Annotated in this window: 55 protein-coding genes (2 of these 55 running past the window's edge); 20 read left to right on the top strand and 35 right to left on the bottom strand. The window is 65.9% G+C overall.

Annotated features, from left to right (window positions below; genetic code table 11):
- The 6 genes in view from ABV408_RS09745 to ABV408_RS09720 are tightly spaced (at most 47 nt apart) and all read right to left on the bottom strand, a layout consistent with a single transcriptional unit that may run on beyond the window.
- On the bottom strand, positions 1–173 hold the 5' end (the start) of the coding sequence (locus tag ABV408_RS09745; RefSeq protein ID WP_353978793.1) for a DctP family TRAP transporter solute-binding subunit. It extends 838 nt beyond the left edge of the window; 173 of the gene's 1,011 nt are visible here — the first part of the coding sequence; its start codon is at positions 171–173; the stop codon falls past the left edge of the window.
- A 23-nt stretch (positions 174–196) separates the two neighbouring features.
- Positions 197–1,477, bottom strand: a complete 1,281-nt coding sequence (locus ABV408_RS09740; protein WP_353978792.1) for a TRAP transporter large permease subunit — start codon at positions 1,475–1,477, stop codon at positions 197–199.
- On the bottom strand, positions 1,474–2,001 hold the full coding sequence (locus ABV408_RS09735) for a TRAP transporter small permease (protein ID WP_353978791.1): 528 nt from the start codon (positions 1,999–2,001) through the stop codon (positions 1,474–1,476). Before ABV408_RS09735 ends, ABV408_RS09740 begins: the two co-directional genes overlap by 4 nt.
- Positions 2,002–2,040: 39 nt before the next feature.
- Positions 2,041–3,015, bottom strand: coding sequence for an NAD(P)-dependent oxidoreductase (locus ABV408_RS09730; RefSeq protein WP_353982186.1), 975 nt, complete (start codon positions 3,013–3,015; stop codon positions 2,041–2,043).
- 47 nt (positions 3,016–3,062) lie between these two features.
- The gene (locus ABV408_RS09725; RefSeq protein WP_353982185.1) at positions 3,063–3,881 is read right to left on the bottom strand and encodes an IclR family transcriptional regulator; all 819 of its coding nucleotides are present in this window, start codon (positions 3,879–3,881) and stop codon (positions 3,063–3,065) included.
- The gene (locus ABV408_RS09720) at positions 3,881–4,978 is read right to left on the bottom strand and encodes a D-2-hydroxyacid dehydrogenase (RefSeq protein WP_353982184.1); all 1,098 of its coding nucleotides are present in this window, start codon (positions 4,976–4,978) and stop codon (positions 3,881–3,883) included. The genes ABV408_RS09725 and ABV408_RS09720 overlap by 1 nt, the downstream gene beginning before the upstream one ends.
- Positions 4,979–5,304: 326 nt before the next feature.
- On the opposite strand from ABV408_RS09720, the gene ABV408_RS09715 reads away from it, so the two are divergent.
- Positions 5,305–6,069 (top strand): glucose 1-dehydrogenase, encoded by a 765-nt coding sequence (locus tag ABV408_RS09715; protein WP_353982183.1) that lies wholly within the window; start codon positions 5,305–5,307, stop codon positions 6,067–6,069.
- Between the two features lie 121 nt (positions 6,070–6,190).
- A complete protein-coding gene (locus ABV408_RS09710; protein ID WP_353982182.1) occupies positions 6,191–7,204 on the top strand; it encodes an L-idonate 5-dehydrogenase in 1,014 nt (337 codons plus the stop codon).
- Positions 7,205–7,307: 103 nt separating this feature from the next.
- Here the strand turns inward: ABV408_RS09710 and ABV408_RS09705 are convergent, their stop codons facing one another.
- From ABV408_RS09705 to ABV408_RS09655, 11 genes are all read right to left on the bottom strand, one after another.
- Positions 7,308–8,066: a YciK family oxidoreductase gene (locus tag ABV408_RS09705; protein ID WP_353982181.1), complete on the bottom strand. Its 759-nt coding sequence runs from the start codon at positions 8,064–8,066 to the stop codon at positions 7,308–7,310.
- Between the two features lie 131 nt (positions 8,067–8,197).
- Positions 8,198–9,046, bottom strand: a complete 849-nt coding sequence (gene ybgF, locus ABV408_RS09700) for a tol-pal system protein YbgF (RefSeq protein ID WP_353982180.1) — start codon at positions 9,044–9,046, stop codon at positions 8,198–8,200.
- A gap of 18 nt (positions 9,047–9,064) precedes the next feature.
- Positions 9,065–9,580, bottom strand: coding sequence for a peptidoglycan-associated lipoprotein Pal (pal, locus tag ABV408_RS09695; protein ID WP_353982179.1), 516 nt, complete (start codon positions 9,578–9,580; stop codon positions 9,065–9,067).
- 48 nt (positions 9,581–9,628) lie between these two features.
- Positions 9,629–10,939 carry a Tol-Pal system beta propeller repeat protein TolB gene (gene tolB, locus ABV408_RS09690; protein ID WP_353982178.1) on the bottom strand — a complete coding sequence of 437 codons (1,311 nt, stop codon included), beginning with the start codon at positions 10,937–10,939 and terminating at the stop codon, positions 9,629–9,631.
- Between the two features lie 11 nt (positions 10,940–10,950).
- Positions 10,951–12,114, bottom strand: a complete 1,164-nt coding sequence (gene tolA / locus ABV408_RS09685) for a cell envelope integrity protein TolA (protein WP_353982177.1) — start codon at positions 12,112–12,114, stop codon at positions 10,951–10,953.
- Between the two features lie 9 nt (positions 12,115–12,123).
- Positions 12,124–12,567 (bottom strand): protein TolR, encoded by a 444-nt coding sequence (gene tolR / locus ABV408_RS09680; protein ID WP_035473426.1) that lies wholly within the window; start codon positions 12,565–12,567, stop codon positions 12,124–12,126.
- Between the two features lie 14 nt (positions 12,568–12,581).
- Positions 12,582–13,259: a protein TolQ gene (tolQ, locus tag ABV408_RS09675; RefSeq protein ID WP_207035503.1), complete on the bottom strand. Its 678-nt coding sequence runs from the start codon at positions 13,257–13,259 to the stop codon at positions 12,582–12,584.
- 25 nt (positions 13,260–13,284) lie between these two features.
- Positions 13,285–13,695: a tol-pal system-associated acyl-CoA thioesterase gene (gene ybgC, locus ABV408_RS09670; RefSeq protein WP_035473430.1), complete on the bottom strand. Its 411-nt coding sequence runs from the start codon at positions 13,693–13,695 to the stop codon at positions 13,285–13,287.
- Positions 13,692–14,723: a Holliday junction branch migration DNA helicase RuvB gene (ruvB, locus tag ABV408_RS09665; RefSeq protein WP_353982176.1), complete on the bottom strand. Its 1,032-nt coding sequence runs from the start codon at positions 14,721–14,723 to the stop codon at positions 13,692–13,694. Before ruvB ends, ybgC begins: the two co-directional genes overlap by 4 nt.
- Before the next feature lie 6 nt (positions 14,724–14,729).
- Entirely contained in the window at positions 14,730–15,335 is a 606-nt protein-coding gene (ruvA, locus tag ABV408_RS09660; protein ID WP_353982221.1) for a Holliday junction branch migration protein RuvA, read from the bottom strand.
- A 90-nt stretch (positions 15,336–15,425) separates the two neighbouring features.
- The gene (locus ABV408_RS09655) at positions 15,426–15,824 is read right to left on the bottom strand and encodes a nuclear transport factor 2 family protein (RefSeq protein WP_353982175.1); all 399 of its coding nucleotides are present in this window, start codon (positions 15,822–15,824) and stop codon (positions 15,426–15,428) included.
- A 259-nt stretch (positions 15,825–16,083) separates the two neighbouring features.
- Between ABV408_RS09655 and ABV408_RS09650 the strand changes: the two genes are divergently transcribed.
- From ABV408_RS09650 to zapE, 3 genes are read left to right on the top strand one after another with little or no spacing between them, the layout of a single operon-like run.
- Positions 16,084–16,674: a GNAT family N-acetyltransferase gene (locus ABV408_RS09650; RefSeq protein ID WP_353982174.1), complete on the top strand. Its 591-nt coding sequence runs from the start codon at positions 16,084–16,086 to the stop codon at positions 16,672–16,674.
- Positions 16,671–17,555, top strand: coding sequence for a carbon-nitrogen hydrolase family protein (locus ABV408_RS09645; protein WP_353982173.1), 885 nt, complete (start codon positions 16,671–16,673; stop codon positions 17,553–17,555). Before ABV408_RS09650 ends, ABV408_RS09645 begins: the two co-directional genes overlap by 4 nt.
- A gap of 50 nt (positions 17,556–17,605) precedes the next feature.
- Positions 17,606–18,670 carry a cell division protein ZapE gene (zapE, locus tag ABV408_RS09640; protein WP_353982172.1) on the top strand — a complete coding sequence of 355 codons (1,065 nt, stop codon included), beginning with the start codon at positions 17,606–17,608 and terminating at the stop codon, positions 18,668–18,670.
- 55 nt (positions 18,671–18,725) lie between these two features.
- Here zapE and ruvC read toward each other — a convergent pair whose 3' ends face one another.
- From ruvC to ABV408_RS09625, 3 genes are all read right to left on the bottom strand, one after another.
- Positions 18,726–19,268, bottom strand: coding sequence for a crossover junction endodeoxyribonuclease RuvC (gene ruvC, locus ABV408_RS09635; RefSeq protein WP_353982171.1), 543 nt, complete (start codon positions 19,266–19,268; stop codon positions 18,726–18,728).
- Between the two features lie 238 nt (positions 19,269–19,506).
- Entirely contained in the window at positions 19,507–21,288 is a 1,782-nt protein-coding gene (gene aspS / locus ABV408_RS09630; protein WP_353982170.1) for an aspartate--tRNA ligase, read from the bottom strand.
- A gap of 29 nt (positions 21,289–21,317) precedes the next feature.
- Positions 21,318–21,596 carry a zinc ribbon domain-containing protein gene (locus tag ABV408_RS09625; protein ID WP_353982169.1) on the bottom strand — a complete coding sequence of 93 codons (279 nt, stop codon included), beginning with the start codon at positions 21,594–21,596 and terminating at the stop codon, positions 21,318–21,320.
- A 372-nt stretch (positions 21,597–21,968) separates the two neighbouring features.
- Here ABV408_RS09625 and ABV408_RS09620 point away from each other — a divergent pair, with 372 nt between their 5' ends.
- The 3 genes from ABV408_RS09620 (at position 21,969) to ABV408_RS09610 (ending at position 24,861) form a co-directional block, all read left to right on the top strand.
- On the top strand, positions 21,969–22,901 hold the full coding sequence (locus ABV408_RS09620) for a D-2-hydroxyacid dehydrogenase (RefSeq protein ID WP_353982168.1): 933 nt from the start codon (positions 21,969–21,971) through the stop codon (positions 22,899–22,901).
- A 27-nt stretch (positions 22,902–22,928) separates the two neighbouring features.
- Positions 22,929–23,849, top strand: a complete 921-nt coding sequence (locus ABV408_RS09615) for a ribokinase (protein ID WP_353982167.1) — start codon at positions 22,929–22,931, stop codon at positions 23,847–23,849.
- Between the two features lie 61 nt (positions 23,850–23,910).
- Positions 23,911–24,861 (top strand): nucleoside hydrolase, encoded by a 951-nt coding sequence (locus tag ABV408_RS09610; RefSeq protein ID WP_353982166.1) that lies wholly within the window; start codon positions 23,911–23,913, stop codon positions 24,859–24,861.
- 60 nt (positions 24,862–24,921) lie between these two features.
- Here ABV408_RS09610 and ABV408_RS09605 read toward each other — a convergent pair whose 3' ends face one another.
- From ABV408_RS09605 to ABV408_RS09570, 8 genes are all read right to left on the bottom strand, one after another.
- Complete coding sequence (locus ABV408_RS09605) at positions 24,922–25,194, bottom strand: acylphosphatase (RefSeq protein ID WP_353982165.1); 273 nt, start codon at positions 25,192–25,194, stop codon at positions 24,922–24,924.
- Positions 25,133–26,170: a YihY/virulence factor BrkB family protein gene (locus tag ABV408_RS09600; RefSeq protein WP_353982164.1), complete on the bottom strand. Its 1,038-nt coding sequence runs from the start codon at positions 26,168–26,170 to the stop codon at positions 25,133–25,135. The genes ABV408_RS09605 and ABV408_RS09600 overlap by 62 nt, the downstream gene beginning before the upstream one ends.
- A 165-nt stretch (positions 26,171–26,335) precedes the next feature.
- The gene (locus ABV408_RS09595; protein WP_353982163.1) at positions 26,336–27,253 is read right to left on the bottom strand and encodes a LysR substrate-binding domain-containing protein; all 918 of its coding nucleotides are present in this window, start codon (positions 27,251–27,253) and stop codon (positions 26,336–26,338) included.
- Between the two features lie 79 nt (positions 27,254–27,332).
- Complete coding sequence (gene cls / locus ABV408_RS09590; protein WP_353982162.1) at positions 27,333–28,754, bottom strand: cardiolipin synthase; 1,422 nt, start codon at positions 28,752–28,754, stop codon at positions 27,333–27,335.
- A gap of 150 nt (positions 28,755–28,904) precedes the next feature.
- A complete protein-coding gene (locus tag ABV408_RS09585; RefSeq protein WP_353982161.1) occupies positions 28,905–30,410 on the bottom strand; it encodes a fumarate hydratase in 1,506 nt (501 codons plus the stop codon).
- Between the two features lie 186 nt (positions 30,411–30,596).
- Complete coding sequence (gene nei, locus ABV408_RS09580; protein WP_353982160.1) at positions 30,597–31,430, bottom strand: endonuclease VIII; 834 nt, start codon at positions 31,428–31,430, stop codon at positions 30,597–30,599.
- Positions 31,431–31,446: 16 nt separating this feature from the next.
- A complete protein-coding gene (gene uvrB, locus ABV408_RS09575) occupies positions 31,447–33,477 on the bottom strand; it encodes an excinuclease ABC subunit UvrB (RefSeq protein WP_353982159.1) in 2,031 nt (676 codons plus the stop codon).
- 66 nt (positions 33,478–33,543) lie between these two features.
- Positions 33,544–33,741 carry a hypothetical protein gene (locus ABV408_RS09570; protein WP_353982158.1) on the bottom strand — a complete coding sequence of 66 codons (198 nt, stop codon included), beginning with the start codon at positions 33,739–33,741 and terminating at the stop codon, positions 33,544–33,546.
- 193 nt (positions 33,742–33,934) lie between these two features.
- On the opposite strand from ABV408_RS09570, the gene ABV408_RS09565 reads away from it, so the two are divergent.
- Entirely contained in the window at positions 33,935–34,978 is a 1,044-nt protein-coding gene (locus ABV408_RS09565; RefSeq protein ID WP_353982157.1) for a folate-binding protein, read from the top strand.
- Positions 34,979–35,239: 261 nt separating this feature from the next.
- On the opposite strand, the gene ABV408_RS09560 is transcribed toward ABV408_RS09565, so the two are convergent.
- From ABV408_RS09560 to ABV408_RS09550, 3 genes are all read right to left on the bottom strand, one after another.
- On the bottom strand, positions 35,240–35,998 hold the full coding sequence (locus ABV408_RS09560; RefSeq protein ID WP_353982156.1) for a TatD family hydrolase: 759 nt from the start codon (positions 35,996–35,998) through the stop codon (positions 35,240–35,242).
- 2 nt (positions 35,999–36,000) lie between these two features.
- Positions 36,001–36,483 carry a large-conductance mechanosensitive channel protein MscL gene (gene mscL, locus ABV408_RS09555; RefSeq protein WP_353982155.1) on the bottom strand — a complete coding sequence of 161 codons (483 nt, stop codon included), beginning with the start codon at positions 36,481–36,483 and terminating at the stop codon, positions 36,001–36,003.
- A gap of 200 nt (positions 36,484–36,683) precedes the next feature.
- Positions 36,684–38,273 (bottom strand): peptide chain release factor 3, encoded by a 1,590-nt coding sequence (locus ABV408_RS09550; protein WP_353982154.1) that lies wholly within the window; start codon positions 38,271–38,273, stop codon positions 36,684–36,686.
- Positions 38,274–38,533: 260 nt separating this feature from the next.
- On the opposite strand from ABV408_RS09550, the gene ABV408_RS09545 reads away from it, so the two are divergent.
- From ABV408_RS09545 to ABV408_RS09530, 4 genes are all read left to right on the top strand, one after another.
- Positions 38,534–39,805 carry an ATP-binding protein gene (locus tag ABV408_RS09545; protein WP_353982153.1) on the top strand — a complete coding sequence of 424 codons (1,272 nt, stop codon included), beginning with the start codon at positions 38,534–38,536 and terminating at the stop codon, positions 39,803–39,805.
- 103 nt (positions 39,806–39,908) lie between these two features.
- A complete protein-coding gene (locus ABV408_RS09540) occupies positions 39,909–40,445 on the top strand; it encodes a response regulator transcription factor (protein WP_353982152.1) in 537 nt (178 codons plus the stop codon).
- 80 nt (positions 40,446–40,525) lie between these two features.
- Positions 40,526–41,320 (top strand): inositol monophosphatase family protein, encoded by a 795-nt coding sequence (locus ABV408_RS09535; RefSeq protein WP_405049942.1) that lies wholly within the window; start codon positions 40,526–40,528, stop codon positions 41,318–41,320.
- A 266-nt stretch (positions 41,321–41,586) separates the two neighbouring features.
- Entirely contained in the window at positions 41,587–41,856 is a 270-nt protein-coding gene (locus ABV408_RS09530; protein WP_106420240.1) for a GrxA family glutaredoxin, read from the top strand.
- A 116-nt stretch (positions 41,857–41,972) separates the two neighbouring features.
- Here the strand turns inward: ABV408_RS09530 and ABV408_RS09525 are convergent, their stop codons facing one another.
- Positions 41,973–43,283 carry an MFS transporter gene (locus tag ABV408_RS09525; RefSeq protein WP_353982150.1) on the bottom strand — a complete coding sequence of 437 codons (1,311 nt, stop codon included), beginning with the start codon at positions 43,281–43,283 and terminating at the stop codon, positions 41,973–41,975.
- A gap of 379 nt (positions 43,284–43,662) precedes the next feature.
- On the opposite strand from ABV408_RS09525, the gene ABV408_RS09520 reads away from it, so the two are divergent.
- From ABV408_RS09520 to ABV408_RS09500, 5 genes are all read left to right on the top strand, one after another.
- Positions 43,663–44,538, top strand: a complete 876-nt coding sequence (locus ABV408_RS09520; protein WP_353982149.1) for an acyltransferase — start codon at positions 43,663–43,665, stop codon at positions 44,536–44,538.
- On the top strand, positions 44,478–45,368 hold the full coding sequence (locus tag ABV408_RS09515) for a M23 family metallopeptidase (RefSeq protein ID WP_353982148.1): 891 nt from the start codon (positions 44,478–44,480) through the stop codon (positions 45,366–45,368). The genes ABV408_RS09520 and ABV408_RS09515 overlap by 61 nt, the downstream gene beginning before the upstream one ends.
- A 138-nt stretch (positions 45,369–45,506) precedes the next feature.
- Entirely contained in the window at positions 45,507–46,664 is a 1,158-nt protein-coding gene (locus tag ABV408_RS09510) for a glycosyltransferase family 1 protein (RefSeq protein WP_353982147.1), read from the top strand.
- Complete coding sequence (locus ABV408_RS09505) at positions 46,633–47,193, top strand: phosphatase PAP2 family protein (RefSeq protein WP_353982146.1); 561 nt, start codon at positions 46,633–46,635, stop codon at positions 47,191–47,193. The genes ABV408_RS09510 and ABV408_RS09505 overlap by 32 nt, the downstream gene beginning before the upstream one ends.
- A complete protein-coding gene (locus tag ABV408_RS09500; RefSeq protein WP_353982145.1) occupies positions 47,190–47,819 on the top strand; it encodes an alpha-ketoglutarate-dependent dioxygenase AlkB in 630 nt (209 codons plus the stop codon). Before ABV408_RS09505 ends, ABV408_RS09500 begins: the two co-directional genes overlap by 4 nt.
- A gap of 202 nt (positions 47,820–48,021) precedes the next feature.
- Here the strand turns inward: ABV408_RS09500 and gcvT are convergent, their stop codons facing one another.
- Both gcvT and ABV408_RS09490 read right to left on the bottom strand, forming a co-directional pair.
- A complete protein-coding gene (gcvT, locus tag ABV408_RS09495) occupies positions 48,022–49,131 on the bottom strand; it encodes a glycine cleavage system aminomethyltransferase GcvT (RefSeq protein ID WP_353982144.1) in 1,110 nt (369 codons plus the stop codon).
- 77 nt (positions 49,132–49,208) lie between these two features.
- Complete coding sequence (locus ABV408_RS09490) at positions 49,209–50,597, bottom strand: sodium:alanine symporter family protein (RefSeq protein ID WP_353982143.1); 1,389 nt, start codon at positions 50,595–50,597, stop codon at positions 49,209–49,211.
- A gap of 578 nt (positions 50,598–51,175) precedes the next feature.
- Between ABV408_RS09490 and gcvH the strand changes: the two genes are divergently transcribed.
- A complete protein-coding gene (gene gcvH, locus ABV408_RS09485; RefSeq protein WP_285952446.1) occupies positions 51,176–51,580 on the top strand; it encodes a glycine cleavage system protein GcvH in 405 nt (134 codons plus the stop codon).
- Positions 51,581–51,653: 73 nt separating this feature from the next.
- Entirely contained in the window at positions 51,654–54,557 is a 2,904-nt protein-coding gene (gene gcvP / locus ABV408_RS09480) for an aminomethyl-transferring glycine dehydrogenase (protein WP_353982142.1), read from the top strand.
- Positions 54,558–54,743: 186 nt separating this feature from the next.
- On the opposite strand, the gene ABV408_RS09475 is transcribed toward gcvP, so the two are convergent.
- Positions 54,744–55,607, bottom strand: the 3' portion of a protein-coding gene (locus ABV408_RS09475) for a LysR family transcriptional regulator (RefSeq protein ID WP_353982141.1). 57 nt of this gene lie beyond the right edge of the window; only the last 864 of its 921 coding nucleotides appear in the window; the start codon falls outside the window, past its right edge — the gene reads right to left on this strand; its stop codon occupies positions 54,744–54,746.

Below are 55,607 nucleotides of genomic sequence, written 5' to 3'. Positions count from 1 at the left end.
TCGCCGTCGCTCTCGCGCTCGACCTCTTTCTTGAAGGCTTCGGCCAGCACCTGCTGCAGATCGCTCTGCGGCGCGGGGTGGGCAAAACGCAGCGTGGTGGCTGCGGCGGCCGTGGTCGACAGCAGCGCCAGACCACACAGCACGGATGCCATGCCCAGCAGTGTCTTGTTCATTGTCATCGTCTCCTTGCTCTTGCCTAGCCGATCAGCCAATGCATCGGCACCGTGATGATCTGCGGCACCAGCACGAACAGCGCCAGCAGACCGATATAGACCAGTACGAAGGGGTAGACGCCGCGCACGGCTTCGGTCATCGAGGTGTTGCCCACCCCGCAGACCACGTTGAGCACGGTGCCCACGGGTGGCGTGATCAAGCCGATGCAGCAGTTGATCACGAACATCAGGCCGAAATAGATCGGATCGATCCCGGCCTGGATCACCAGCGGCATGAACAAAGGCACCAGAATCAGGATCGCCGGGGCCAGATCCATGACCATGCCCACCAGCAGTACCACCAGCATGATCGCCGCCATCAGCAGGATCGGATGCTCGACCAGCGGGCCGAGCATGGCGGCAAGCTGTTGTGGCAGTTGGGCGATGGTGATCACCCAGGAGGCGGCCATCGCCGCGCCCACCAGGAACATCACCAGCGCCGTCGAACGCCCGGCCCGGATCAGCACGCCGAGCAGCTTGCGCGGGCTCAGCTCACGGTAGACCAGCGCCGAGACCAGGATGGCGTAGACCGCCGCGACCACCGCGGCTTCGGTCGGGGTGAACACGCCGAAACGAATACCGACGATGATGATCAGCGGCAGCAGCAGCGCCCATACGCTTTCGCGCAGCGCCTTGAGACGCTCGCCGCGACTGGCGCGGGGCTGGGGGGCCAGGTCCGAGCGGCGCATCATCACCCGCCAGGTGATCATCAGCGCCAGCCCCATGAACAGCCCCGGCACGATACCGCCGATGAACAGCTTGGCGATCGAGAGATTGCCCGCCACCCCGAGAATGATCAGCGGCAGCGACGGCGGGATGACCGGGGCGATGATGCCGCCGGCGGCCAGCAGCCCCACCGAGCGCGACGCGGGATAGCCGCTCTTGCGCATCATCGGATAGAGGATACTGACCAGTGCCGCCGCATCCGCCACCGCCGAGCCGGACAGCCCGGCCAGCAGTAGCGACGTGAGGATGGCGACATAGCCGAGACCGCCGCGCCAGTGGCCGACCAGCGTCATCGCCAGGCGCACGATGCGGTCGGAGAGTCCACCGACCGCCATCACCTCGCCGGCGACCATGAAGAATGGAATCGCCAGCAGGGCGAAGTTATCGACGCCGTTGATCAGCGACTGGGCTAGAATGTCGGCGCTGAACAGCCCCATGTGCAGCATCAGCGCCACCGCCGCCGCGAGCAGCGCGAACGCCACCGGCAGGCTCAGCAGGATGGTGCCGATCAGCACTGCCAGAAAAAGCCCCAGCGTCATGGCCGTGTCTCCTCGGCGGTGTCAGCGTGATGAGATGTCTCCGGCCCACCCGGTGCCTCCGGCGCGCCGGGCCCCCCGGGCAGTACGGCGCCGAGGGCCGCGGTCACGCTCATCAGCGCCCCCGACACCACGCCGGCGAGATAGAACAGCGCCGTGGGCAGCCCGGTGAGCGGCGAGATGTTGTGCCAGTTGGCCAGGGTCTGGCGCCAGCAGCCGACCAGCAGCATCAGCGAGGCGACCAGGATCGCCAGCCACGCAAGCCGCCCGATGATGCTGCGCAGCCCCCGCGGTAGACGGTCGAACAGTTCGGACACCGCCAGGTGCTCGCCCTCCTTGAGGCACAGCGAGGCGCCGAGCATCACGATCCAGACGAAGCCCAGCCGCGACAGCTCGATCCCCGAGCGCAGCCCCGAGGCAAAGCCGTAGCGCAGCACCACGTTGACGAAGACCAGCACCATGGTGAGTAACATCAACAGCGCGATGATCCATTCGATACCGCGCCAGAACGCCTTCAGTGTCGTCATCTCGGCTCCTCCCGCCGCGCCCGGGCGCGGCGCTCGCGTTCAGGGCAGGCGATCCAGTTCAGCGATGTAGCGCTGGGTGACGCACAGATCCTGGTCGCCCAGCCCGCGCGCGCCAAGGTCGTCGAACAGCCGCGAGAGCGTTGCCAGCTGTGGCGTCACTACCCCGCCGCGGTCCGCCTCGTCGCGCGCGAAGGCGAGATCCTTGATCATGTAGCGGGCAACCCCCGTGGGGGTGTAATCCTTGTCGATCAGGCGCTGCTTGCGCGCTTCCAGCAGGCGCCCACCGGCATAGCCACCGCCCAGGCACTCGAGCAGCGACGCGACGTCGAGCCCGGCTCGCTCGGCGATCACCGTTGCCTCCGACAGCGCCACCATGGTCGAGGCCACCACCATCTGGTTGCACGCCTTGGCCACCTCGCCCGCTCCCAGCGGCCCCAGATGCACGGGGGTACCCAGGCTCGCCAGCAGCGGCCGCGCCGCCTCGAAGAGCGGTACCTCGCCGCCGACCATGATCGACAGCCGCCCGGCGTCGGCGCCATCGGTACCCCCGGAGAGCGGCGCGTCGAGCAGGCGGATACGCCCCGCGCTCGCCTGCTCGAGTTCGGCAGCCAGCTCGCGCACGCCCTGGGGTGACGAGGTGGAGCAGATCACGATCAGCAGCGCCTCGCCGGCACCGGCGACGATGCCCTGATCGCCCCACAGCAGCTCGCGCAGCGGGTCGAGATCGGGCAGCACCGTGATCAGTACGTCGCTGGCGGCAGCCAGCGCCCGCGGCGTCTCCGCCAGTTGGGCGCCGGCAGTGATCAGCGGCGCCAGCTTGTCGGGCGAGCGCCCATACACGCTCACCTGCGCAGCCACCCCGGCGGCCAGCAGATTGCGCGCCATGGGCATGCCCATGTTGCCCAGGCCGAGCATGCCGACCCGGCGCTTGCCGGGCCGGGCGAAGGCGGCCTCGAAGCTCGCCGCGGTGTCACTGAGAGCGTCAGCGGCAGCGGAATCGGTGGAAGACGGCATGGTGTTGACTCCTCGAACAGTGAATGGCTCGACCCAGCGACGACTGCTCAGCGCCCGGCGTCGCGGGCACCGCGCATGGCGGTATCGTGGGGGTCGGCGGCCAGGTTCATGGGGTTGGCGATACGCCGCGCCATGGCATCCAGCGCCGCCACGGCGTCCGCCTCCAGCGCGTCGTTACAACGCTCCTCCATCAGTGAGGTGCCAAGGGCATAGGCCTGCTCGCCGCTGTACTGCGGCGCCACCACCAGCGCCAGCCCGCGTACCCCGGGAAAGACCTCGCCCAGGTCAAGGCCGTAGCCGCGTTCGCGCACCCGGGCGATCTTGGCCACCAGCGCCTCGAGGTCGGTGACCGAGCGCTCGGTCCAACCCGGGCGAGTCGCCGGGTCGGCGAAACGCCGCCGAATCTCGGCATCGTCGAGGCGCGCCAGCAGCGCGTTGCCCACCGCGGTGATCGAGGCCGGAAAGCGGCTGCCGATGCTCGCGGTCATGCGCAGCGGCATACGCCCGGCATGGGCGGCGAGATAGAGCACCTCGGTGCCGTCGAGCACCGCCAGCTGGCAGATTTCGTCGTGCAGCAGTGGGGTCTCGTTGCACGCTTGGTAGAACGCCTGGACCGGATCGACGCCGCGCAGATAGGCGCCTCCCAGCTCGACCAGACGTCGCCCCAGGCGGTAGCCGCCGGCACTGCGTGCGATCAGCCCCTCGGCCTCCAGCGCCAGACAGATGTTGAACAGCGACGAGCGCGCCACCGACAGCTGCCGCGCCATCTCGCTCGCCCCCAGTGCGGTGTCACCGGCCTGCTCCAGCAGCGCCAGCACGCGAATCGCCCGGGTCACCGCCGGGCTGCGCTCGGCCTCTCCCGCCATCAGTAGAACTCCACCGTATCGACGCGATTACGCAGCGGCTCACCGTCGAGATAGCGCCGGGCGTTGTCGACGAAAAGCTCGGCGATCAGACGATCCTCGGCGGCGTTGAGCGCCGCGGTATGTGGGGTCAGTAGCACATTGGGCAGATCCCATAGCGGCGAGTCGGCGGTCAGCGGTTCGCTGGCGGTGACATCGAGTACCGCCAGGCCCAGATGCTCGGCGCGCAGGGCCTCGATCAGCGCCGGCTCGTCGACCACCGTGCCGCGGCCGACGTTGACGAAGGTGGCGCCCGGGGGCAGCGCGGCGAGGAAATCCGCATCCACCAGCTTGTCGGTGGCGGCGGTGCCCGGCAGCGAGCAGACCACGGCGTCGGCGCGTGCCGCCGCCGCGTGCAGCGCTTCCGGCGCCACGATCTCGTCGACGTGGTCGACCGCCCGGCCATGGCGCGAGACGCCGATCACCCGCGCGCCCAGCAGCGACAGCTTGCGCGCCACCTCGCGGCCGATCCCGCCGAGCCCCAGCAGCAACACGGTCTGTTCACTGACCTGTCCCATCGCCCAGCGTCCGCTCCAGTGGTGCGCGCGCTGCTGGGCCTGGACCCGTGGCAGCTGCTTGGCCCCGGCGAGTACACCGAACAGCGCGTACTCGGCCAGCGGCCCGCCGTGCACCCCGGCCGACGTAGTGAAAGCGACCCGGTCGAGCTGCTCGCGGGAGAGTTGCGCCGCTTTCACCTGGCCACCGCCACCGGCTGCCATCAGATGGACCCAGCGCAGGCGCGGGTTGGCCGCGACCACGCGCGCCAGCGCCGCCGGGTCGAGATCGGGAATGCCGTAGAGTACCTCGGCATCGGCGAGCAGCGCCTCGAAGCGCGCCTGGGCCTCGGTGCTGCGCTGAAAGCTGGGGTCGCCGGCGAAATCCGCCGGGTGGCGCATGGGCGGCAACAGCGCCTGATCACGGATCAGCTCGAGACGCGGCTCGCGGGCTTCGATCATGGCACACAGCGTCTCGCTCAACGGCGTGGCCACCGCCACTCTCAGCCTGTGGCTCGCCGATGGGTTTGCGTCACGCCCCGCCCCCGGCGCTGGTGTCTGCTGCATGGCTCGCTCCTCGTGTCGTGTCGGTCCGCGGTCTTGGCTTTACGGTCTTGGTTTTAGGGTCTTCGGCGCGCGGCTCTCGGTCCCCTCTCCGGGCGCCAGTCTGGCTGTCGCGAGCGCGACCATTGTCCAATGAGCTGAACGTCGTTCAGCGGACTGTACAATGCTAGGCTATCGACGTAACCCCGCCTTTGGTCGCGGTCTGGTTCGAGTATCTCGTCACAGGCAGTCCGCCTCCCGGTGCTTGAACCCGGGGGCGCAATCCGGGTCTGATGGCGGATCACAGGATGTCTGTACATGTCGCTAAACACCGCATCGGGAGACACTGCATGAAGCTTTTCGATATCAGCGGCCGCCTGGCCCTGGTGACCGGCTCGTCACGGGGATTGGGATTCACCCTGGCCCAGGGGCTGGCACGCCAGGGAGCGCGCGTGATCGTGCACGGGCGCCAGGCCGAGGCGGTGACGCGTGCCGCCGAGGCGATCCGCGCCGAGACCGGTGCCGACGTCGACAGCGTGACCTTCGATGTCACCGATAGCGCCGCCGTGCGCGAGGCGCTGGATGGGCTGACGGCGCGCCTGGGCACACCGGATATCCTGGTCAACAACGCCGGGCTCCAGCGGCGAGCCCCGTTCACCGAGTTCGATCCCGCCGACTGGGATGCGGTGCTCGCTACCAACCTCTCCAGCGCCTTCTATGTCTCGCGTGCGCTGGCTGAGCGCATGTCGCAGCGCGGGTCGGGCAAGATCGTCAATATCGGTTCGGTGCAGTCGCAGCTGGCACGCCAGACCATCGCCCCCTATGCCGCCTCCAAGGGCGGCGTGGTGATGCTGACCAAGGGCATGGCCGCCGACCTTGCGCGCTTCGATATCCAGGTCAACTGCATCTCGCCGGGCTACTTCAAGACCGACATGAACACCGCCCTGTGGCAGGACGAGGCCTTCAACAGCTGGGTGGAATCGCGCACGCCGGCCCAGCGCTGGGGTAACGTCGAAGAGCTGGTGGGTACGCTGGTCTATCTCTGCTCGGACGCCTCGGCCTTCGTCTCGGGCCAGAACATCTTCGTCGACGGCGGCATGACCTCGGTGGTCTGAGTCTCGAAGGCCTACGAGCCGACCGCCGACGATCTGGCTGTCGAAAGCCTGATTCATTCATCACCGCCGGATGCCGGGCATCGCACCGGGGCCGGCGGCGTCATACAGGAGCAACAAGGGCATGAAAGCGCTGGTGATACACGGCAAGCAGGATCTGCGAGCAGAGGCCTGGGACACCCCGGAACCGGGCGACGACGAAGTGCGCGTGCGCATCGCCTGGGGCGGCATCTGCGGCTCCGATCTGCACTACTACCACGAGGGCGCCAACGGTGCTTTCGTGGTGCGTGAGCCGCTGATTCCGGGGCATGAGCTCTCCGGCACGGTGGATCTCGACCCCAGCGGAGCGCTGGCTGCGGGCACCCCGGTGACCTTCCACCCGGCCACCTTCGGCGAGTGCCAGCCGGGGCTGGAACAGCACCCGCACCTGTGGCCACGCGGCGGCTATCTGGGGTCGGCCTCGACCACGCCGCACACCCAGGGGGGAATGAGCGAGTATCTGGTGGTCAAGCGCAGCATGATCCGCACCCTGCCGGCGACGCTGCCGCTCAAGCGCGCGGCACTGACCGAGCCACTGGCGGTGGCGCTGCACGGCATCCGTATCGCCGGCGGCGTCGAGGGCAAGCGCGTGCTGGTCTGCGGTTCAGGGCCGATCGGCCTGCTGGTGGCCGCCGCGGCGCTGGCCAAAGGCGCGAGCGAGGTCACCGCCACGGATGTCTGCGAGGGGCCGCTGGCGCGGGCGCGGGCACTCGGTGTGCACGCCACCGTGCGCATCGGTGAGGCGGAGCCAGCGGCAGAGGCGTTCGATGTGGCGCTGGAGTGCTCGGGCGTGCCCGCGTCGATCGATGTCGCCATCCGTGCCGTGCGGCGTGCCGGCGTGATCGCCCAGATCGGCATGATGGGTGCCGGTTCCCAGCCGCTGGAGCTGGCGACGCTGATCGCCAAGGAGATTCAGCTACGGGGCTGCTTCCGCTTCAACGACGAGGTCGACGAAGCGATCGAACTGCTCGACCGGGATGCGCGCTTCGATCAGGTGATCACCCATGAACTCGCCGCCGATGACGCGGTCGAGGCGTTCACGATCGCCAAGGATGCCCAGACCTCGGGCAAAGTGCTGGTGCGGTTGTGGCCAGAATGAGAGTGAGAGCGAGAATGAGAGAGAATGGCTAGCATGATTGGCCAGCGAGGGAACGGTCAGGCTGCGTCATCGGCGTGACACCACCTCTGTCCACCGCAGCGGCTCACTGCCGCGGCGGCTGGGCGTCGAAGGCTTCGCCAGTGGTGCCGCGACTCTCGCGGCCCATCAACCAGAGGTAGGTGGGCATGATCGATTCCGGCGTGGGCACCCGCTGCGGGTCTTCCTGGGGATAGGCCGCACGGCGCATGGCGGTGCGCGTACCGCCGGGGTTGATCGAGTTGAAGCGTAGCGCCGAGTCGCGATACTCGTCGGCGAGAATCTGCATCAGGCCCTCGGTGGCGAACTTGGACGTCGAGTAGGCGCCCCACTCGGCACGCCCGCGCCGTCCCACGCTGGACGAGGTGAACACCACCGAGGCGTCAGTGGACGCTTCGAGCAGCGGCAACAAGGCCTGAGTCAAACCGAGACTGGCGGTGAAGTTGACCTGCATCACCTGTGCCCAGACCTCGAGATCGGAGTCAGCGACCGACTTGCGCTCCCCCAGCAGGCTGGCATTGTGCAACAGACCGTCGAGCCGCCCGAAGGCCTGTTCGAGCTTGGCCGCGACGACCCCGAAGTCCTGCGCCGTGGCGCTCTCGAGATTGAGCGGGAAAATTGCCGGCTGCGGTGCCTTGGCCGCCTCGATGGCGTCATACACCGTTTCCAATCGGCTCAGGCTACGCCCGAGCAGCACCACGGTGGCACCGTGCCGGGCATAGGTCATGGCCGCCGCACGTCCGATGCCGGCGCTCGCCCCGGTAACCAGAATCACCTTACCCGTGAGCAGATCTGCGGGCGCCTGATAGTCGCTATGACAAGGCATGGTTCATCTCCTCCTGGTTCTGGTGATAGGCGATCGCACTCGCTAACGCCGAGGCGCGCGGGGGCGGCAAGTCACCGAGTCGCCGACCATCGGCCCGGCCGCCTCGCGCCTCTGGCCGGCATGAATCTACGTCAGTTGCCCAGCTGGTTGAGAAAATCCCCAGCCATCTGCGCGGCGCTACTCTTGGGGTAGTCGCTCTGTACGCGCTTGAGCAGCTCACGGCTGCCCTGGGTGTCGCCCTGACGCGCTTTCAACAGCCCCAGCTTGTAGAGCGCATCGGGTACCTTGCTGCTCTGCGGGTAGTCGTCGATGACGGTGTTGAAGGCGGTGGCGGCAGCGTCGAGCTGTGACTGCGCCGAGTAGAGTTCACCGAGCCAATAGTGAGCATTGGGGATCAGACTCGACTGCGGATAATCGGCGATGAAGCGTTTGAACGAACTGATGGCAGCGTCGAACTGGCGCGCCTGTACCTGCTGGAAGGCGGCCTGGTAGGCATCACGTCCATCACCGCTGCCACCTGCTGCCGGTGCGCTGGCACCGCTGTCAGCGGTCGTGGCGCTGGCTGCACCGGCGCTGCCGCCTGCGGCCCCGCTATCTCCGGCCCCACTGTTTTCGGTGACCTGGCTCGCCGCGCCGGTGTCGACGCTACTGCCCGACATGTCACCACCATTGCCGCTCCCGCTCCCCGAGAGACGGTCATCGAGATCGAGATACTGCTGCTGAGTCTGCTGCTTCAGCTGCTCGAGCTGATAGCGCAGCTCCTCGACCTGCCCGCGCAGCTCTTGGATCTGCTGGCGGTTGTCCTGTAATTCGTTGAGGATCGTCAGGGTGCCGCCGCCGCTTTCGCGTGCCTGCGTCTGACTGTAGAAACCGCCGGACGACTGACCGGTGAGGTCATCCACGACCGGCTGCTGAGCCCATACGGACAGCGGGAGCACCAGGGCTCCCGCGCCGCACAGTCTTTTCAGACCGTGTTTCATGCTGATCTCCGTCGACTATTACTTGTAGTCGAACACGACGCGACGGTTCTTCGCGTAGGCTTCTTCGGTGTGGCCCTGAACGGCAGGACGCTCTTCACCGTAGCTGACGATGGAGATCTGCGACGGGGATACGCCCTGGACGGTCAGGTACTGCTCGACCGACTGCGCACGACGCTCGCCGAGGCCCAGGTTGTATTCACGCGTGCCGCGCTCGTCGGCATAGCCTTCCAGCGTCACGTTGACGTTCGGGTTGGCCATCAGGTACTGGGCGTGGCCGCGCAGCACGGATTCGAACTCCGGACGGATTTCGTCGCTGTCGAACGCGAAGTAGATCGTGTCGACGCTGGGACGCTGCTGGTTGGCGTTCATCTGCGAACCGTTTGCGCCTTGACCGGAGGTCATGCCCTGGCCGGACATGTTGCCGGAGGTGCCATCCATGTTCCCTTCCTGGGTGCCGCCGCTGCTGGAACAGCCCGCAACCACTGCCAGTGATAGCGCGACCGCTAGCGTCTTGGCGTAAGTCTTGAATTGCATTGTCATCTCCTTGCTCGGATGTCGAATGACACAGTCGACTTTCGTCGTTTAGTTCAAATATGGTGACCATGCGGGTTCCCGCACGTCACCTTGTTGTGAGGGCAGCCGGAAGGACGCGCGTCCATCGGAAGAGACTGCCCCCAACACCCCTTGCGACCCTTGTTGCGTCGCGAAGATTACCATGGTGCCGTTCGGTGCGACACTAGGTGATTCATCCCAACGTGTATCAGTCAAGACTGTTACACGGCTGGTGTCCAGGTCCTGTTTTGCGACGTGAAAACCATTCTCGTCGCGGGTGATCATGAACAGCGCCTTGCCGTCCGGCGAGAAACGCCCATCGGAGTTGTAGCTGCCGGTGAACGTGACGCGCTGAGCCTCGCCGCCGCTGGCCGGCATGCGATAGAGCTGGGGTGCGCCGCTACGGTCGGACGTGAAGATCAGCGAGCGGCCGTCCGGCGACCAATCGGGCTCGGTCTCGATGGCGCGGTTGTTGGTCAAGCGGGTGAGCTGACGCGAGGCCAGATCCATCACGTAGATTTCCGGCTGGCCATCCTTGGACAGCGACATCGCCATCTTGCGCCCGTCCGGCGACCACGCCGGCGCGCCGTTGATACCCGGGAAAGAAGTCAGGCGCAGGCGCTCGCCGGTGGCCACGTTCTGCACGTAGATGGCGGAGTTGCCGGACTCGAAGGAGACGTAGGCGAGTTTGCTGCCATCAGGCGACCAGGCCGGCGACAGAATCGGGTCGTCGGATGAAAGCACCTGCTGGGCATTGTAGCCATCGGCATCGGCGACGTAGAGCGCATAGCGCGCGTTGTCACCGCTGCCCGAGGCCGCGACATAGGCGATACGGGTCGAGAAGGCACCGCGAATGCCGGTGATCGCTTCGAAGATCTGGTCGCTGATGTAGTGGGCGCTGGCGCGCAGATCGCTGGCGCTGGAGGTCACCGTTTCGCCGAGCATGCGCTTGCCGCCGGCGATGTCCATCAGTTCGTACTGGATACGATAGTCGCTGCCCTGGGGCTCGATCTTGCCGACCACCAGATAGCGCGCGTTGACCCGCTTCCAGTCATCGTAGAACACGTCCTTGCTGCTGCTCGGCAGCGAGATCAGCGCGCTGCGGCTGAGCGGCTCGAACTGACCGCTGTGCTCGAGGTCATCGCTGACGATCTGCGCCACATCCTGAGGCAGACCGCCCGCCCCCTGGGACTCGAACGGCACGATGGCGATCGGAATCGCCTGGTCGCTGCCGCGGGTGATCTCGATGGTGAGATTCTGTGCCTGGGCGTTCGCCGCCAGGCACAGCGCGACGAGCGATGCCAGCCAGGCAGCCGCCAGTCGTCGCAAGCTTTGAGACATCCGTTGTTTCATCACTGTATATCCCCGGGTGTGAACTTGAGATTGAAATCGCGGAACCGTCGCTGCAGTCCGGCATCCAGCTGCTGCAGCTCACGGAACGGTGCCGCCGCCTCTACCGCCTGCGTCGCCGAGCGGTCGAAACTGGGGTTGCCACTGCTGCGGGTCACGGTCGCCGCGAGCAGCTCCCCTGACGGCCCCAGCCGCACTCTGACCTGCGTTACCAGCGAACCATCGGCGTTGGGTGGCAGGTGCCACTGATCCTCGACCGCACGCTTGACCAGATTGATGAAGCTGTTGGAGGCCTGATTCGACTGCTGCGCATTGGCAATACGCTCCTCTTCGTTGGCAATCGAGTCATTGAGCGCATTCTGGCTTGCCGCCTTGGCTGCGGCCTCGGCCTTTTTCTTGGCTTCCGCTGCGGCCTTCTTCTTGGCCTCTTCCGCCTGACGTTTCTTCTCCGCCTCGGCCTTCTTCTTGGCTTCCTCGGCCTGGCGCTTCTTCTCCGCCTCGGCTTTCTTCTTGGCCTCTTCTGCCTCGCGCTTCTTCTCCGCCTCGGCTTTCTTCTTGGCCTCTTCTGCCGCGCGCTGCTTCTCGGCCTCGGCCTGCTTCTTGGCTTCTTCCGCCTCGCGCTGCTTCTCGGCCTCGGCTTTCTTCTTGGCCTCTTCGGCCTGGCGCTGCTTCTCGGCCTCGGCCTGCTTCTTGGCCTCTTCGGCCTTCTGCTTCTGGATCTGCACCTGCCGCTGCTGCTCGGCTTCCGCTGCCTTTTGCTGACGTGCCGCTTCGGCGCGCTCCGCGGCTGCCTGTTCGGCCGCCTGCTGACGCCGCTGAGCCTCGGCACGAGCAGCATCGGCCGCTGCCTGCTGTTCGGCTTGCGCCTGTGCCGCCTGCTGTTCGGCCTGCTCACGGGCGGCTTCCTGCGCCTGCTGCTCGGCAGCCTGCTGCGCGGCCTCCTCGGCCTGGCGCTTGGCCGCACGCGCTTTGGCCTCCTTGGCATATTGAGCCTTGTCGGTCGCGGTCACATCACTGACCAGCGTCGCCTGCACCACCGAAGAGGAGCTGGGGGTCGGCTCGCTCTCCGGCAGGCGCAACATCGTCAACAGCAGGGCCACAATGTGCACCCCGATCGCCAGGACGACGGGCAAGCCGTAGCCGACACGGCGCGTTCGCTTCGCCATGCTGACTCCTTACCCCTTGTTGTCACCCGAGGGCGGTTCGGAAATCAACCCGACGTTCGCCACGCCGGCCATCTGCAACGTGCTCATCAACGTCACCACCTGACCATAGGAGGCGTTCTTGTCGCCCCGGACCATGACCGGCGTGTTGGGCTTGCGCTCGAGAATCGCCACCACCTGATCACCCACGGTCTGCAGGGTCACCGGCTTGTCCTTGTCACCCAGCGAGATGTAGTACTCGCCTTTATTGTCGACCGAGACGATGATCGGCTCCTGCTCCTGGGTATCGATGGGCTCCGAGGTGACCTGCGGCAGGTCGACCTTGACGCCCTGGGTCAGCATGGGCGCGGTGATCATGAAGATCACCAGCAGCACCAGCATGACGTCGATGAAGGGGACGACGTTGATTTCGCCCATCGGCTTGCGCCGGTGGTGTCGGCTATAGGGTCCACCCATGACTCACCTCCGGCTCAGGCCGACTGACTGCTGCCGCGACCCTGCAGATTGCGGTGCAGGATCGAGTGGAACTCTTCGGCGAAATCTTCGTACTCGCCGAGCAGACGGCTGGCGATGGAAGAGAGACGGTTGTAGAAGATCACCGCGGGGATGGCCGCGAACAGGCCCATGGCGGTCGCCACCAGCGCCTCGGCGATCCACGGCGCGACCGTAGAGAGCGTGGCCTGCTGGGCCATGGAGAGGCTCTGGAACGACCCCATGATGCCCCATACGGTACCGAACAGGCCGATGTAGGGGCTTGCCGAGGCCACCGTGGCCAGCAGCGTCAGGTTGGCGTTGAGACGATCCTCTTCGCGTGACAGTGCCACGCGCTGCGAGCGCTGCACGCCATCGAGCACCGCCTCGCTGCTGCGGGTCTTGGGCATCAGCCGATTGAACTCGCGAAAGCCGGCGCGGAAGACATGCTCGGCACCCTGGGCTTCATGGTTCTCCGGCACGTCCTGATAGAGCTCGTTGAGATCGATGCCGGACCAGAAGCGCTCGTCGAACTCGCGCTGCGCCTTCTTGGCCCGCGCCAGTGCAAAGCTGCGCTGGAAGATCACCACCCAGGAGGCGACCGAAGCGGCCAGCAGCAGCAGCATGACCACCTGGACGACCAGGCTGGCGTTCATGATCAGATGGGGGATGGACATGGAGTCGTTCACGTGAATCCTCGAATCACTGGCTATGAATGTCTGGCGTCAGCACCGCGCGAAGCGCCTGTGGCCACCGCCTGGGTTTCAGGCTCTGCGTGTCGACGCATGCTATATCGACCACCGCCTCGCATAATGTATCCCCGCGATACCGCACCGCCTGGGTGAATCGCACCGAGCAGGCGGCGAGCTGCTCGACGACGGCACTCACTTCCAGCCGATCGTCGAGCCGCGCCGGGCGTGCGTAGCGACAGCTGAGGTTATGCACCACCAGCTGTACGCCCTGTTCGAGCAGCTCGCGCTGGGCAAAGCCCTGGGCGTTCAGCCACTCGCTGCGTGCACGCTCCATGAATTTCAGATAGTTAACGTAGTACACGATGCCGCCGGCGTCGGTGTCTTCGATGTACACCTTGAGCGGCAGGAGAAATTCGCTCACCCGCTCTCGCCCCCTTCGGGTGCCTGATCGTGCGGCGCCAGGCCAAAGTGGGTATACGCCGAACGGGTCACCACCCGCCCCCGCGTGGTACGCATCATGAACCCCTGCTGGATCAGATAGGGCTCGATCACGTCCTCGATGGTATCGCGCTCCTCGCTGATCGCCGCCGCCAGGCTGTCGACCCCCACCGGCCCGCCGTCGAACTTCTCGATCATCGCCAGCAGCAGCCGGCGATCCATGTGATCGAGGCCGTGGCTATCGACATTGAGCATGTTCAGCGCCTGATCGGCGATCTGCGCGCTCAGGGTGCCGTCGCCCTTCACCTCGGCGAAGTCGCGCACACGCCGCAGCAAACGATTGGCGATACGCGGCGTGCCGCGGGCGCGGCGCGCGATCTCACGCGCCCCGGCGGCGTCGGCGGGCACCCCGAGCAGCCGCGCCGAACGCGCGACGATTTCGCTCAGCTCGTCGATGGCGTAGAACTCCAGGCGCTGGACGATACCGAAGCGATCGCGCAGCGGCGAGGTCAGGAGCCCCGCGCGGGTGGTGGCGCCGACCAGCGTGAACGGCGGCAGATCGAGCTTGATCGACCGCGCCGCGGGGCCATCGCCGATCATGATGTCGAGCTGAAAATCCTCCATCGCCGGATAGAGCACCTCCTCCACCGCCGCCGACAGCCGATGAATCTCGTCGATGAAGAGGACATCACCCGGCTGCAGATTGGTGAGCATGGCGGCGAGATCGCCGGCCCGCTCCAGCACCGGGCCCGAGGTCGATTTGATATCGACCTCCATTTCGGTGGCGATGATATTGGCCAGCGTGGTCTTGCCCAGCCCCGGGGGGCCGAAGACCAGGGTGTGATCGAGCGAGTCACCGCGATTGCGCGCCGCCGAGATGAAGATATTCATCTGCTCGCGCACCCGCGGCTGACCGATATAGTCACCCAGCCGGCGCGGGCGAATGGCATGATCGGCCTGCTGCTCACCCTGTCGCGGCGAGGCTTCGATAAGACGATCGGGTTCGATCATGTCGGCTTACCCGGCCATCTGGCGCGCCAGCGCCGCCTTGATCAGGGCTTCGGTGGGCAGGCCCTCGTCGAGCCCGGACAGCATGCGCGACGCCTCGGTCGGCTTGTAGCCCAGCGATACCAACGCTGCTTCGGCATCGGCGAACGGATCCCGCGGCTTGACCACGGGCTGGCGCGGCGTCTCCAGCAGCGACCCCTGCTCTTCCTGCCAGTGGGGAAAGCGATCGCGCATCTCGACGATCAGGCGGTCGGCGGTCTTCTTGCCCACACCCGGCAGTTTGGTCAACGCCTTGCTGTCGCCCTCCATGACGCAGCCGACGAAGGCGTCGCGATCCATGCCGGAGAGGATCGCCAGGGCGAGTTTCGGCCCCACGCCATTGACCTTGATCAGCGCGCGAAACAGCTGGCGCTCCTCGTCACGCCCGAAACCGTAGAGCAGATGCGCATCCTCGCGCACGCTCAGGTGGGTGTAGAGGCGGACCTCCTCGCCCACGGCGGGTAGCGCGACCAGTGTCGTCATCGAGGTTTCGAGTTCATAACCGACGCCATTGACGTCGACCACGATCCAGGGAGGGAGCTTTTCCAGCAGGGTGCCGTGCAGGCGTCCAATCATTCCATTCAACGTCCTTTCCGTGACGGCGTCCACTATACGCATCGCCGAATCGGCTGACTAGCTGCTACATGGCCCCCTGCCTGACGATATTCAGCCCACCTGTGCCACCCACTCATTGAGGTTGTAGTAGTTGCTGATGCGCGCGACCTTGCCGCCTTTGATCTCGAAGAAGGCCCCGGCCGGCAGGACGTAGGTCTGGCCGTTGGCCGGCGGCAGGCCTTCGTCGTCGGCCAGGTACTCACCGTGCACCACGAACTCAGCAGCGGCGCGGTCGCCGGCGGCGTTCTGCATCACCACGATATCGGCCAGGCGCTCGCGGTAGCAGCGGTTCATCTTGTCCATGAAGGCGGCGAAGGTAGCCTTGCCGATCTGGCGCTCGCCCTGGTTGATGTCGTGCACCACATCCTCGTCCAGCAGGTCGAGAAAGGCGGGCATGTCGCCGGCGTTGAATGCGGCGTAGTAGGCCTGAACCAGTTCGGTGGCGGTCATGGCTAGGTTCCTTGCGTAGCGTGGTTAGGGAACCACTGCATAAATGCCTGCGCGAGCGAATCGCTGCGTTGCGTGGTACTCGAACACTCGCCTAACCCCATGTTATATCTCGTGTTCTGTGTTCCATGCGCCTTGCGCTTCATCTCGCTCGTCGATTTATTCAGCGCTTCCTTAGTGATGGGTTGGCTCGCATGATAAGTTCGCGCCTTCCAGCCGGCATAGTCGCCGGCGTCACCCTGCTGCTGGCGAACGACTCCAGATGGACATCGAACTGCTCCGGGGATCGCAGATTGCGCCCCATGTCGAAGATCTGGCGCATTTGCGGATCACGGTCTTCCGCGAATTTCCCTACCTCTACGACGGCAGCCTCGACTACGAGGCCGAGTATCTCGACACCTACGTGCGCAGCGCGGACAGCCTGTGCGTGCTGGTACGGGACGCGGGCCGCGTGGTCGGCGCTTCCACGGCGCTGCCGCTGACCGATGAAACCATGGAATTCCAGCACCCCTTCCTCACGGCAGGCTGGGATCCTGCGCGCATCTTCTACTGCGCCGAGTCGGTGGTATTGCCGGCCTGGCGCGGGCGTGGTCTGGGCGTGCGCTTCTTCGCCGAGCGCGAGGCGCATGCGCGCCGGCTGGATCGCTTCGACTGGTGCGCCTTCTGCGCCGTGCAGCGCCCGGCCGACCACCCGCGCCGGCCCGCCGACTACCAGCCGCTGGACGCCTTCTGGGCGCGCCGCGGCTATCGTCATCATCCCGAACTGCATACCCAGTATCGTTGGCGCGATCTGGACGAAACCGAGGAGTCGGCCAAGCCCATGTCGTTCTGGCTCAAGGAACTCACCTCATGATCAAGGTTGCTGCCTGCCAATATCACATCGACCTGCTGACGAGCTGGGACGTCTATGCCGAACACCTGACCGAGCTGTGCGAGGCCGCCGCCGGCCAGGGCGCCGAGCTGTTGCTGCTGCCGGAATACGCCGGCATGGTGCTCACGGGCCAGCTACCGCAGGCCCAGCGTAGCGACCTGCACGGCTCGATCGCCGGCATCCAGGCGCTGCTGCCACGCTGGCTGGAATTGTGCGAGAGCCTGGCGCGGCGGCTGCAGATCTATCTGCAACCCGGCTCGGTGGCCGTGCGGGATGACGATGGCGCCTATCGCAATCGCGCCTGGCTGTTCGGCCCGGACGGCTGCCTGGGCAGCCAGGACAAGTTGATGATGACCCGCTTCGAGCTGGAGCAGTGGCAGATAGCGCCCGGTAGCGGGCTCCAGGTGTTCGACACGGCATTGGGCAAGCTGGGTATCCTGATCTGCTATGACAACGAGTTCCCGCTGCTGGCGCGCACCCTGGCCGAGGCCGGGGTGGATCTGATCCTCGCGCCCAGTTGCACCGATACCGAAGCGGGCTTCTATCGTGTGCGTATCGGGGCCCAGGCGCGCGCGCTGGAGAACCAGATTGCCGTGCTGCAGTCGCCCACTGTCGGCCTGGCGCCCTGGTCGCCGGCGCTGGACGAGAATATGGGCCGCGCCGCGCTCTACGTCCCATCGGATTACGGCATGCCGGCCAATGGGGTGATCGCCGAGAGCGAAGTGCTGAGCCTAACGCACAGCCGCTGGCTGATCGCCGAGCTGGATCTGGCCGAGGTGCGCCGGGTGCGTGAAACCGGCCAGGTATTCACCCGGCGCGACTGGCCGAAGCAGTTCGACGAAAACCGGCGGGTGCTGCGTTGAACGCGCCAGAGACATTACCGGGCTCCCCGCGGGCTGCTTATGAGCAAGCGTTGACCGAAGGCTTCGTCGCCGATGCTGCCCAGCGCCGGGCGGTGGCAGCGCTGCAACAGTGCTTCGAGGCCGTGCATCGCAGCGAATACCCGCCCGGCGTGTATCTCTGGGGACCGGTGGGACGCGGCAAGACCTGGCTGATGGACGCCTTCTACAACGCCCTGCGTGTGCCGGCGCGGCGCCAGCACTTCCATCACTTCATGCAGTGGGTGCATCGGCGTCAGTTCCAGCTCACCGGTAATGCCGACCCACTGCGTCTGCTGGCCGAGGAGCTAGGACGCGAGGTGCGCGTGCTGTGCTTCGATGAACTGTTCGTCAGCGATATCGGCGATGCCATGTTGCTGGGTCGCCTGCTCAGCCTGGTGGTGCAGCAGCGCGTGGTGCTGGTGGCCACCTCCAATCAGCCGCCGGATCAGCTCTATGCCGATGGTTTCAACCGCGAGCGTTTCCTGCCGGCCATTGCCGCACTCGAAGCGCACATGCAGGTGGTGGCCGTGGACGGCGAGCAGGATCATCGCCTGCACCCCGGCGCTGAGGTACAGCGTTACTGGGTGCAGCAGCCCAAGGCGCTATTTGAGCTGTTCGCCCGCCTGAGCGAGGGCCAGGTGGTCAGCCATGAGCCGGTCGCACTGGGTCATCGGCGTATCGCCAATCTGGGCCACAGCCCGGCAGCGCTGTGGTGCCGCTTCAGTGAACTGTGCGAACGGCCGCTGGCCGCGTCGGACTTTATCGCGCTATGCGGGCGCTTTCCGGCCATTCTGCTTGAGGAGGTACCGCGCCTGGGCGGTGAGCCGCGCGAAGGGCGCATCGCCCGCGGCACCGAGGATGGCGCCGAACGGGTCGACGCCGGCGACAGACAGTTGCCGGCACTGTCGCGCAACGACGATGCGGTGCGCCGTTTCATCGCTCTGGTCGACGAGTGCTACGACCGCCGCGTGCCGCTGTATATCGAAGCCGAGGTGGCGCTGGATGAGCTTTACACCCAAGGCTACCTCGATTTTGCCTTCCGCCGCGCGTTCAGCCGTCTGCGCGAGATGCAGCTAGAGCGCTTCGGCCGCTCATAGCAGCGTGCCTGTCACTCGTGAATGGGACTGAGCACATTGGATTCTTCCCCGTCTCTCACTCTGGCTTGAAGTCGCGCCAACGATTGCGGCCAACGCTGCCGCTACCACGCCGGCGACTGCTGGTCGCTACCAGCCCCTGACGCGCGTAGGCATGGGTGAGCGCGATGGCCAGCGCGTCGGCGGCATCCTCGGGGGGTAACGCGTCCAGCGTGAGTAGCGCCGTTACCATATGCTGGACTTGGGCCTTTTCGGCACCGCCGGTGCCCGTAACCGCCTGCTTGATCTGGCGCGCGGCGTATTCGTGCACCGGGAGGCCGTGATTGGCGGCGCAGACGATCGCGGTGCCGCGGGCTTGGCCCAGCTTGAGCGCGGAGTCAGGGTTCTTGGCCATGAACACGCGCTCGATGGCGAACTCCTGAGGTCGATAGCGCCCGATCAGCTCGGCGACGCCGGCATAGACCTGGGCCAGCTTCTGCGCCAGATCGTCACCGGAGATACGAATGCAGCCGCTGGCGACGTAGCGTGGCCGTGTCGCGTCGACGTCGATCACGCCGTAGCCGGTAACGCGCGAGCCCGGATCGATACCCAGCAGGATCATCGCCCTGCCCTCGCCATCGCGCTTTGGCCCCTGTGCGTCATGCGGATGATCATCGCTCGCTCCGTCGTGCGCTTCATGCTGGGTTCACCTTATTCCGTGCGGCGGGTACGGGGGCGACTCGAGGGGTATACCGCGCAATTGAGCGTATCGCCCGGCAGCGTATCCCCTAGCCGCCACGCATAAAAGAACCGGCGCCTCGCGGGGCGCCGGTTCGGGGCACGTCGAACGCCGGGCGATATTATTCGCCGGCGCTCTCCGGCTTGGCCTTGGGACGCAGACGGATGTGCAGATCGCGCAGTTGCTCCTTGCTCACCTCGCCCGGGGCGTCGGTCATCAGGTCCGCGGCGCTCTGGGTCTTGGGGAAGGCGATGACGTCGCGAATGGTACGCGAACCGGTCATCAGCATCACCAGACGGTCGAGGCCGAAGGCCAGGCCACCGTGGGGCGGCGCACCGAACTTGAGCGCGTCGAGCAGGAAGCCGAACTTCTCTTCCGCCTCTTCCTTGCCGATGCCGAGCACGTCGAAGACCACGCGCTGCATCTCCTGGTCGTGGATACGGATCGAGCCGCCACCCAGCTCGGTTCCGTTGAGCACCATGTCATAGGCCCGCGACAGCGCCGTAGCCGGCGAGGCCTTGAGCGCTTCCGGCGCGCAGGAAGGCGCAGTGAACGGGTGGTGCAGCGCGGCCAGGCGGCCGTTGTCGTCGGCTTCGAACATCGGGAAGTCGACCACCCACAGCGGCGCCCAGTCGGCGGTGTAGAGGTCGAGATCCTCGCCCAGCTTGACGCGCAGCGCGCCCAGCGCCTCGTTGACCACCCGCGCCTTGTCGGCGCCGAAGAAGACGATATCGCCATCCTCCGCGCCCACGCGGTCGAGCAGCTCCTCGATCACGCCTTCCATGAACTTGACGATCGGCGACTGCAGCCCGTCGAGCCCCTTGGCGCGCTCGTTGACCTTGATCCAGGCCAGGCCCTTGGCGCCATAGATACCCACGAACTTGGTGTAGTCGTCGATCTCCTTGCGCGAGAGCTTGGCCCCGCTGCTGACCTTGAGCGCGGCGACACGGCCGTCGTCGGCCTTGGCCGGGCCGGAGAAGACCTTGAAGTCGACCGATTGCATCAGGTCGTCGACGTCGACCAGCTCCAGCGGAATACGTAGGTCCGGCTTGTCGGAACCGTAGCGCTGCATCGCCTCGCTGTAGGGCATGCGCGGGAACTCGGGCAGCGCCACGTCGAGCACGTCCTGGAACAGCTGACGCACCATGGTCTCGGTAATGCCCATGATGTCGCGCTCTTCGATGAACGACGCTTCGATGTCGATCTGGGTGAACTCGGGCTGGCGATCGGCGCGCAGATCCTCGTCACGGAAACACTTGGCGATCTGGTAGTAGCGATCGAAGCCCGACACCATCAGCAGCTGCTTGAACAGCTGTGGCGACTGCGGCAGCGCGAAGAAGTGGCCTTCGTGGGTACGGCTGGGCACCAGATAGTCGCGCGCCCCTTCGGGGGTGGCGCGGGTCAGGATCGGGGTCTCGATATCGAGAAAGCCCTCGCCCTCCAGATAGGCGCGCACGCTGTGGGTGATCCGCGAACGCAGGCGCAGCTTCTCGATCATCTCCGGACGGCGCAGATCGACATAGCGATACTTGAGACGCACCTCTTCGCCGACCTTGCCGTGCTCGTCGAGCTGGAACGGCGGCGTGGCGGCGGTGTTGAGTACCTCCACGTCCTTGGCCAGCACTTCGATCATGCCGGTGGGCATGTTGGGGTTCTGGGTGCCTTCGGGACGCAGGCGAATGCGCCCGCGAATCCGCAGCACGTATTCGCTGCGCGCGCGATCGGCGGTGGCGAAGGCCTCCGCCGTATCGGGATCCACCACCACCTGAGCGACACCGTCTCGATCGCGCATATCGAGGAAGATGACCCCACCGTGATCGCGGCGGCGATGCACCCACCCGCAAAGCGTGACTTCTTGATCGATCAATGACTCGTTCAACTGGCCGCAATAATGACTGCGCATGAGGGATCCTGTGTTATGAATGCTATGGCTCAGGCCGAAGCCTTGCTCTCACCGGCAGGCTTGGCGCTGCCGCTCTCGCTCGACGCTGGCATGCTGGCGCTGTCACCGGCGAGGTTCTTCTTGCTGCCCGACTTGAAATCGGTCTCGTACCAGCCGCCACCCGCGAGCCGGAACCCGGCAGCCGATACCAGGCGCGACAGCGTCGGCTCGGTACAGGCGGGGCAGTCGGTCAACGGCGCGGCGCTGATCTTCTGGAGCTTCTCCAGGCGATGGCCGCAGGCTTTGCACTCGTACTCGTAGATGGGCATGGTCGTGTCACTCTCTCAAAGATGCGCGATCGAGTCGCGCCACGTCGCAGCGGCATCACGGCATCGATGATCGCGATGCGCAGCCGCTGCACCCCTTGCGCTCGCCCGGGCCATTCCGACACGCATCCAGACAGCCGGGCGATCTTCCAGGCAAATAGGGGCGGCGCACGGGCTTTCCAAGCCGGAATCGATACGCGCTGCCGCGCGCCCTTTCCAAGCCGTGTTCGAAAGCCGCATAGTATAGCGCGCAGCGGCCGGTCGCGGGCAATATTACCGGCTCAGGAAATCGCTGTCGCCCGCCGCGACGTGGCGACTGTGGCCCCGGCCCGGACGGAGGGTACGGGGCCCGCACGCTGGAGAGAGGAAGCCTGCATGAAAGCCGTTCTGCTGGACGCCGCGTCACTCGGTGACGATATCGATCTCAGCCCTCTGCGCGCGCTGGTCGACGACCTGGAGGTCCATGCGCTGACCGCCCCCGAGCAGCGCCGCGAGCGCCTTGCCGGCGCCCAGGTGGCACTGGTCAACAAGGTGGTGATCGACGCCGAGCTGATCGACGCCCTGCCCGATCTCGAGCTGATCTGCGTGCTCGCCACCGGTACCAACAATATCGACACGCAAGCCGCCGAGCGGCGTGGCATCGCCGTGCGTAACGTCACCGCCTATGGTACCGCCAGCGTCGCCCAGCACACCCTGATGCTGATGCTGGCACTGGCCGCGCGCCTGCCGCACTACCAGTCCGCGCTGCGCGACGGCGCCTGGCAGCGCAGCGAGATTTTCTGCCTGCTCGATCAGCCCACGCTGCAGCTCGCCGACAAGCACCTGGTGATCGTCGGCAGCGGTGAGCTGGGCTCCGCGGTGGCCCGGCTGGGTGAAGCCTTCGGCATGCGCGTGACCTTCGCGGCGCGCCCCGGCAACGAGGCCAGTGACACGCGCCCGCCGCTCGCCGACCTGCTGGGCGAGCTGGACGTGCTCAGCCTGCACTGCCCGCTGACCGAGGCCACCCGCGGCCTTGTCGATGCCCGGGCGTTGGCGGCGATGAAGCCCGAGGCGCTGCTGATCAACTGCGCCCGCGGCGGTATCATCGACGAACACGCCGCGCTCGAGGCGCTGCGTCAGGGCCGGCTCGGCGGACTCGCCGTCGATAGCCTGCCGAGCGAGCCGCCGCGGGAGGGCCATGCCCTGCTCGACGCCTTGCACGAGTCACTCAATCTCATCGTCACCCCGCACAACGCCTGGATCAGCCCCGAGGCACGTCAGCGCGTGGTGACCCTGACCGCCGACAATCTCCGCGCCTGGCGGCATTGACCCAGATTCTCCAGCAGTGAGTTAGCCATGATCTACAACTACGGCTCGATCAATATCGACTACGTCTATCGCGTACCGCACCTGGTGCGCCCCGGCGAGACGCTGTCCAGTACCGGCTTTCGTCAGGTGCTCGGCGGCAAGGGCGCCAACCAGTCACTGGCGCTGGCCCGCGCCGGTGGCCAGGTGGCCCACTGGGGGCGCCTGGGCCAGGCCGATCGCTGGGCGCTGGAGCCGCTGACCAAGGCGGGCGTCGACACCGCCCATGTGGAGCTGACCGCCGAGGCCAGCGGTCACGCGCTGATCCAGGTCGACGACGACGCCGAGAATGCGATCATTCTCTACCCCGGCGCCAACCACGGCTTCAGCGACAAGCATCTCGAGGCGCTCATCGGCGCCGCTGACGACGACAGCTGGCTGCTGATGCAGAACGAGTGCAACGCCGCCGAACGCATCATCCGCTTGGCCAGTGAACGCGGTCTGGCGATCGCCTTCAATCCGGCGCCGCTGGGCCCTGAAGTGGCCACCCTGCCGCTATCGCTGTGCCGTATCCTGTTTCTCAACCGCGGCGAGGCCGCAGCGCTGGTCGAACTCGACGAAGAGAGCGAGGTCGATACGCTGCTCAGCGCCCTGGCCGAGCGCCTGCCGGAGGTGGAGATCGTGCTCACCCTGGGGCGAGACGGTGTCTGTCATCAGCTCGCCGGCGAGCGCATCCGCGCCTCGGCGCATCAGGTCGAGGCGGTCGACACCACCGCGGCCGGCGATACCTTCATCGGCTACTTCATGGCCGCACGCCAGCGTGGCGACGACGTCGAACAGGCCCTGCGACTGGCCAGCGCGGCCTCGGCCCTGTGCGTGCAGCAGGCCGGCGCGGCGCCGAGCATTCCGCTGGCCGCAGCGGTCGAATCGGCGCTCGATAGTCTGCCGCCGTTGCGTATCGAGCGCGCCTGACCCCGAGGCCCCGGCAGCGAGCGCCGGGGCCAGTCCATCGTTATCCGTATCGAGAGAGAGCATGACCACGCCTATCATTTTCGACACCGACCCGGGTGTCGACGACGCCCAAGCCATCGCCATCGCCCTGGCCCACCCGGAGATCGAGCTGCTGGGGATGACGACCACCTTCGGTAACGTCACCATCGAGGTCGCGACCCACAACGCCCTGCTGCTGGCCGAGCTGGGCGGGCAAAAGATCCCCGTTGCCCAGGGCGCCGCCACGCCCATGGCCAAGCCCAAGAACCCGCCGCCGGGGCATATCCACGGCGACAACGGCCTGGGCAACATCGCCCTGCCCGAGATCAGCACCCAGGCGCTGCCCCAGAGTGCCCCGCAGTTCATCGTCGAGCAGGTCAACGCGCGTCCGGGCGAAGTGGTGCTGGTGGCGGTCGGGCCGCTGGGCAACCTGGCCGCGGCACTGCAGCTCGACCCGTCGCTGGTGGACAAGGTCAAGCAGGTGGTGGTGATGGGCGGTTCGATCCGCGAGGGCGGCAACGTGACGCCAGTGGCGGAGGCCAATATCTTCAACGACCCGCACGCCGCTAAGGCGGTACTGGAGGCGCGCTGGCCGCTGACCCTGGTGGGGCTCGATGCCACCCATCGCTGCGTGCTCGACCCCGACAGCATGGCGCGGATCGTCGAGTCTCAAGGCAAGTTGGGACGCGTACTCGGGGAGAGTTACGCCTTCTATCGCGCATTCTATCAGCAGGCGCTAGGCATCGATGGCTGCTGCCCCCACGACAGCTGTGCCCTGGCCTGGCTGCTGCGTCCGGAGCTGTTCACCACCACCCGCGGCACGCTCAGCGTGGTCACCGAGGGCCTGGCCGAGGGACAGACGATCCTGGCCCCGCAGACACGAGAATTCGTGGATGCGCGCTGGACGCGCGACGCCACTGCAGAGGTGTGCATGAACGCCAATGGCACGGCAGTGGTCGAGTGGATCGTCGAGACGCTGACCGCGGGCGCCTGACCGCCCTGTTGAGCACGCCGCCAGCGGCCGTCGCCCAGACGCCGCCGGCGGCTGCCTCCCTCAACCGGTGGTGAAACTCGCCGGGGCGATCAGCGTGGCCTCCTCCACGCTCACCTCGATCACGTCCGCCGCCGGCGGCCCTTCCCACAGAAGATCGATCAGCTCGGCAATGGCGGTCGCCTCGCCGCAGGCGACCACCTCGACCGCACCGTCGTCCTGATTGATGGCGTGCCCCGTGAGCCCCCAGCGCTCGGCGTGGCGACGCACGAACTCACGATAGCCCACGCCCTGAACGTGGCCGCTCACCCGGGCTCGAATCGTGCGCTTGGTCATGTGAGGTCTCCTCCTGCTCCTGCTCCTGCTTGCGCATTGGCATTGGTGTCGGTGGCGCTTCCTGCTCAACGGTCTCCTTGTGCAGTACCTCGTGGCGCACCAGTACCGCGGTATTGCGCGGAATCACCCGGCGACCCTTCGACACCACGTGGGTTCGCGTGAAGGCCGCGCCGTAGAGCAGGATCAGCGACGAGTAGTAGACCCACAGCAACACCAGGACCACCGACCCCGCGGCGCCATAGGTGGAAGCCGTGGCGGTGTGGGCGAGATAGGCGGCGATCGCATTGCGGCCCAGCATGAACAGCACCGCAGTGACCAGGGCGCCCAGGAAAACGTCACGGTAGGAGAGCACCACGTCCGGCAGCACTTTGAAGATAGCGGCGAAGAACAGCGTGACCACAGCCAGCGAGAGCGCGAACTGCGCCAGCTCGAGCAGCATCACACTACCCGGCACCCAGTCGCCGGCGTAGCTGAAGGTAGCCTGGACGATGACCCCGAGCACCAGCGATACCAGCAGCACGAAGCCGATCGCCAGCACCACCGCTAGCGACAACAGCCGCTTCTTGGCGAACAGCCACAGACTGTTGCGATCGGGATTGGGCGCCACGCCCCAGATGGTGTTGAGCGAGAACTGCATCTGGCCGAAGACGGTGGTCGCACCGACCAACAGGGTCACGAAGCCGGCCACGGTGGGCAAGATGCCCGACGCCTGAATGCTCGACTGTGCGACGGCATCCTCGATCGCCTTGGCCGCTGCCGGGCCGAGGGTATCCTGCAGGCGGGCGACGATCTCGCCGCGGGCGGCGTCCTCTCCCAACCATAGCCCCACGACGGTGACCGCAATGATCACCGTCGGCGCCAGCGAGAACAGGGTGTAGAACGCCAGCGACCCGGCGTAGCTGAAGGCGTTACGATCGAGCCACAGCTTGATCGAATCGCGAATCACGTTGAACCAGTACTTGACGCTCTTCACCATCGTTACGGCATCCTTTCCCGTCTCGTCGTCGTGAGCTTCTCGGCGTCGCCTCACTGCCCTGCCCGGCTGTCGGCTCGTGCTGGCGCAGGCGTTGTGCACAGCGCGCGACGCTCGTCTCGCCAGTCTAGCAGCCCCGGGCGCCGCGGGTGTGCCTCCCGACCCCGGTCAGGCGCGCAGGAAATCACTCGGCAGCTTCATCATGCGTTTCCACAGCTTCTCGACGCCGGGCTTGTGGACCAGCGAGCAACGGTAGAGGCGGATCTCCAGCGGAATGTCCCAGCTCTCACCGGCAGCGCGCACCAGCTTGCCGTTGGCCAGCTCCTCACGAATGCAGAAATCGGGAATCCAGGCCAGCCCCACCCCCTGCAGCGCCATGCCCTTCAACCCCTCCGCCATCGCGGTTTCGTAGACCGTCTTGAGGCGCATACGGGCGGGCTCGTTCTTCAGCAGCATGCGCACGCTGCGACCGAGGAAGGCGCCCTGGGTATAGGCCAGAAACGGGATCGATCCTTCGTCGTCGAACGAGAACTTGGCCTCACCGTTGGCCTTGGGCACGCTCACCGGCAGCATCTTGACCTGCCCGATCGAAAACGAGGGGAAGATCTCGGCATCCAATTGCATCGTGGCGTAGGGGTCGTGATAGGCCAGCATCAGATCGCAGTTACCCTCACGCAGCACATGGATGGCATCCCCCACGTTCATCGCCACCAACCGCGTGGGCAGCTCGCCCACTCCCTTCTGCAGACGCGAGATCCATTGCGGGTAAAAGGCCAGCGCCAGAGAGTGGGCGGCAACGATGTCTAGCGCCTCGTTGTCCATCGCCAGGCCGCGCAGATGGGCCAGACTATCGTTGAGCTGCTCGACCATGTTGCGCGCCGTCACCAGGAACAGCTGCCCTTCCGGGGTCAGGCTGACCGGCGTGGTCGAGCGGTCGACCAGGGTCGCGCCGACGGCCTGCTCCAGCGAGCGGATACGGCGGCTGAAAGCGGGCTGGGTCACGTGGCGCTGGCGCGCCGAGGCGGAGAAGCTGCGCGTATTGGCGAGCGCCACGAAATCTTCCAGCCATTTGGTCTCTAGGTTCAAGGGGACTCCTTGACGATGGGTTTTACGCGCCGGCCCCGGCCGACGCGGCTGCGCTTGGGTATCAGAGCCGGTAAGGCCTTCACTGGACCGGCGACAGCAGGTAGGTCGCCCGCGACACCACCTTGCGCCACAGCGGTCGCGCTGCCAGTTCGCGCTCGGTCACCTCGCGGCTATGCGCGAAATCGTGCTCCAGCATGGTTGTCACTTCGGCGGCGAAGGTCTTGTCGGGCACGTAGGCGGTCACCTCGAAGTTGAGCCGGAACGAGCGGTTGTCCAGGTTCACGGTACCGACCATGGCGGTGTGATCATCGACCAGCAGCGTCTTCTGATGCAGAAAACCCGGCTGATAGCGATAGATCTTGACGCCGTTACGGATCATTTCGGGCAGGAAGGCGAACGCCGACAGGAACACCAGCAGATGATCCGGCCGCTCGGGGATCAGTACGCGCACGTCGACACCACGCAGCGCGGCCAGGATCAGCGCGTCCTGGACCCCGTGATCTGGCACGAAATAGGGACTGGTCACCCACAGCCGATGGCGGGCGCCGTGAATGGCGTGCTGAACCAGCAGGCTCGCGGTCTCGCGACCGTCAGCGGGGCCGGAGGGCACGATCGCCACATGCTGGGACGCATCCGCGACATGATGGATACGCCAGCCGAGGGCGAGAATATCGCCGGTGGCCCAGTACCAGTCTTCCCAAAACGCCTCCTGCAGCGCCAGTACGCTCGGCCCTTCCAGCTTGACATGGGTATCGCGCCAGGCACCGTAGCGCTCGACCCGGCCCAGGTACTCGTCGGCGACATTGAGCCCGCCGGTCCAGCCGGCGCGGCCGTCGACCACCACGATCTTGCGATGATTGCGGAAATTGACCTGGAAGCGATGGCGCCAGCCTCGCGACGAGTTGAACGCCGACACCCGCACCCCGGCCTCCTCCAGGTCACGCAGATAGCCCCCGGGCAGACCCCGGCTGCCGATCTCGTCATACAGGAAATAGACGTTGAGCCCGTGCTCGGCCTGATGGATCAGCTTGCGCTTGAAGGCAAGACCGATCTCATCGGCGCGGACGATGAAGAACTGCACCAGAATGTACTCTTCGGCCTGATCGATGCCGGCGAAAAGACTGTCGAAGGTGCGCTCACCGTCGATCAGCAACTCCACCCGATTGCCGCGGGTCATCGGCATCATCGCCAGCTGCTCCACCGCGCGGATGCGCCCGCTCACCGCCTCCGGGCGCGAGACGTAATCATCCATCTGCGGGCGGTAGCGCTTGAGCACCTGGCGCAGCACGGTATCGCGCTCGCCGCGTGCCGAGACGTAGCCGTAGAAGCGTGGCCGGCCGAAGATCCAGAAGATGGGGACACTGAAGTAGGGAAACAGCACCAGCGTGATGATCCAGGCCACCGCACCCTGGGAGGTACGGCTGGACATCAGCGCGAAGACAGCGGAGATGGTGCCCACCACGTGGCACAGAAACAGCAGTGTGCCGATGATCCATGTCATTGCCGAGACTCCACGCTGCCCTGCGCCATGCACCGGCTCCTGTCGAATTGATCGATCCGGCCATCATACCCAAAAAAAAAGAGAGAGCCCCATGGCCCTCTCGTCATCGGGACAGGCGCCGTCGCGGCGCCCGTCCGCGCTACCGCGCGTTCAAACTCGCGCGGCAAGGATCTCCTTCCACTTGGCCGGGCCGGTCTGATGCACCGAGGTGCCGAGATGATCGACCGCCACGGTGACCGGCATGTCCTCGACTTCGAACTCGTAGATCGCTTCCATACCCAGATCCTCGAACGCGATCACCTCGGCCTTCTTGATCGCCTGGGCGACCAGATAGGCGGCACCGCCGACGGCCATCAGGTAGACCGCCTGATTGTCGCGGATCGCCTCGATCGCCAGCGGGCCACGCTCGGCCTTGCCGACCATGCCCAGCAGACCGGTCTGCTCGAGCAGGGTGCGGGTGAACTTGTCCATCCGCGTCGCCGTGGTGGGGCCCGCCGGACCGACCACCTCGTCACCGACCGGGTCGACCGGGCCGACGTAGTAGATGAAGCGGTTATTCAGATCCACCGGCAGCGACTCGCCCTTGGCCAGCATGTCGATCATGCGCTTGTGGGCCGCATCGCGCCCGGTCAACAGCTTGCCCGAGAGCAGCACGGTATCGCCCGGCTGCCACTCGCGCACCATCTCCGGGGTCAGCGTATCCAGATCGACCCGGCGCACGCCCTCACCCACTTCCCAGGTGATCTCGGGCCAGTCGTCGAGCTTGGGTGCCGGCAGTGCGGCCGCCCCGCTGCCATCCAGCGTGAAGTGCACGTGGCGCGTGGCGGCGCAGTTGGGGATGATCGCCACCGGCTTGTTGGCGGCATGCGTCGGGTAATCCTTGACCTTGATGTCGAGCACCGTGGTCAAACCGCCCAGCCCTTGGGCGCCGATGCCGCTCTGATTGACCTTGTCGAACAGCTCCAGACGCAACTCCTCGGCACGGTTGCTGGCACCACGCGCCTGCAGCGCCTGGATGTCGATGGGGTCGAGCAGTGCCTCCTTGGCCAGCTCCATCGCCTTCTCCGCGGTGCCGCCGATGCCGATGCCCAGCATGCCCGGCGGGCACCAGCCGGCGCCCATCCTGGGTAGCTGCTCGAGCACCCAGTCGACCACGCTGTCCGACGGGTTGAGCATGGCGAACTTGGACTTGGCCTCGCTGCCGCCGCCCTTGGCCGCCACATGCACCTCGACGCGATCGCCCGGCACCAGCTTGTGGTGGATCACCGCCGGGGTGTTGTCGCCGGTATTCTTGCGCTTGCCGTCCGGGTCCGCCAGCACCGAGGCGCGCAGGACGTTGTCCGGCAGCGTATAGGCGCGCCGCACGCCTTCGTTGATCATCTCATCCAGGCTCAGCTCGCACTCCCAGCGCACGTTCATGCCGACGTGGACGAAGACGGTGACGATGCCGGTGTCCTGGCAGATCGGACGGTGGCCGGTAGCGCACATCCGCGAGTTGATCAGGATCTGGGCGATGGCATCGCGCGCCGCGGGGTTCTCTTCCCGCTGGTAGGCTGCGTGCATGGCATCGATGAAATCCTTGGGATGGTAGTAAGAGATGTACTGCAGCGCATCGGCCACGCTCTGGATGAGATCCTCCTGACGGATCACGGTCATCACGGCACTCCTGCTATCACGGTGACTGCTCCCACTGTTCAGCGCGGGTAGCGGGTATTCGGGTGGCCGGCATCTTACCGCAATTGATGACAATCGGCAGGTGGATCGTTTTTTTGACAGTACAAGATAACGGTATAAACCTGGACATTCACAGGCCTTCTCTCGATCAGACAAGCCGAGGGGAGATCAGGCAGCAGGCGAATCGGGCTGGCAGTGCGGGCAGCGGTAGAGCCGCCGGGAGGCGACCATGAGTTTGACGATCTCACTGCCACAGGCGTGGCACGGCAGGCCGGCGCGGTTGAACACCGCATGCCGCCAGCGCGCCCTCTTGAGCCCCTGGCGCTGCAGACGTCGGCGCCAGGTCGGCCGGTTGGTCACCCCGGCCTCGTGATACGCTTGGGCGACGGTATGCAGCATCACCTCGGCGAGACGCCGGCGCTTGCGCGGCGACAGCCGCTCGGCGCTGATCTTGGGCGGCAGCCCGGCATAAAACAGGATTTCTGAGCGCAGATAGTTGCCGATACCGGCGTAGAAGCCCTGGTCCAGCAGCAGCCCACACAGCCCGCGGCGGCGAAACGCTGGCAGCATCAGACGTTCGACGATCTGCTCCGGGCTGACGTCATGGGTGAGCAGATCCGGCCCCAGGCGCGCCAGAAACGGCTGCTGGTCGAGGGTATCGCGGGTCCACAGCGAGATGTCCGAAGCGCTGTAGAGGCTGGCGACATGGGTCGGCGTGACCAATCGCGCCCGCAGCACACGCCCCGTGGCCGGCTCGCGCTCGCGCCGATGCACCTTCCACACCCCATAGAGCTGGTTGTGAGAGTAGAGCACCTGATCATTGGCGAAGGTGATCAGCAGCGCCTTGCCCCAGCTATCCACCGCCACCACGCGGCTTTCGGCTAGCGCTGGTGCCTGCCGTGCGAGGTCGGCGTAAGCGAACCACACCTCGCACAGCGACGCGTCGATCAGCAGCTTGCCTAGGCGGTCGGCGACGCGCCGAATCTCGGGCCCCTCGGGCATGCGCTCCCCTCGCCTCTCAACCCAGCTCGAGCAGACGCGCCTTGAGCGTCTGCAACTGATCGCGCAGCTTGGCGGCCTGCTCGAACTCGAGGTTCTGCGCCGCCTCGAACATACGATCCTCGAGCTTGCCGATCTCCTTGGTCAACTGCGGCGCGCCCATTGCGTTCAGCTCGTCGCGGGTATAGCTGCCAGGCGCTTCGGCGACGCGCTGCTCGGCGCGCTTGCGGCCACCCTTGCGTCCCGGTGCCTGGGCCCCTTCCATGATATCGGCGACCGACTTGGTCACCGTACGCGGAACGATGCCGTGCGCTTCGTTGTGCGCCACCTGCTTGGCGCGACGACGCTCGGTCTCGTCGATCGCCCGGCGCATCGAGTCAGTGACTCGGTCGCCATAGAGGATCGCCTTGCCGTTGGCGTTACGCGCAGCGCGGCCGATGGTCTGGATCAGCGAGCGCTCGGCGCGCAGGAAGCCCTCCTTGTCGGCGTCCAGGATCGCCACCAGCGACACCTCGGGGATATCCAGGCCCTCACGCAGCAGGTTGATCCCCACCAGCACATCGAACTTGCCCAGGCGCAGATCGCGGATGATCTCGACCCGCTCTACCGTATCGATATCCGAGTGCAGATAGCGCACGCGCACATCGTGCTCGTCGAGGTACTCGGTGAGATCCTCGGCCATGCGCTTGGTCAGGGTGGTCACCAGCACCCGCTCCTCGACCTCGAGGCGCAGGCGGATCTCGGAGAGCAGATCGTCGACCTGGGTCGACGCCGGGCGCACTTCGATTTCCGGGTCGACCAGCCCGGTGGGGCGTACCACCTGCTCCACCACCTGCCCGGCGTGAGCCTGCTCGTAGGGGCCGGGCGTGGCCGAGACGAACACCGTCTGCGGCAGGATGTTCTCCCACTCCTCGAACTGCATCGGACGGTTGTCGAGCGCCGAGGGCAGGCGGAAACCGTACTCCACCAGGGTCTCCTTGCGCGAACGGTCGCCTTTGTACATGCCGCCCACCTGGGGCACGCTGACGTGGGATTCGTCGATGAACAGCAGCGCATCGTCGGGCAGATAGTCGAAGAAGGTCGGCGGCGCCTGCCCCGGCTCGCGACCCGAGAGGTAGCGCGAGTAGTTCTCGATACCGTTGCAGTAGCCCAGTTCGAGCATCATCTCGATATCATAGAGGGTACGCTGCTCGAGCCGCTGCGCCTCGACCAGCCGCTCGTGCTTGCGCAGATAGTCGAGCCGCTCGGCCAGCTCCTGCTTGATCGCATCGATCGCCGAGAGAATGGTGTCTCGCGGGGTCACATAGTGGGTCTTGGGGTAGATGGTCATGCGCGGCACCTGACCGCGCACTTCGCCGGTGAGCGGGTCGAACAGCCGGATCGAGTCGATCTCGTCGTCGAACAGCTCCACCCGCACGCCCTCGTCCTCGGCGTCCGCCGGGAAGATATCGATCACATCGCCGCGCACGCGGTAGGTACCACGGCGAAAGTCGGCGTCATTGCGCGTGTACTGCAGCTCGGCGAGACGGCGCAGGAACTGGCGCTGGTCGATCTGCTCGCCGCGGTTGAAGTGCAGCCGCATCTTCATGTACTGCTCGGGATCGCCCAGACCGTAGATCGCCGAGACCGAGACCACGATCAGCGCGTCGCGGCGCTCGAGCAGCGCCTTGGTCGCCGATAGCCGCATCTGCTCGATATGGTCGTTGATCGAGGCATCCTTCTCGATGAAGGTGTCCGACGACGGCACATAGGCTTCCGGCTGGTAGTAATCGTAGTAGGAAACGAAGTACTCGATCGCATTGTCGGGGAAGAAGCTCTTGAACTCGCCGTAGAGCTGCGCCGCCAGGGTCTTGTTGGGCGCCAGCACGATGGTCGGGCGCTGCAGCGTCTCGACCACGTTGGCCATGGTGAAGGTCTTGCCCGACCCGGTGACCCCGAGCAGCGTCTGGTGCGACAGCCCCGCCCCGAGCCCGCGTACCAGCCCCTCGATGGCGGCCGGCTGGTCACCCGCGGGGCGGTACTTGGAGTGAATCTTGAAGGGTTTGTTCATGATCGTTAGGTAGGGTCCAGAGCCGGTCGCTTCAAGGGCGGCGCCCGCGATCGCGATGATGAGGTCTTAGCGGGCGACGTAGCCCTGTTTCAGCTCACTGACGGCTTTGATCAGCGCACCGCGAGTTGCACTGCCTTCGACTTCGGCCCAGTCGCGGCCGATATCGACGCTCTCAACGCCGTCGACCATCATCAGCGCCGTGGTGACACGATTGAGATCCTCGGGCGTGGTGACGCCTTCGAGGGCCAGATTGATTCGGGACATGGAGGACTCGCTAACCGCAGAATGAATTCGAAACCGTCGATGAGAATAGCACTTCAGCGCCTTGCCAGCGTTGCAATGTGGCATTGTCGCCGCCATGTTGTGGCCAATGCCGGGCGTCATGAGCGCCCCTCCCGATCGCCTCTGGTGATCGTGGTCCGCGACCCCCACTCACCATCACCACCGGAGTGACCCGATGCACGACTGGACGGCGCATCTCGAAGCCCAGGGCGGCCAGCCACGCGACGCGCTGCATTGGCAGTTCCCCGACGACGCACATCAAGCGGATGACGCTTCGGCGCTGGTGCCGCTGACCCATCTGGCGGTGCTCGAGTGTCGCGGCGCCGATGCAGCGCGCTTTCTGCAGGGGCAGACCAGCGCCAACGTCGAGCATGCCAATGGCACCCTGGCGCCGTTGACGGTGTTCTGCACCCCCAAGGGCCGTGTGCTGGCCAATGCCGAGCTGCTGAAGGTGGCACCCGAGCACTACTGGCTGGTGCTGCACGCCTCGTTGGTCGCGCCGCTCAAGCAGCAGCTCGACAAGTACGCCCCTTTCTACAAGATGACCCTGGCCGCCCGCGACGATCTCGTGTTGCTGGGCGTGGTCGGCGACACGTCAATTGCCGCCACCTGGCCCTCCACCGCCTGGCACATGGCACATGACAACGCCAGCGTGGTGGTGCGCCATCCCGGGCCCCAGCCGCGCTGGTTAGTGGCGCTGCCCGCGGATCAGGCCGAGACACAATGGGCGGCGCTGACCGCCGAGCTGGCGCTGAACGGTACCGACCTCTGGCTGCGCGCCGATATCGCCGCCGGCCTGGCCTGGCTAACCCAAGCGCACAGCGACAGCTATCTGCCGCAGATGATCAACTGGGAGGCGCTGGGCGGCATCAGTTTCCGCAAGGGCTGCTATACCGGGCAGGAGGTGGTGGCCCGCGCGCACTTCCGCGGCCAGGTGAAGCGCCGTCTGGGAGTGGCACGGCTTGCTGGCGACACGCCGCCGGTACTCGGCAGCGAGATTCGCGATGCCCAGGAGAAGCGTGTCGGCGAGGTGTGCCAGGCAGAGACCGACCCGAGTGGCACTGGCTGCCAACTGCTGATCGTGATCAGTACCGCGGTGGCAGACGACGAGCCGCTCCAGGTCGAGGGCCGCGAGCTGACACGCGCGCCGCTGCCCTACCCCCTCGAACGCCTCGACCCGGAGACCCTGGCCGCCGCCAGCGAGCCCGCCCAGGCGTGACAGCGGCCAACGCCGCGGATCATGATCTCGTGGGCTCGGCGACGCGGACTCAGAGGGCGTTTACAAATTCGGCGAGCGAAGGCAAGACAAGGCAAAATCGGTCGAAAAAGGACCGGGCTGGCGCTCCAGTTTACACGGAGTAAATGAGTATTTGACTCGCTCCGCTCGCCCTTCGGGCCGTCCTTCGGACGTTCTGAACTTCGTTCAGTGAGCCGATTTTAACGCCGTATTGCCGAGCGCAGGCATTTTGTAAACACCCTCTCAGCAGGCGAACAGGCGGCAAGTATTGGCATAGGCCTGGGCGGCGACCTCGGCCTCGGGTCGGCGACGCAGCGCGGCGACCCGGGTCAACACCTCGGTGAGATTGGCCGGCTCGTTGCGCTGCCCCTGACGCCCGGCCGGCGGCATGTCGGGGCTGTCGGTCTCGAGCACGAAGGCATCGTCGGGTAACCCGGCAATGACCCGCTGCAGCCGTTGGGCGCGGGCGTGAGTGGCGGCGCCACCCAGGCCCAGATGGTAGCCGAGATCGACGAAACGACTGGCCTGCTGCGCGCTGCCGGCAAAGGCATGGATCAGCCCCCCCGCGGGCAGCGTCAGCTGCCGCAGCCGCTTGGCCACTTGGTCGTTGGCGTGCACGCAGTGGATTACCAGCGGTAGCCGATGCTGCTTGGCCAGCTGCAACTGGGCTTCGAACAGCTGCCACTGGCGTGGCAGCGTCTCTTCGAAGCGGGCATCGATACCACACTCGCCGATGGCAACCCCCTCGCTGCGCTGCACCAGCGCCTCTTCCAGCGCGTCGAGATCCTCGTCGCGGTGGTCATCGATGAAATAGGGGTGCAACCCCAGCCCCACGACCACATCGTCGCGTGCCGCCAGCGCGTTCACCGCCGGCCAGCGTGCGCGGGTGGTGCCCGGCACCATGAAACGCCTGACGCCGGCCGCGTGGGCCCTGGCGAAAACGGCTTCGCGGTCGGCGTCGAAAGCGGCGAAATCGAGATGACAGTGGGCGTCGAACAGCATCGTCAGGGCGTGGCGCGCTCCTCGCTGGGCAGGTCAGCGGTGCAGTGGCCGCAGCGAGTCGCCTTGATCGGGATGGTCATGAAGCAGTAAGGGCACGCCTTGTCGGTGGGTGCCTTGGGGGCCACCGCCTCCTCGCGCTTGAGGCGGTTGATGGTGCGTACCAGCAGAAAGACCGCAAAGGCGACGATGACGAAGCTGATCACGGCGTTGAGGAACAGCCCGTAATCCAGGGTCACCGCACCTGCCTGCTGCGCCGCCGCCAGCGATGGATAGGGCCCGGGCGTGGCGCCCTCCTTGAGCACGGCAAAGAAGTTGGAGAAATCCACGCCGCCGATCAGCAATCCCAGCAGCGGATTCATGATGTTCTTGACCAGGCTCTGCACGATCAGCGTGAAGGCACCACCAATGATGATACCCACGGCCATGTCGACGACATTGCCCTTGACCGCGAACTCGCGGAACTCCTTGAGAAATTTGGAAGCCATCGACGTTCCCTTTGACTGAGTCGATTACGCCCTACGAGGCGCACCCGCCGGCAGAGTGCGCCCTTCCCTTGTTGCGTGTCCCACGCCGACAGCATGGCCCAGGCGCCGGCGGGCGACAAGCGAGCGGCCGCGCCCCCTGACGGATCAGCGATGCTGACGCCTGGCGCTGCCAGCGGCTCGCGCCATCCGTTCTCGCGCTATCAGTGCTCGCGCGTGGCGCGGAAAGTGATATCCGGCCAGCGCTCCTGGGTCATCTGCAGATTGACCCGGGTCGGCGCCAGATAGGTGAGATAGTTGCCGCCGTCGTAGGCCAGATTGAGACTCGCCTTGCGCTTGAACTCGTCGAGTTTGCGGGCATCGTCGCAGTAGATCCAGCGCGCGGTATGGACGTTGACCGGCTCATAGAGACAGTCGACCTTGTACTCCTCCTTGAGCCGATGGGCGACCACGTCGAACTGCAGCGTACCCACCGCCCCGACGATCAGGTCGTTGTTGTCCAGCGGCAGAAAGACCTGGGTCGCGCCCTCCTCGGAGAGCTGCTGCAGCCCCTTCTGCAATGCCTTCATCTTGAGCGGATCACGCAGCCGCACGCGGCGGAACAGCTCGGGGGCGAAGTGCGGGATGCCGAGAAAGCGCATGTCCTCACCGGCGGTGAAGGTATCGCCGATCTGGATCGTGCCATGGTTGTGCAGACCGATGATGTCGCCAGGCCAGGCCTCCTCGACGTGGGCACGATCGGAGGCCATGAAGGTCAGGGCGTCGGCGATCTTGACCTCCTTGCCAATGCGCACGTGGCGCATCTTCATGTTGCGTTCGTACTTGCCCGAACAGATGCGCAGGAAGGCGACCCGATCGCGGTGCTTGGGATCCATGTTGGCCTGGATCTTGAACACGAAGCCGGAGAAGCGGCCATCGTCGGAGACCACTTCGCGGGCGTCGGTCTCGCGCGGCTGCGGCGCCGGGGCGAACTCGACGAAGCCGTTGAGCATCTCGCGTACACCGAAGTTGCCCATGGCGGTCCCGAAGTAGACCGGCGTCAGCTCGCCGCGGCGATAGGCCTCGAGATCGAATTCGTGCGAAGCACCGCGCACCAGCTCCACCTCCATGCGTAGCTCCTCGGCCACGTTCGCGCCCAGCACACGATCCACCTCTTCGCTGTCGAGGCCCTCGATGCGCTTGTCCTCGGGAATCCGGTTGCCCTGGCCCTGGGTGTAGAGGTGAACCACATCGTCATAGAGGTGGTAGACCCCCTTGAACGCCCGGCCCATGCCGATCGGCCAGGTCATGGGTGCGCACTGGATATTGAGCACCGTCTCGACCTCGTCCATCACCTCGACCGGATCGCGAGTCTCGCGGTCCATCTTGTTGACGAAGGTCAGGATCGGCGTGGTGCGCAGGCGGCACACCTCCATCAGTTTGATCGTGCGATCCTCGACGCCCTTGGCACCGTCGATCACCATCAGCGCCGAGTCCACCGCCGTCAGGGTGCGGTAGGTATCCTCGGAGAAGTCCTCGTGTCCCGGGGTATCGAGCAGGTTGACCACCCGCCCGTTGTAGGGAAACTGCATCACCGAGGTGGTCACCGAGATGCCGCGCTCCTGCTCCATCTTCATCCAGTCGGAGGTGGCGTGACGCTCGGCGCGCTTGCTCTTGACCGAGCCCGCCAGCTGGATCGCGTTGCCGAACAGCAGCATCTTCTCGGTGATGGTGGTCTTGCCCGCGTCGGGGTGGCTGATGATGGCGAAGGTGCGCCGCAGTACCGCTTCCTGGGCTATCTGAATGTCTGACATGAAGAGTTCGCTGACCGAAACAGGGCACGTCGGCCAGTGGACCGCGCGTGCGAGAGTGTAGAAAGGGTATAGAGAGGTTCAGAATGGGCGCGATTGTACGCGCTGGCGGCGGCGAGTTGTAGCAGCTAAGGGACAGCGAATCCGACGCGCCCTGCCGACACCGGCGCTGCGCGCTCACGCCAGCTCGCCGGCTGCGTTACCATAGGCGGGTATTCGACCACCGGCGCGGCGACATCGCCGATCGCGATTGCGGAGAGATCATGTTGCAGGCGCTACCCCTTTCGACCCCGAATCGCAATCTGGTGCGCCTGACGATCGTGCGCGGCATCACCTGGACCGGGTTCCTGGCGGCGATCATCTTCGGCATCGAAGTGCTCAAGTTCCAGCTGCATGTGTTGCCGATCATCAGCGTGATCGTCGCCATGGGGCTGTGCAACGTGGCCACCTGGTGGCGTCTGGGACGCCCGCTGGCAGTGACCGACACCGAGTATCTGCTGCACTGGCTGCTGGATATCGCCGGCCTGAGCCTGCTGTTCTACTACACCGGCGGCTCGACCAATCCCTTCATCACCTATCTGCTGGTACCGCTGGCGATCGCCGCTTCCACCCTGCCCTGGTCCTACGCCTGGATCATCGCCTTCGCCGCCACCGCCAGCTACACCTTCATGATGCTGTTCTACGAGCCGGTCCCGCAGCTCGCCAGCGCCGAGCTGGTCTCGGGCATCCAGCTGCACACGGTAGGCATGTGGCTCAACTTCATCCTCTCCGGTGGGCTGCTCAGCTTCTTCATCTTCAAGATGGCCCACGCGCTACGCCGCCGTGACCTGACCCTCTCGCGGACCCGCGAGGCGGCGCTGCGCAACGAGCAGATTCTCGCCGTGGCGACCCAAGCCGCCGGCACCGCACACGAGCTGGGCACGCCGCTGTCGACCATGGCGGTGCTGCTCAACGAAATGCGCCACGACGCCGCCGACCAGCCGCAGCTGCTCGAAGACATCGAGCTGCTGCGCCGCCAGGTCGACACCTGCAAGCAGCGCCTGCAGACCCTGGTCGCCAATGCCGACCGCCGCCGTCTGGAGAAGCCGGAGACACTGCGTGCCATTCCGTGGATGGAGTCGCTGATCCAGCGCTGGCTGGTGCTGCGCCCGGACGTGACCCATCAACTGGAGATCGTCGGCCGCCGCGGCCAGCCGTGGATCGCGGTCGACACCACCCTGGAGCAGGCGCTGATCAACCTGCTCAACAACGCCGCCGACGCCAGCCCGGAAGCGGTCGTGACCAGCCTCGACTGGAACGTCGAGGAGCTGATCATCGATATCCGCGACCACGGCCCCGGCGTGCCGATGTCGATCGCCGACCAGCTCGGCGACACCTTCGTCTCGACCAAGAGCAAGGGCATGGGCATCGGCCTGTTTCTGAGCCACGCCACCATCAACCGCTTCGGGGGCGGCGTGAGTCTCTACAATCACGAGGAGGGCGGCACCCTGACCGAGGTCAAACTGCCGCGGGTCACCGCCGGCGAGCTGCCCTGAGCGCGCGTCGCCCCCCCCTCAGGGTGCCCGCTATGGCGACGCCGCTCCGTGCTTCAACGCGCAATAGCATCAACTGCAAGGAAAGGATCGAGGACGGATAGCCATGAATGATCAGGAACGTCTGCTGATCGTCGACGACGACGATCAGTTCTGCTTCGTGATGGAGCGCGCCATGCGTCGGCGCGGCTATGAGGTGAGCGTCGCCCATACCCAGGCCGAGGCGCTCGAGGCCGCGCGCCTGGCGCCGCCGGACCTGGCCACCCTGGATCTCAAGCTGGAGTCGGACTCCGGGCTCAAGCTGCTGCCCGAGCTGCTGGCGGTGGCCCCCGAGTGCCGGGTCATCGTGCTCACCGGCTACTCGAGCATCGCTACCGCGGTCGAGGCGATCAAACTCGGCGCGGTCAACTATCTGTGCAAGCCGGCCGACGCCGACGAGATCCTGCATGCCCTGGATCGCGACAGCGGTGACGTCGACGTCGAAATCGCCGACAACCCGCCCTCGGTCAACCGCGTGACCTGGGAGCACATCCAGAAGGTACTGCAGGAGCACGACGGCAATATCTCGGCCACCGCACGTGCGCTCGGCATGCACCGGCGCACCCTGCAGCGCAAGCTGCAGAAACGTCCGGTGCGCCACTGAGCGCCGCGCAGATCTCCGCCTTCATTCGCTTTCGACCCCCGCAGGAGTTTCACTTGGATCACACCCAGCGTCTCGAACAGATGATTCGCATCGCCCATCAGGCCGGCGAGCGCATTCAGGATGCCCGCCGCGCTCAGGACTACGCGCACCGCTACAAGGGCGGCGACGAACTGGTTACCGACGTCGACGTCGCGGTCGACCAGTTGATCGCCGATGAGCTGGAGGCCAACTTTCCCGGAGAAGCACGTCTGACCGAAGAGCTATCCCCCGACCGCAGCCAGCTCGAACGCGAAGGACCGCTGTGGGTCGTCGATCCGATCGACGGTACGGTCAACTTCGCTTACGACCATGTCCATGTGGCGGTCTCCATCGCCTGGGCGGTGGATGGCGAACTCGAGCTGGGCGTGGTCCACGCCCCCTTCATGGGCGAGACCTTCAGCGCGGTGCGCGGCCAGGGCGCCTGGTGCAACGGTCAGGCGATCCGCTGCAGCCAGGCCGACAGTCTGGCGCGCAGCCTGGTCGCCACCGGCTTCCCCTATGGCCGCGACAAGCGTGAGCCGCTGGTGCGCCGTCTCAGCCATGTTCTTGGTGCCTGCCGCGATATCCGCCGCAACGGCTCCGCCGCACTCGACCTGTGCCATGTCGCCTGCGCCCGCCTGGATGCCTACTACGAGAGCGTCTCGCCCTGGGATTTCGCCGCCGGGCTGCTGATCGCCCGTGAGGCGGGTGCGCGCACCGGGCACCTCTATGCCTGCCCGGACAACCTGCCGGCCGATCTCTATGGCGAGAACCTGCTGGTGAGCGCCCCGGATATCCACCGCGACCTGGGTGAGCTGCTGCGGCATGCCGACGAAGGTGGCCGACTCCGGCACTGAGCGGCGCTCCGGGGAGCGGCGTCTCCCCGGGTCCGAGGCACTGCACGGATATGGCACCGCACCGCTGTCGCGCCAAACTGATGTCACGCCAAAGCAGGTATAGTCCCGCACTAGATATAGTCCCGCACAATGGGCCGAGTAGGCTGGCGCTATTGGCGGCCTGGGGTTTAATACGAAAGAATAAGCCCCAATCGACTATTCAGAATCTGACTGTTCAGATTCACATCCCGGATTCACGTCCTCCCCTCTTCACAGGAGACCGCTCGATGTTGACCGTCATTTTTGGCCGTCCCGGCTGCCCCTTCTGCGTGCGTGCCAAGGAGCTCTCCGAGCAGCTCAAGCAGGCACGTGACGACTTCGATTTCCGCTATATCGACATCCACGCCGAAGGCATCACCAAGGCGGACATGGAGAAGACCATCGGCAAGCCGGTGGAGACCGTGCCGCAGATCTTCGTCGACCAGACCCATATCGGCGGCTTCACCGAGTTCGATCAGTACGTCCGCGATCATGCCCTGATGCCGGAAAACGCCTGAGTCAGACGTCCTCGGCAGGCCCGCCTTCAGCGCCGGCTCCGAACGACGACCCGGATACGACGACGCCCGCGACCTCATCGGTCGCGGGCGTCGTCGTGTCAGACCGATAGGGCGACTCAGGCCGCCTCTCTGTCTGGTCCGGCGTCCCAGTCGTGGCCGTCGAGATCGAGCTCGTACTGGATCGGCGCATGACGGGGATCGAGCTCGTTGATGTAGTGGGTCGACTCCACCAGCGGCACCAGCGGGGTGTAGGGCTCCTGCTCTTGCGGCGTCTTGACCGGCTCACGCCGCCACAGGCGATAGAGAATGAACAGCGCCAGTGACAGGGCCGCAGCGCCGAGGAAGTACCACAGCCCATCGGGCCCCGCGATATCCATCAGCAGCGAGGCGCTGAACGGGCCGATCACAGAGCCCACGCCGTAGCACATCAGGATCTTGCCATTGGCCTGGATCGTCTCCTCCGGCTCCAGCCAGTCGTGGGTGTGGGCCAGGCTCAACGAATAGAGCGTGTGCAGCATGGCGGTGTGGAAACTGGCCACGAACACCAGCAGCCAGAAGCTGGAGCGCGCGGCGAAGGTGATCAGCACCCCGGAGATCGTCATCACGATCGCCATACACAGGATCACCTTGCGCCGATCGAAGCGGTCCGAGACCCGGCCCAGGGTCCACTGGGCCACCAGTGCCACCAGCGTGGTGATCGACATGAACTGGGCGGTCTGGCCGGTGCTCAGGCCGATCTCCTGGCCATAGAAAGGCGTCATGGCGAAAAACGCTTGAACCATCAGCCCGGCGACGAAGGCCCCTGTCAGCCCCACCGGGGCGCGTTTGAACAGCTGGGCCAGCGAGATCTTCGCTGCCACGCTGTGCTGACCGCGCAGCGGACCATGTATACGGTGGATCGAGAGCGGCACCAGCGACAGGGCGAACAGGATGCCGGCGACCGAGAACAGCACGAAGGTGCCGGGGTCAGCGGCATTGAGCATCCACTGCCCGCCAGCCAGCGACAGGGTCGAGATCACCAGATACCAGCCGAGCACGCGGCCCCGATTCTCGTTGGTCGACTCTCCCGAGACCCACGACTCCATCACCATCAGCAGGCCGGCGGTCGCTGCGCCACCGAACAGCCGCCACACCAGCCATGCCCAGGGGTTGACCCACAGGCCGTGGAGAATCGCGGTCGCCGCGAGCAGCGCCGCGCAGGCGGCGAAGACACGGATATGACCGACGCTGCGGATGCGCTTCTCGAGCCAGTAGCTTCCGGCGACGAAGCCCAGCGAGAAGCAGGACATCAACAGCCCCGCCATCTGCGACGGGAACGACTCGAGCGACATCCGCACGCCGAGCAGCGTCATGATTAGACCATGGCCGAGCAGGAAACTGATCTCGCACAGAAACAGGATGGGCAGCGTCGCAGGCAGTGAGCGCAAGAAGTCCTCCGATAGATGACCACACGGCGCGATGGCGGCACCCGACCATCGCGGGCCGCATCCCGCCACGCGCGGTGGAGCAGAAGTCAAAGGAGCGGCATTCTAACAACTTGCCGGCCCTATTCCGACTCACGCAGGCCCCGGAGGCAGCGTGCCACGAATTATTCACATCTTCTGTGGATAACGCTGTGCATTTCCGGTGTCCGGGTACGACGCTCGCCGAGCATCTCGGCATCGCACTCGGATTGATCAGATTTTCGGCACTCGCCCACCCCGACAGGATGACGATTTTGACCCTTGACCCGCGCACTGTCATGGTCATCTGTGCAGTTCGACGACATTCCAGTAACATTGCCCCAAGTCTTTGATGGAGCATGGCATGTCGACCCTCAAGGGGCTCGTCAGCGTACTACTGTTGATCGCCAACACCCTGTTCTGGGGCACCCCGCTGATCGCGCTCACCGCGGTCAAGCTGGTCACGCCCACGCGTCGGGCGCGCCTGCGCGTGCTCGGCGGGCTGCACTGGCTTGCCCTGGCCTGGATTCGCACCAACAACGTCTGGATCCGCCTCTGGTTGCGCCCGCGCATTCACCACGAGCTGCCGCAGGGCCTCTCGCCGGCACAGTGGTGGCTGGTGATCGCCAACCACCGTAGTTGGACCGATATCATCGTCATGCTCTACGTGCTCACCGGCCGCTTGCCGATGCCCAAGTTCTTCCTCAAGCGCGAGCTGATCCTGGTGCCCATCGTCGGCCTCGCCTGGTGGGCGCTGGAGTTCCCGTTCATGCGCCGCTACAGCCGCGAGCGCCTGGCGCGCAACCCCAGACTCGCCGAGCGCGACCGTCAGGCGACCCAGCGCATGTGCGATCACGCCCGCGAGATGCCGATGACGATCTACAACTTCGTCGAGGGCACCCGCTTCACCACGGCCAAGCGCCAGGCCCAGTCGAGCCCGTTCGAGCATCTGCTGCGCCCCAAGGCCGGCGGCGTGGCCCAGGTGATCGGCCTGCTCGGTGAGCGCCTCGACGGCATTCTCGACGCCACCTTGCACTACCGGCGGCAGCAGCCCGACTTCTGGGACTTCCTGTGCGGCCGCGAGGGTCAGATCGCACTGGTGGTCAGACGTCTCGACCGGCCGGACTGGATGCTCGAGGGCCGTTACGACGACGCCCAATACAAGGAACGTTTTTATTCATGGCTCAACACCCTGTGGCAGGAAAAAGACGCGGCGCTCTCCTCCTACTCCTGGCCCTGATCCTGCTGCTCGGCGGCTGCGCCACCGGTGGGGGTGGCAACGGTCGCGCCGGCCCCGGCTGGATCACGGTCCAGCGCGGCGACACCCTGGGCAAGATCGCCAGTCAGGCGGACATTCCGCTGCTGCGTCTGCAGCGCTTCAACCCCGGCGTCGATGCACGTCGTCTGGCGGTGGGCCAGCGCCTGATGCTGCCCTCGCGCCAGGAGCGCGCCCCCGGTGGCGGCCCCTACCGCTATCAGGTACGCCGTGGTGATACCCTCTACGGCATCGCACGCTACTTCGGCGCCGACCCGCAGCGAGTCCAGACCGCCAACCCGGGACTCGACCCGAGCAATCTCGCCGTGGGCCAGCTGATTCAGGTGCCTCTGGGCAGCGCCGGCAGTCGCAGCAGCGGCGCGCATAGCAGCGCCCCAGCCGCGCGCCGCAGCCTGCCCGACCCAGGCCCACTGCCGCGCACGGCGCACGGTTGGGCATGGCCGCTGTCCAACTACCGCATCGCACGCGCCTTCGGCCGCGATGCCAACGGCACCTTGCAACCGATGCTGCTCTCCACCAACGGCCCCGCACAGGCCAAGGCGACCAACGCCGGCAAGGTGCGCTTCGCCAGCGGCATGCGTCAGCTCGGTCAGGTGGTGATCCTGCACCACGCCGACAACATGCAGAGCGTCTACGCCTTCTGCAGCAAGCTGCTGGTGAGCGAGGGCCAGAGCGTGAAGCGCGGCGACCCCGTGTGCGACATCGCCCACGACGCCAACGCCAACAACTATCATCTGCTGTTCGATCTACGTCATGGCGGCAAGCCCATCGATCCCGCGCGCGTGCTACGCTGATCGATAATTGGGGGTTGTCATGGAACCGTCATCGCTTTGACGCATTGACGTCACTCGCGATACGCAGGATCTAGGAAGGGTCAACACGGTCGTATGCGCCGCCAACGCGGTCATGCGCCGTGCAAGGGAGTGATCGTGATGCGGATAGCCCTGGTCAGCGAAACCTGGTCTCCGGAAGTCAACGGCGTGGCGCACACGCTGCGCCACCTGGCCAACCACCTCGTCGCCAAGGGCGTCACCCTGCAGGTGATCCGCCCGCAGCCGGTCGGCGGCGAGCGTGACCAGCTGGCCGAGCGCGACGTCCATGTCAGGGGCATGTCGCTGCCGATCTATGCTGACGTGCACATCGGCTTGCCGTGCCGACGGCGGCTGTTGAAACTGTGGCGCCAGGAGCGCCCCGATGCGCTCTACATCGCCACCGAGGGGCCGCTCGGCTGGTCGGCGCTCAACGCTGCCCGCGATCTGCAGATTCCCGTGGTCAGCGGCTTCCACACCAATTTCGACCAGTATGCCAGCAACTACCATCTGGGCTGGAGCATCCCCATCGCGCGGCGCGGCCTGCGCTACTTCCACAATCGCTGTGAAGCGACCCTGGTACCCACCCAGGCCCAGCGCCAGCATCTCGAACGTCAGGGCTACCAACGCGTCTCGGTGCTCGCCCGCGGCGTCGACGCCCAGCGCTATACCCCCGACAAGCGCAGCGCCGAGCTGCGTCGCCAGTGGGGCGTCGGCCCGCACCAGCCGGTGGCGCTGTATGTCGGCCGTCTCGCCTCGGAAAAGAACATTGAACTGCTCGCCGACAGCATGGCAGCAATGCAACGCAGCAACCCCGCCCTGACCCAGGTCCTGGTGGGCGATGGCCCGGCACGCAAGACACTGGCGCGACGGCTGCCGGAGGCGATCTTCACCGGCTTCCAGACCGGCGAGGCACTGGCAGCACATTACGCCAGCGCTGACCTGTTCGTGTTTCCCTCGCTCTCCGAGACCTTCGGCAACGTGGTGCCCGAGGCCATGGCCAGCGGTCTGGCCGTGGTCGCCTTCGAGCACGCCGCCGCCCAGGAACTGATCACCGATGGCGTCGACGGGCGCCTGATCGCCGCCGACGATCGTCACGGCTTCATTCAAGCCGCCAGCGAACTGAGTGGCCAGCCTGCACTCTACGCCCAGCTCGGCCGTCAGGCACGGCAACGCGCCGCCGCCCTGAGCTGGAGCAACATCGGTGATCGCTTCCTCGCTCACATGATCCAGGTTCAGAGGCCACAGCATGCTGCCGCGCACTACACGTCTCACGTTTGAACGTCTCGATCGCTTCGAGAGCCGCCTCAGTCATCGCTTCGCCGAGCTCTCACGCCACTCGCCGACGCTGTGGCTGTTCCGGCTGGTCAGCCGTCTGGGCGACTGGCCTGCGTGGGTGCTGCTGTGCCTGTGCCAGCCGCTGTGGCATGGTGCCCGCGGCTGGCTGATCGCCATCTACTGGGGACTGACCACCGCGGTCGCCGCCCTGCTCTATCGACTGCTCAAGACCCGCCTGTGCCGCGAGCGCCCCTACATCACCTTCTCGACCATTCGCTGCAGCATGCCGCCGGTGGACCGCTACAGCTTTCCCAGCGGACACACCCTGCATGCGGTGATGTTCACCCTGCTCACCGCCACCACCACGCCCAGCCTGCTGCCGGTGGTCTTTCCCCTGGCCTGCCTGATCGCCGCCTCACGGGTGATACTGGGGCTGCACTACCTGAGCGATGTGCTGATCGGCGGGCTGATCGGCGCCGGACTCGCCTGGTCCAGCCAGGCGTTGGCAGCGTTGATCTTGCCCTCGCTTTGAACACCCGCAGCCTATCGCACGAGGCCTGGCAGTGGCTTGAGAGCGGGCCGCTGCTGGCCCGGCTGGATACTTTTATCGCTCCCGCTGAGGCCAGTGCGCTGCTCGAGACCCTGCTTCACGAGGTCGCGTGGGAGAGCCCCGCCATCCGCGTCTACGGGCGCGACCATGTCATCCCCCGCGCCCAGTGCTGGATGGGTGACCCCGAAGCCGGCTACCGCTACTCCGGCAGCCAGCTGGTGCCGACACCCTGGCACCCGGCGGTGGCCGAGCTGGCCTCTCGGGTGCAGCAAGCCCTGGCCCACGCCGAGCTGCCGACCACCGAATTCAACAGCGTGCTGCTCAATCGCTATCAGGACGGTCAGCAGCGCATGGGCTGGCACAGCGACGACGAGCCGGAGCTGGGCCCGGACCCGATCGTCGCCGCGGTCTCGCTCGGCGCCGAGCGCCCGCTACGCTTCCGCGAGCGTCGCCGGGGCCCGGGGCGGCGGGCGTTCAACGTCTGGTTGCCCCATGGCAGTCTGCTGTTGATGGGCCCCGGCGCCCAGTCCCGCTGGCAGCATGCCCTGGCCCCACGGGCGATCCCCGGCCCCCGCATCAGCCTCACCTTCCGCCGCGTCCACGGCTGAGCCGATTCCACACGCACCACCTCTGACCGCGATGACGATCTCGTCAGCTTGTCGACGGCGCCCCCTGATACCCTGCCTGCCCGATTCTGAATAACAAAAAAAGCCTCCCGTATGGGAGGCTTCGGAACGTTAACTGTGACAAAACAAGATAACGGTATAAATAGGGCAAAGCGACATCGTGGTTCAGCCTTACCGCCAGCGCTCAGCGCCGATAGTTGGCCTCGACGAACGGCATCCGGCTGACGCGCATCGGCAAGCGCTTGCCGCGCACATCGGCATACAGCGTGGTATCTAGCTGCGCCGCCTCGACCTTGACGTAAGCCATGGCCACCGGCACTCCGACACTGGGGCCGAAGCTGCCGGAGGTGACCTCGCCAACGGCATTGTCATCGGCGTCGTAGAGCGCGCAACCCTCGCGCACCGGGGCCCGCCCCTCGCCGACCAGCCCGACCCGCTTGCGCCGATGATCCTTGGCCTGCATCTGGTGCAGGATGATATCCGCGCCGGGGAAGCCCGCTTCGCGCTCGCCGCCCACCCGGCGCGCCTTGCCCACCGCCCAGGCGAGGCTCGCCTCCACCGGCGTGGTGGTGGTATCGATATCGTGGCCGTAGAGGCACAGCCCTGCCTCCAGGCGCAGCGAGTCGCGTGCGCCCAGACCGATCGGCGCCACCTCCGTCTGGGCCAGGAACCAGCGCGCCAGCTTTTCGGCGGCCCCGGCGGCGACCGAGATCTCGAAGCCATCTTCGCCGGTATAGCCGCTGCGGCTGATCCACAGGCTGTCGCCGTCGACCTCGAACCGCCCATGCTGCATGAAGCTGAGCTCGCACGCCGCGGGGCACAGCCGCGCCATCACTTGGCTGGCCTGCGGGCCCTGCAGCGCCAGCAGCGCACGGTCGAGCACCTCCACCTCGTGCTCGGCATCCAGCCCGACCCGCATCAGCGCAACGTCCTCGTCCTTGCAGGCGGCGTTGACCACCACGTAGAGCGCATCGCCCTGGTTGACGATCATCAGATCGTCGAGGATGCCGCCCTCGCTGTTGGTGAACAGCGCATAGCGCTGCCCCCCTTCGGGGATACCCACCACGTCCGCACACACCAGGGTCTCCATCGCCTGGGCCGGCGCCGGGCCGGTCACCCGCACCTGGCCCATGTGGGAGACATCGAACAGGCCGCAGGCTTGACGGGTGTGCTCGTGCTCCTTCTTGACCCCGAGGGGGAACTGAACCGGCATGCTGTAGCCGGCGAAGGGCACCATCTTGCCACCCAGCTCTTGATGCAGGGCGTGAAGCGGCGTCTGTTTGAGGTCGGACATGGTGGATTCTCCAGATCGGATCGAGGGGGAAACCGCGCCGAGGGGCCGCTGCACGAAACAGCAGCCCGCCCGCAGCGTCAGTCGCGGTGGCGTTCGAGCTCCTCGCCCGGCAGCACCGTCTTGCCGGCGAAGTGATCGCGGGTCAGCTTGAACACCACCGGTGACAGCAGTGCCAGCGCGATCAGGTTGGGGATCGCCATCATGGCGTTGAAGGTGTCCGCCACCAGCCAGATGAAGTCGAGCTTGGCCATCGCGCCCACCGGCACCGCGAGCACGAAGACGATACGGTAGAGCATGATCGGCTTGTCACCGAACAGATACTGGAAGCACTTCTCGCCATAGAACGACCAGCCGAGGATGGTGGTGAAAGCGAAGACCGCCAGGGCGATGGCGACCACGTGCTGGCCGATACCCGGCAACGCGCTGTCGAAGGAGAGCGAGGTCAAGCCGGCACCGCTTTCACCATCCAGCCAGTGGGTCGAGGTGAGAATCACCAGCGCGGTCATGGTGCACACCACCAGGGTGTCGATGAAGGTACCGAGCATCGCGATCAGCCCCTGGCGCACCGGATTGCGGGTCTGAGCCGCAGCGTGGGCGATCGGCGCACTGCCCAGGCCCGCCTCGTTGGAGAAAATCCCGCGGGCCACACCGAAGCGAATCGCTGCAGCCACGGCAGCACCGGCGAAACCACCGGTGGCGGCGATCGGATTGAAGGCGTGGTTGAAGATCAAGGCAAAGGCGCTGCCGATCTGGTCGACGTTGATGGCCAGAATGATCAGCCCCGAGACCACGTAAGCCACCGCCATCAGCGGCACCAGCTTGCCCGCGACCTGGGAGATACGCTTGATCCCCCCGAGGATCACAGCACCCGCCAGCAGCATTATGATCACCCCGGTCAGCCACGCCGGCACGCCGAAGGAGGTGGTCAACGCATCCGCCACCGAGTTGGCCTGCACCGTATTGCCGATACCGAATGCAGCCACCGCACCGAAGAAGGCGAACAGCCCGCCGAGCCAGGCCCAGCGCCGGCCGAGACCGTTACGGATGTAGTACATCGGCCCGCCGACATGGTTACCCTCGGAGTCGGTCTCGCGATAGCGCACCGCCAGCACCGCCTCGGAGAACTTGGTCGCCATGCCGACCAGCGCGGTGAGCCACATCCAGAACACCGCTCCGGGGCCGCCGAGCGCGATCGCCGTCGCCACGCCGGCGATATTGCCCGTACCGATGGTTGCCGAAAGTGCGGTCATCAGCGCGTTGAACGGCGAGATCTCGCCATCGTTGCGATCGTCGTCGGCACTCCGACGCCCCTGCCACAGCAGACTGAAGCCGAGGCCGAGCTTGCGGATCGGCAGCAGCTTGAGGCCCAGCTGGAGGTAGATACCCACTCCGAACAGCAGTATCAGCATCAGCGGGCCCCACACGACCCCGTTGATGGATCCGAAGATATTGGTCAAAAGTTCCACGGCAACCCCCTGTTGAGATTGTTATTGCCCAGCGCCCCGACGGCGAGCCGTGGGGCGACGTCCTAGAATTTGCACGAAAAGCCGGCCGGCGCAGGCAGTTTCGTACAGACCCTAGACGCTTGTGTCGAAAAAAACCCTGCAACGATAGAGGATTATGCTGCGCTTTCACAATCAGCCCAATGGCGGATCGGCAGCGACGACACGGAGGATGTCGCTAACCTTATGCGAAAAGGTCTGGCGCGAAAAGCGTTCGTGTTTCCGATAAGAAACACGCACCCCAATCAGGAACGCCACTTTCGATCGCCAACCGCGCAGGACCCGACTCACACGGCCCACCATCGGCCTCTCTAGTCTCACGTACGCTGCAGACTCAGCCGGCGCGAGCCGCCAGTGACGAGGCCGTGAGCTCATGCAAGCGGTTGCCACTGGACGTCGGCGCCTTCTCGCCCCAACCTAGGAGCGTGGCGGCGGCGATCGCGGCCATGGCAGTCGCGAGCCTATGCCAATTGACGAGACATTGATGCATAATGCTCCCCAGAGTCTCTTGTGCCGAAACACGTTTCTTATAGGAAACCCTCATGAGCGATATCCCCAACAACCTGCTCTATACCGATAGCCACGAATGGGTGCTGGACAACGGCGACGGCAGCGTCACTGTCGGCATCACCGACCATGCCCAGGAAGCGCTGGGCGACGTCGTCTTCGTCGAACTGCCCGAGCCGGGCAAGAGCCTCGACGCTGGTGACGAATTCGGTGTCATCGAGTCGGTGAAGGCAGCCTCCGATCTCTATGCACCGCTGGCCGGCGAGATTCTCGAGGTCAACGAAACGCTCGAGGACGCCCCCGAGACCGTCAACGACTCGCCCTACAGCGATGGCTGGATTCTCAAGCTCAAGCTGGCCGATCAGGGTGAGCTGGAGTCACTGCTCTCCGCCGAAGCCTATGCGGACCTGGTCGCCGCCGAGGCAGATCAGGACGACTGACCCACTCGCCCCAGTCGCGGCCACCCGCTCCGCCGGGTGGCCTCTCTCCCACCGCCGATCCGCTGGACGCACCATGCCTACCGATACCCGCACCCTGGCCGAGCTGGCCAACCACGACGATTTCCTCAAGCGCCACAACGGCCCGAGCGGTGAAGACGTCACCGCGATGCTCAAAACGCTCGGCATGACCTCGCTGCCGACGCTGATCGAGCAGACCGTGCCCCAGGGCATCCGCCTGAACCGGGAACTGGCGCTGGATGGCCCCAAGGGTGAGGCGGAGGCGCTCGACTATCTCAAGGGCCTGGCGCGTCAGAATCGGGTATTCAAGAGCTACATCGGCCAAGGCTACTACCCCACTCATCTGCCGCCGGTGATTCAGCGCAACGTGCTCGAGAACCCGGGCTGGTACACCGCCTACACGCCGTACCAGCCGGAAATCGCCCAGGGGCGTCTCGAGGGTCTGCTCAACTTCCAGCAGATGGTGATGGATCTGACCGGCATGGCGATCGCCAACGCCTCATTGCTCGACGAGGCGACTGCCGCCGCCGAGGCGATGGCGCTGTGCCGGCGCGCCAACAAGAAGAACAAGAGCGAGCGCTTCTTCGTCGCCGACGACGTGCTGCCGCAGACCCTCGACGTGCTGCGTACGCGAGCGGCTTATCTCGGCTTCGAGCTGGTCATTGCCCCGCGCGCGCGCCTGGCCGACGAGGAGGTGTTCGGGGCCCTGCTGCAGTACCCCGGGGTCGATGGTGAAGTCCCCGCGGATCTCGAAGCGCTGATCGCGGCCGCCGGCGAGCGCCAGATCATGACCTGCGTCGCCGCCGATCTGATGAGCCTGGTGCTGCTCAAGCCGCCGGGCGAGATGGGCGCCGACATCGTGCTCGGCAACTCCCAGCGCTTCGGCGTGCCGATGGGCTACGGCGGCCCGCACGCGGCCTACTTCGCCGCCAGCGACGCGCTCAAGCGCTCGCTGCCGGGTCGGGTGATCGGCGTCTCCAGGGACAGCCGCGGCCGCCCGGCGCTGCGCATGGCGATGCAGACCCGCGAACAGCATATCCGGCGCGAGAAGGCGACCTCCAATATCTGTACCGCCCAGGCGCTGCTGGCCAACATCGCCGGCTTCTACGCCACCTATCACGGCGCCGAAGGGCTGCGCACCATCGCCACCCGCATCCACCGCCTCACCTCGCTGCTGGCGACAGGCCTGGCCCAGCACGGTGTCGCGTTCAAGCACGACAGCTGGTTCGACACCCTGACCCTGTGCGGGGTCGACAGCCACCGCATCCAGGGGCGCGCGCTGACCCGCGAGCTCAACCTGCGCTATCCCGGCGACGGCGAAGTCGGCGTGAGCCTCAACGAGACCACCACCGCAGCCGATCTGGCCGAGCTGTTCGACGTGCTGCTGGGCGACGAGCACGGCCTCTCGGTGAGCGAGCTCGATCGCCAGGCCCAGCGCGAGGCGATCACCGGCATTCCCGCGGCGCTTACACGCCACAGTGACTTCCTGACCCACCCCAACTTCCAGCGCTTCCGCAGCGAGACGGAGATGCTGCGCTATCTCAAACGCCTGGAAAACCGCGATCTGTCGCTGACCCATGCGATGATCCCGCTGGGCTCGTGCACCATGAAGCTCAACGCCACCAGCGAGATGATCCCGATCACCTGGCCCGAGTTCGCCAATATCCACCCCTTCGCGCCCGCCGAGCAGGTCGCGGGCTACCGCCAGATGATTACCGAACTGAGCGACTTCCTGGTCGAGATCACCGGTTACGATGCCATTTCGATGCAGCCGAACTCGGGGGCCCAGGGCGAGTACGCGGGCCTGGTGGCGATTCGCCGCTATCAGCAGGCCAACGGCGAGGGACATCGCGATATCTGCCTGATCCCCAGCTCGGCCCACGGCACCAACCCGGCCTCGGCGGCGATGGCGCAGATGCAGGTGGTGGTGGTGGAGTGTGACCGCGACGGCAACATCGACCTGAGCGACCTGCAGGCCAAGGCGGTGAAGTACAGTGAGCGGCTGTCGGCGATCATGCTCACCTACCCTTCCACCCACGGCGTGTTCGAGGAGAGCGTCCGCGACGCCTGTCAGATCGTCCATGAGCATGGCGGCCAGGTCTATATCGATGGCGCCAACATGAACGCCCAGGTCGGCCTCTGCCGCCCCGGCGACTACGGCGGCGACGTCTCGCACCTCAATCTGCACAAGACGTTCTGCATCCCCCATGGCGGCGGTGGTCCGGGCATGGGCCCGATCGGGGTCAAGGCGCACCTGGCACATCATCTGCCCAATCACGTGGTGACCCCACAGGAAGGGATCGATCCGGCTGCCGGCGCGGTCTCCGCGGCGGCCTTCGGCAGCGCCTCGATCCTGCCGATCTCGTGGGCCTACATCAAGATGATGGGTGCGCGCGGGCTGCGCGAGGCGACCGAGCTGGCGATACTCAACGCCAACTACATCGCCAAGCGACTCGAACGGCACTACCCCGTGCTCTATCGCGGCGCCAACGGCACCGTGGCCCATGAGTGCATTCTCGACATCCGCCCGCTCAAGGCGACGTCGGGGATCGGCGAGGAGGATATCGCCAAGCGCTTGATGGATTACGGTTTCCACGCCCCGACCATGTCCTTCCCGGTCGCCGGTACGCTGATGGTCGAGCCGACCGAGTCCGAGTCGCGCTACGAGATCGACCGTTTCTGCGACGCCATGATCGCGATTCGTGAGGAGATCACCCAGGTCGAGAACGGCACCTGGCCCAAGGACGACAATCCGCTGGTGATGGCCCCCCACACCATGGCCGACCTGGCCGCCGAACACTGGGAGCGCGCTTACTCCCGCGAACTCGGCGCCTTCCCCTCGCAGGCCTCGCGGGAAGCCAAGTACTGGCCGGCAGTCAACCGGGTCGACAACGTATTCGGCGACCGTAACCTGATCTGCAGCTGCCCGCCGATGGACGCCTACCGCGACGCCGTCTGAGGCACGCGCAAAAGACCCATGCGCCCAAAAAGCAGCGGCCGCTCATCGAGCGGCCGCTGCTGTTTTTGGGGAACACATCGACCCGGTGGCGGGCCATGTATGTCTCAGGCCGATTGGCGTCTCTGAGCACTCGCCATGCTATCCAGTCATACTATCCAGACATTGCGTCCCGACGTCCCGACTCGATTAGGCACCCTCCAGAGACGGCAGCTCGCTGTAGCCGTAGAGCGAGTTGAGGCGCTGCTGACGGAAGGTCTCGAGCAGCTGCCGGTAGCGCTTGGGCAGCTCGACGTCGCTCCGGGTGACCAGATAGAGGGTGTCGTAGACCGGCTGCGCCAGTGGTAGCTCGCGCACCTGGCGCTGCCATGGCGAGGTCTCCAGTACCGGTCGCGAGACCACGGTGAACCCCAGCCCACGGGCGACCGCATCCAGTACCTGCCCCACTTCGTTGGTGAATCCCTGACGCGGAAAGTGCGTCATGCTGCGGAACTCGCCGCCGAAGTTGTTGCGCAGCACCAGGCTGGCGTTGGTATTGCCGTCGGTGTAATTGACGAAGCCCAGCGCCTGCAGCTCGGCGAAGGTGGTGCCGGCGAAATCCGCCGGCACCACCAGGCACAACGGCTCCTGGTGCCACGCCTCGAAGTGCAGATCCGGCTGCTTGCCCACCTCGGTGACGATGCCCACGTCGTAGCGCCCGGCCAGCACGTCGGCGGCGATCTCGTGATTGAAGGCGAAGCTGTAGTTGACCGTGAGCCCAGGGTGCATCTGCTGATAGCCGAGCAGAAACGGATAGAACATCAGCCCCACACTGCCCGGGGAAGCGATACGGCATTCGCCGCTATCGGGAGAGTCATCGTCCAGCGAGTGACGGAAATACTCGTGCTCGGCGAACAGCTTGACCGCATAGTCGTAGGCGCGGCGGCCGGCATCGGTCAGCGAGAACTTGCGCCCCTGGCGGTTGAGCAGCGAACGCCCGAGGTACTCCTCGAGCTTGCGCACATGCTGGCTGACCCCGGGCTGGGTCATGTCGAGCTTGCCCGCGGTCTGGGT

This window comes from Salinicola endophyticus (genome assembly GCF_040536835.1).
Lineage (GTDB): Bacteria > Pseudomonadota > Gammaproteobacteria > Pseudomonadales > Halomonadaceae > Salinicola > Salinicola endophyticus_A.
Note: the sequence above shows the minus strand (reverse complement) of the source record. Positions and strands in the feature narration are given on the sequence as shown.

What these genes read in the sequence shown, in the direction of transcription:
- ABV408_RS09625 (WP_353982169.1), bottom strand. Translation starts at nt 21,596, where the DNA reads ATGCCCATCTACGAGTACGAGTGCAAAGCCTGCGGCCATCGCCTGGAG.
- cls (WP_353982162.1), bottom strand. Translation starts at nt 28,754, where the DNA reads ATGACATGGATCATCGGCACACTGCTGTTTCTGTGCCACGTGGTGGGC.
- ABV408_RS09655 (WP_353982175.1), bottom strand. Translation starts at nt 15,824, where the DNA reads ATGACCGCCACCGAACTGGTTCAGGCCTACTACGCCGCATTCAACGCC.
- aspS (WP_353982170.1), bottom strand. Translation starts at nt 21,288, where the DNA reads ATGCGCAGTCATTATTGCGGCCAGTTGAACGAGTCATTGATCGATCAA.
- ABV408_RS09740 (WP_353978792.1), bottom strand. Translation starts at nt 1,477, where the DNA reads ATGACGCTGGGGCTTTTTCTGGCAGTGCTGATCGGCACCATCCTGCTG.
- ABV408_RS09585 (WP_353982161.1), bottom strand. Translation starts at nt 30,410, where the DNA reads ATGACCGTGATCCGTCAGGAGGATCTCATCCAGAGCGTGGCCGATGCG.
- gcvH (WP_285952446.1), top strand. Translation starts at nt 51,176, where the DNA reads ATGAGCGATATCCCCAACAACCTGCTCTATACCGATAGCCACGAATGG.
- ABV408_RS09550 (WP_353982154.1), bottom strand. Translation starts at nt 38,273, where the DNA reads ATGTCAGACATTCAGATAGCCCAGGAAGCGGTACTGCGGCGCACCTTC.
- tolA (WP_353982177.1), bottom strand. Translation starts at nt 12,114, where the DNA reads ATGGCGAAGCGAACGCGCCGTGTCGGCTACGGCTTGCCCGTCGTCCTG.
- ABV408_RS09530 (WP_106420240.1), top strand. Translation starts at nt 41,587, where the DNA reads ATGTTGACCGTCATTTTTGGCCGTCCCGGCTGCCCCTTCTGCGTGCGT.
- ABV408_RS09650 (WP_353982174.1), top strand. Translation starts at nt 16,084, where the DNA reads ATGGACATCGAACTGCTCCGGGGATCGCAGATTGCGCCCCATGTCGAA.
- ABV408_RS09505 (WP_353982146.1), top strand. Translation starts at nt 46,633, where the DNA reads ATGCTGCCGCGCACTACACGTCTCACGTTTGAACGTCTCGATCGCTTC.
- mscL (WP_353982155.1), bottom strand. Translation starts at nt 36,483, where the DNA reads ATGGCTTCCAAATTTCTCAAGGAGTTCCGCGAGTTCGCGGTCAAGGGC.
- ABV408_RS09515 (WP_353982148.1), top strand. Translation starts at nt 44,478, where the DNA reads ATGGCTCAACACCCTGTGGCAGGAAAAAGACGCGGCGCTCTCCTCCTA.
- pal (WP_353982179.1), bottom strand. Translation starts at nt 9,580, where the DNA reads ATGCAATTCAAGACTTACGCCAAGACGCTAGCGGTCGCGCTATCACTG.
- ABV408_RS09560 (WP_353982156.1), bottom strand. Translation starts at nt 35,998, where the DNA reads ATGCTGTTCGACGCCCACTGTCATCTCGATTTCGCCGCTTTCGACGCC.
- ABV408_RS09600 (WP_353982164.1), bottom strand. Translation starts at nt 26,170, where the DNA reads ATGGTGAAGAGCGTCAAGTACTGGTTCAACGTGATTCGCGATTCGATC.
- ABV408_RS09510 (WP_353982147.1), top strand. Translation starts at nt 45,507, where the DNA reads ATGCGGATAGCCCTGGTCAGCGAAACCTGGTCTCCGGAAGTCAACGGC.
- ABV408_RS09535 (WP_405049942.1), top strand. Translation starts at nt 40,526, where the DNA reads ATGATTCGCATCGCCCATCAGGCCGGCGAGCGCATTCAGGATGCCCGC.
- uvrB (WP_353982159.1), bottom strand. Translation starts at nt 33,477, where the DNA reads ATGAACAAACCCTTCAAGATTCACTCCAAGTACCGCCCCGCGGGTGAC.
- ABV408_RS09725 (WP_353982185.1), bottom strand. Translation starts at nt 3,881, where the DNA reads ATGGCGGGAGAGGCCGAGCGCAGCCCGGCGGTGACCCGGGCGATTCGC.
- ABV408_RS09565 (WP_353982157.1), top strand. Translation starts at nt 33,935, where the DNA reads ATGCACGACTGGACGGCGCATCTCGAAGCCCAGGGCGGCCAGCCACGC.
- ruvC (WP_353982171.1), bottom strand. Translation starts at nt 19,268, where the DNA reads ATGATCCTGCTGGGTATCGATCCGGGCTCGCGCGTTACCGGCTACGGC.
- ABV408_RS09620 (WP_353982168.1), top strand. Translation starts at nt 21,969, where the DNA reads ATGAAAGCCGTTCTGCTGGACGCCGCGTCACTCGGTGACGATATCGAT.
- ABV408_RS09735 (WP_353978791.1), bottom strand. Translation starts at nt 2,001, where the DNA reads ATGACGACACTGAAGGCGTTCTGGCGCGGTATCGAATGGATCATCGCG.
- gcvP (WP_353982142.1), top strand. Translation starts at nt 51,654, where the DNA reads ATGCCTACCGATACCCGCACCCTGGCCGAGCTGGCCAACCACGACGAT.
- ruvA (WP_353982221.1), bottom strand. Translation starts at nt 15,335, where the DNA reads ATGATTGGACGCCTGCACGGCACCCTGCTGGAAAAGCTCCCTCCCTGG.
- tolQ (WP_207035503.1), bottom strand. Translation starts at nt 13,259, where the DNA reads ATGTCCATCCCCCATCTGATCATGAACGCCAGCCTGGTCGTCCAGGTG.
- tolB (WP_353982178.1), bottom strand. Translation starts at nt 10,939, where the DNA reads ATGTCTCAAAGCTTGCGACGACTGGCGGCTGCCTGGCTGGCATCGCTC.
- ABV408_RS09540 (WP_353982152.1), top strand. Translation starts at nt 39,909, where the DNA reads ATGAATGATCAGGAACGTCTGCTGATCGTCGACGACGACGATCAGTTC.
- ybgF (WP_353982180.1), bottom strand. Translation starts at nt 9,046, where the DNA reads ATGAAACACGGTCTGAAAAGACTGTGCGGCGCGGGAGCCCTGGTGCTC.
- ABV408_RS09615 (WP_353982167.1), top strand. Translation starts at nt 22,929, where the DNA reads ATGATCTACAACTACGGCTCGATCAATATCGACTACGTCTATCGCGTA.
- gcvT (WP_353982144.1), bottom strand. Translation starts at nt 49,131, where the DNA reads ATGTCCGACCTCAAACAGACGCCGCTTCACGCCCTGCATCAAGAGCTG.
- ABV408_RS09645 (WP_353982173.1), top strand. Translation starts at nt 16,671, where the DNA reads ATGATCAAGGTTGCTGCCTGCCAATATCACATCGACCTGCTGACGAGC.
- ABV408_RS09610 (WP_353982166.1), top strand. Translation starts at nt 23,911, where the DNA reads ATGACCACGCCTATCATTTTCGACACCGACCCGGGTGTCGACGACGCC.
- ruvB (WP_353982176.1), bottom strand. Translation starts at nt 14,723, where the DNA reads ATGATCGAACCCGATCGTCTTATCGAAGCCTCGCCGCGACAGGGTGAG.
- ABV408_RS09730 (WP_353982186.1), bottom strand. Translation starts at nt 3,015, where the DNA reads ATGCCGTCTTCCACCGATTCCGCTGCCGCTGACGCTCTCAGTGACACC.
- ABV408_RS09545 (WP_353982153.1), top strand. Translation starts at nt 38,534, where the DNA reads ATGTTGCAGGCGCTACCCCTTTCGACCCCGAATCGCAATCTGGTGCGC.
- ABV408_RS09710 (WP_353982182.1), top strand. Translation starts at nt 6,191, where the DNA reads ATGAAAGCGCTGGTGATACACGGCAAGCAGGATCTGCGAGCAGAGGCC.
- ABV408_RS09605 (WP_353982165.1), bottom strand. Translation starts at nt 25,194, where the DNA reads ATGACCAAGCGCACGATTCGAGCCCGGGTGAGCGGCCACGTTCAGGGC.
- nei (WP_353982160.1), bottom strand. Translation starts at nt 31,430, where the DNA reads ATGCCCGAGGGGCCCGAGATTCGGCGCGTCGCCGACCGCCTAGGCAAG.
- ABV408_RS09520 (WP_353982149.1), top strand. Translation starts at nt 43,663, where the DNA reads ATGTCGACCCTCAAGGGGCTCGTCAGCGTACTACTGTTGATCGCCAAC.
- ABV408_RS09570 (WP_353982158.1), bottom strand. Translation starts at nt 33,741, where the DNA reads ATGTCCCGAATCAATCTGGCCCTCGAAGGCGTCACCACGCCCGAGGAT.
- tolR (WP_035473426.1), bottom strand. Translation starts at nt 12,567, where the DNA reads ATGGGTGGACCCTATAGCCGACACCACCGGCGCAAGCCGATGGGCGAA.
- ABV408_RS09720 (WP_353982184.1), bottom strand. Translation starts at nt 4,978, where the DNA reads ATGCAGCAGACACCAGCGCCGGGGGCGGGGCGTGACGCAAACCCATCG.
- ABV408_RS09705 (WP_353982181.1), bottom strand. Translation starts at nt 8,066, where the DNA reads ATGCCTTGTCATAGCGACTATCAGGCGCCCGCAGATCTGCTCACGGGT.
- ABV408_RS09715 (WP_353982183.1), top strand. Translation starts at nt 5,305, where the DNA reads ATGAAGCTTTTCGATATCAGCGGCCGCCTGGCCCTGGTGACCGGCTCG.